36 protein-coding genes (1 of these 36 only partly in view) are annotated in these 47,687 nt (G+C 66.1%); 13 read left to right on the top strand and 23 right to left on the bottom strand.

The genetic code is table 11. The annotated features are described in order from the left end of the window. Nucleotides 1–72: 72 nt before the first annotated feature. Both gndA and pgi read right to left on the bottom strand, forming a co-directional pair. Complete coding sequence (gene gndA, locus ACPCUW_RS29120; protein ID WP_181065265.1) at nt 73–1,518, bottom strand: NADP-dependent phosphogluconate dehydrogenase; 1,446 nt, start codon at nt 1,516–1,518, stop codon at nt 73–75. Nucleotides 1,519–1,521: 3 nt separating this feature from the next. After that, nucleotides 1,522–3,198, bottom strand: coding sequence for a glucose-6-phosphate isomerase (gene pgi / locus ACPCUW_RS29115; protein WP_423428376.1), 1,677 nt, complete (start codon nt 3,196–3,198; stop codon nt 1,522–1,524). 155 nt (nt 3,199–3,353) lie between these two features. Between pgi and ACPCUW_RS29110 the strand changes: the two genes are divergently transcribed. Further along, entirely contained in the window at nt 3,354–4,133 is a 780-nt protein-coding gene (locus ACPCUW_RS29110; RefSeq protein ID WP_423428375.1) for a DeoR/GlpR family DNA-binding transcription regulator, read from the top strand. Nucleotides 4,134–4,499: 366 nt separating this feature from the next. Here ACPCUW_RS29110 and ACPCUW_RS29105 read toward each other — a convergent pair whose 3' ends face one another. Beyond that, nucleotides 4,500–5,531 carry a hypothetical protein gene (locus tag ACPCUW_RS29105; RefSeq protein ID WP_423428373.1) on the bottom strand — a complete coding sequence of 344 codons (1,032 nt, stop codon included), beginning with the start codon at nt 5,529–5,531 and terminating at the stop codon, nt 4,500–4,502. Nucleotides 5,532–5,907: 376 nt separating this feature from the next. Between ACPCUW_RS29105 and ACPCUW_RS29100 the strand changes: the two genes are divergently transcribed. The 6 genes from ACPCUW_RS29100 (at nt 5,908) to ACPCUW_RS29075 (ending at nt 11,210) form a co-directional block, all read left to right on the top strand. Next, entirely contained in the window at nt 5,908–7,872 is a 1,965-nt protein-coding gene (locus tag ACPCUW_RS29100) for a potassium transporter Kup (RefSeq protein WP_423428372.1), read from the top strand. Nucleotides 7,873–7,986: 114 nt separating this feature from the next. Beyond that, the gene (locus ACPCUW_RS29095; protein ID WP_423428370.1) at nt 7,987–8,502 is read left to right on the top strand and encodes a GNAT family N-acetyltransferase; all 516 of its coding nucleotides are present in this window, start codon (nt 7,987–7,989) and stop codon (nt 8,500–8,502) included. Nucleotides 8,503–8,605: 103 nt separating this feature from the next. Continuing rightward, nucleotides 8,606–8,845: an amphi-Trp domain-containing protein gene (locus tag ACPCUW_RS29090; RefSeq protein ID WP_064911138.1), complete on the top strand. Its 240-nt coding sequence runs from the start codon at nt 8,606–8,608 to the stop codon at nt 8,843–8,845. A 9-nt stretch (nt 8,846–8,854) separates the two neighbouring features. Next, nucleotides 8,855–9,730, top strand: coding sequence for a slipin family protein (locus ACPCUW_RS29085; RefSeq protein ID WP_423428369.1), 876 nt, complete (start codon nt 8,855–8,857; stop codon nt 9,728–9,730). A 117-nt stretch (nt 9,731–9,847) separates the two neighbouring features. Further along, the gene (locus ACPCUW_RS29080; RefSeq protein ID WP_063018014.1) at nt 9,848–10,270 is read left to right on the top strand and encodes an Hsp20/alpha crystallin family protein; all 423 of its coding nucleotides are present in this window, start codon (nt 9,848–9,850) and stop codon (nt 10,268–10,270) included. 40 nt (nt 10,271–10,310) lie between these two features. Then, the gene (locus tag ACPCUW_RS29075; protein ID WP_104364443.1) at nt 10,311–11,210 is read left to right on the top strand and encodes a universal stress protein; all 900 of its coding nucleotides are present in this window, start codon (nt 10,311–10,313) and stop codon (nt 11,208–11,210) included. A 21-nt stretch (nt 11,211–11,231) separates the two neighbouring features. On the opposite strand, the gene ACPCUW_RS29070 is transcribed toward ACPCUW_RS29075, so the two are convergent. The 10 genes from ACPCUW_RS29070 to ACPCUW_RS29025 all read right to left on the bottom strand — a co-directional run bounded on the left by ACPCUW_RS29070 (nt 11,232) and on the right by ACPCUW_RS29025 (nt 25,782). Further along, nucleotides 11,232–13,034 (bottom strand): adenosylcobalamin-dependent ribonucleoside-diphosphate reductase, encoded by a 1,803-nt coding sequence (locus ACPCUW_RS29070; RefSeq protein ID WP_423428367.1) that lies wholly within the window; start codon nt 13,032–13,034, stop codon nt 11,232–11,234. A 12-nt stretch (nt 13,035–13,046) separates the two neighbouring features. Beyond that, nucleotides 13,047–13,466 (bottom strand): CBS domain-containing protein, encoded by a 420-nt coding sequence (locus tag ACPCUW_RS29065; protein WP_064903845.1) that lies wholly within the window; start codon nt 13,464–13,466, stop codon nt 13,047–13,049. A 377-nt stretch (nt 13,467–13,843) separates the two neighbouring features. Next, complete coding sequence (locus tag ACPCUW_RS29060) at nt 13,844–15,592, bottom strand: GAF domain-containing protein (protein ID WP_423428380.1); 1,749 nt, start codon at nt 15,590–15,592, stop codon at nt 13,844–13,846. Between the two features lie 121 nt (nt 15,593–15,713). Beyond that, a complete protein-coding gene (locus ACPCUW_RS29055) occupies nt 15,714–18,080 on the bottom strand; it encodes a heavy metal translocating P-type ATPase (protein ID WP_423428364.1) in 2,367 nt (788 codons plus the stop codon). A gap of 202 nt (nt 18,081–18,282) precedes the next feature. After that, nucleotides 18,283–19,833: a multicopper oxidase family protein gene (locus ACPCUW_RS29050; protein ID WP_423428362.1), complete on the bottom strand. Its 1,551-nt coding sequence runs from the start codon at nt 19,831–19,833 to the stop codon at nt 18,283–18,285. 91 nt (nt 19,834–19,924) lie between these two features. Next, on the bottom strand, nt 19,925–20,335 hold the full coding sequence (locus ACPCUW_RS29045) for a DUF6153 family protein (RefSeq protein ID WP_423428360.1): 411 nt from the start codon (nt 20,333–20,335) through the stop codon (nt 19,925–19,927). 225 nt (nt 20,336–20,560) lie between these two features. Then, nucleotides 20,561–20,974 (bottom strand): sporulation protein, encoded by a 414-nt coding sequence (locus ACPCUW_RS29040; protein ID WP_423428358.1) that lies wholly within the window; start codon nt 20,972–20,974, stop codon nt 20,561–20,563. Nucleotides 20,975–21,130: 156 nt separating this feature from the next. After that, nucleotides 21,131–23,296 (bottom strand): 3-hydroxyacyl-CoA dehydrogenase NAD-binding domain-containing protein, encoded by a 2,166-nt coding sequence (locus ACPCUW_RS29035; protein WP_423428356.1) that lies wholly within the window; start codon nt 23,294–23,296, stop codon nt 21,131–21,133. Nucleotides 23,297–23,300: 4 nt separating this feature from the next. Further along, complete coding sequence (locus tag ACPCUW_RS29030; RefSeq protein WP_423428354.1) at nt 23,301–24,521, bottom strand: acetyl-CoA C-acetyltransferase; 1,221 nt, start codon at nt 24,519–24,521, stop codon at nt 23,301–23,303. 52 nt (nt 24,522–24,573) lie between these two features. Then, nucleotides 24,574–25,782 (bottom strand): acyl-CoA dehydrogenase family protein, encoded by a 1,209-nt coding sequence (locus ACPCUW_RS29025; protein ID WP_423428352.1) that lies wholly within the window; start codon nt 25,780–25,782, stop codon nt 24,574–24,576. A gap of 355 nt (nt 25,783–26,137) precedes the next feature. Here ACPCUW_RS29025 and ACPCUW_RS29020 point away from each other — a divergent pair, with 355 nt between their 5' ends. After that, the gene (locus ACPCUW_RS29020) at nt 26,138–29,407 is read left to right on the top strand and encodes a protein kinase domain-containing protein (protein ID WP_423428350.1); all 3,270 of its coding nucleotides are present in this window, start codon (nt 26,138–26,140) and stop codon (nt 29,405–29,407) included. A gap of 15 nt (nt 29,408–29,422) precedes the next feature. Here the strand turns inward: ACPCUW_RS29020 and ACPCUW_RS29015 are convergent, their stop codons facing one another. From ACPCUW_RS29015 to ACPCUW_RS28990, 6 genes are all read right to left on the bottom strand, one after another. Next, nucleotides 29,423–32,401 (bottom strand): RND family transporter, encoded by a 2,979-nt coding sequence (locus ACPCUW_RS29015; RefSeq protein ID WP_423428348.1) that lies wholly within the window; start codon nt 32,399–32,401, stop codon nt 29,423–29,425. A 14-nt stretch (nt 32,402–32,415) separates the two neighbouring features. Beyond that, the gene (locus tag ACPCUW_RS29010) at nt 32,416–33,960 is read right to left on the bottom strand and encodes an aldehyde dehydrogenase family protein (protein ID WP_423428346.1); all 1,545 of its coding nucleotides are present in this window, start codon (nt 33,958–33,960) and stop codon (nt 32,416–32,418) included. After that, a complete protein-coding gene (locus tag ACPCUW_RS29005; RefSeq protein ID WP_423428344.1) occupies nt 33,957–35,603 on the bottom strand; it encodes an acyl-CoA synthetase in 1,647 nt (548 codons plus the stop codon). The genes ACPCUW_RS29010 and ACPCUW_RS29005 overlap by 4 nt, the downstream gene beginning before the upstream one ends. Nucleotides 35,604–35,683: 80 nt before the next feature. Beyond that, complete coding sequence (locus ACPCUW_RS29000; RefSeq protein WP_423428342.1) at nt 35,684–36,544, bottom strand: SDR family oxidoreductase; 861 nt, start codon at nt 36,542–36,544, stop codon at nt 35,684–35,686. Between the two features lie 33 nt (nt 36,545–36,577). Then, on the bottom strand, nt 36,578–38,107 hold the full coding sequence (locus ACPCUW_RS28995) for a flavin-containing monooxygenase (RefSeq protein ID WP_423428340.1): 1,530 nt from the start codon (nt 38,105–38,107) through the stop codon (nt 36,578–36,580). 76 nt (nt 38,108–38,183) lie between these two features. Next, a complete protein-coding gene (locus tag ACPCUW_RS28990) occupies nt 38,184–39,083 on the bottom strand; it encodes an alpha/beta hydrolase (RefSeq protein WP_423428338.1) in 900 nt (299 codons plus the stop codon). Nucleotides 39,084–39,354: 271 nt separating this feature from the next. Between ACPCUW_RS28990 and ACPCUW_RS28985 the strand changes: the two genes are divergently transcribed. After that, a complete protein-coding gene (locus tag ACPCUW_RS28985) occupies nt 39,355–39,999 on the top strand; it encodes a TetR/AcrR family transcriptional regulator (protein ID WP_423428336.1) in 645 nt (214 codons plus the stop codon). 215 nt (nt 40,000–40,214) lie between these two features. Here ACPCUW_RS28985 and ACPCUW_RS28980 read toward each other — a convergent pair whose 3' ends face one another. The 4 genes from ACPCUW_RS28980 to ACPCUW_RS28965 all read right to left on the bottom strand — a co-directional run bounded on the left by ACPCUW_RS28980 (nt 40,215) and on the right by ACPCUW_RS28965 (nt 44,388). Then, the gene (locus tag ACPCUW_RS28980; RefSeq protein WP_423428334.1) at nt 40,215–41,021 is read right to left on the bottom strand and encodes a nuclear transport factor 2 family protein; all 807 of its coding nucleotides are present in this window, start codon (nt 41,019–41,021) and stop codon (nt 40,215–40,217) included. Nucleotides 41,022–41,205: 184 nt separating this feature from the next. After that, nucleotides 41,206–41,994, bottom strand: coding sequence for a nuclear transport factor 2 family protein (locus ACPCUW_RS28975; protein ID WP_423428332.1), 789 nt, complete (start codon nt 41,992–41,994; stop codon nt 41,206–41,208). Between the two features lie 415 nt (nt 41,995–42,409). After that, nucleotides 42,410–42,874: a type II toxin-antitoxin system RatA family toxin gene (locus ACPCUW_RS28970; protein WP_423428330.1), complete on the bottom strand. Its 465-nt coding sequence runs from the start codon at nt 42,872–42,874 to the stop codon at nt 42,410–42,412. A gap of 41 nt (nt 42,875–42,915) precedes the next feature. Continuing rightward, nucleotides 42,916–44,388: a cytochrome P450 gene (locus tag ACPCUW_RS28965; RefSeq protein ID WP_423428328.1), complete on the bottom strand. Its 1,473-nt coding sequence runs from the start codon at nt 44,386–44,388 to the stop codon at nt 42,916–42,918. A 275-nt stretch (nt 44,389–44,663) separates the two neighbouring features. Between ACPCUW_RS28965 and ACPCUW_RS28960 the strand changes: the two genes are divergently transcribed. From ACPCUW_RS28960 to ACPCUW_RS28945, 4 genes are all read left to right on the top strand, one after another. Then, nucleotides 44,664–45,998 (top strand): FAD-dependent oxidoreductase, encoded by a 1,335-nt coding sequence (locus ACPCUW_RS28960; RefSeq protein ID WP_423428327.1) that lies wholly within the window; start codon nt 44,664–44,666, stop codon nt 45,996–45,998. A 45-nt stretch (nt 45,999–46,043) separates the two neighbouring features. Then, on the top strand, nt 46,044–46,226 hold the full coding sequence (locus tag ACPCUW_RS28955) for a rubredoxin (RefSeq protein WP_423428325.1): 183 nt from the start codon (nt 46,044–46,046) through the stop codon (nt 46,224–46,226). Nucleotides 46,227–46,260: 34 nt separating this feature from the next. After that, entirely contained in the window at nt 46,261–47,163 is a 903-nt protein-coding gene (locus tag ACPCUW_RS28950; protein ID WP_423428323.1) for a short-chain dehydrogenase/reductase, read from the top strand. Nucleotides 47,164–47,253: 90 nt separating this feature from the next. Further along, nucleotides 47,254–47,687, top strand: the beginning of a protein-coding gene (locus ACPCUW_RS28945) for a DUF445 domain-containing protein (protein ID WP_423428322.1). It continues 799 nt past the right edge of the window; only the first 434 of its 1,233 coding nucleotides appear in the window; the start codon lies at nt 47,254–47,256; its stop codon lies beyond the right edge, outside the window.

Genomic DNA, 47,687 nt, shown 5'->3' with positions numbered 1-47,687 from the left:
TTTGATGTCCAAAGTCTCTGTCTCTCAGTTCATTCGAGCGAGTGCTACGCCTGTCGAATCATGCCTGTCGCATCATTCGGTGCGTGTTTCGCTGCGGTCCGCGCTCCACAGCGTGTGGTATTTGCCCGGCGCGTCGATGCGTTCGTAGGTGTGTGCGCCGAAGAAGTCACGCTGGGCCTGGGTGAGGGCGGCGGGCAGACGTCGCGCGCGCAGGGCGTCGTAGTAGGACAGCGAGGAAGCGAAGGCCGGCACCGGGATTCCCAGCAGGGTCGCGGTGGAGACCACGCGGCGCCAGCTGTCGACGGCCTGCTCGATGGCCTCACGGAAGTAGGGGGCCAGGATCAGGCTGGGCAGGTCCGGATTCTCCTCGTAGGCGTCTTTGATGCGGTTGAGGAAGCGGGCCCGGATGATGCAGCCCCCGCGCCAGATGGTGGCCAGGTCACCGGGGCGCAGGTTCCAGTCGTATTCGGTGCTGCCCGCCGCGATCTGGTCGAAGCCCTGAGCGTAGGCGACGATCTTGGAGGCATACAGCGCCCTGCGGATATCCTCCGTGAATTGTGCTGCGTCGGTGGGCTTTTCGGCGAGCGTTCCGGAGGCCAGGTCGTGCGCCGCCCGGCGTTGCGCGCGCGAGCCGGACAGTGCGCGGGCGAAGACGGCCTCGGCGATGCCGGTGACGGGCACGCCGAGATCGAGCGCGGACTTGACCGTCCAGCGCCCGGTGCCCTTCTGCTCGGCGGCGTCGACGATCACATCGACGAGTGGTTTGCCGGTCTTTGCGTCGGTCTGCTCGAGCACCTGCGCGGTGATCTCCACCAGGTAGGACTCCAGGTCGCCGGAGTTCCATTCGGTGAACACCTCGGCGATCTGCCCGGCGTCGAAGCCGAGGGCGTCGCGCAGCAGGTGGTAGGCCTCGCCGATGAGTTGCATATCGGCGTACTCGATGCCGTTGTGCACCATCTTCACGAAGTGACCGGAGCCGTCGGGGCCGATGTGGGTGCAGCAGGGGACGCCGTCGACCTTCGCCGAAATCGACTCCAGCAGCGGGCCCAGCGACTCGTAGGACTCCTTCGGCCCGCCCGGCATGATGGCCGGCCCGTTGAGCGCGCCCTCCTCACCGCCGGAGATGCCCGCGCCCACGAAGTTCAGTCCACGCGCCTTCATGGCCGCCTCGCGGCGGATGGTGTCGGTGTAGAGGGCGTTGCCGCCGTCGATGATGATGTCGCCGGGCTCCATGACGGCGGCCAGTTCCTCGATCACCGCATCGGTGGCCTCGCCCGCCTTGACCATGATCAGCACTCGCCGCGGCTTCTCCAACGCGCCGACGAATTCCTCGATGGTCTCGGTGCGGACGAACTCGCCCTCGTCTCCGTGCGCGTCGAGCAGGGCATCGGTCTTGGCGACGCTGCGATTGTGCAGGGCCACGGTGTAGCCGTTGCGGGCGAAGTTACGGGCGATGTTGCTGCCCATGACCGCAAGGCCGGTCACACCGATCTGAGCGAGCGCAGAAGAGGAAGTCATATTTCAAATCATTTCATCAGTAGTAGCGGTGGCACGGTCGGCCCCACCCGCCGCACGGACACGTCGGTAGCGCATCATCAGGGCGTTCGTGGAACTGTCCCAGGCCGGCGCTCGATCGGATTGCAGATCGTCGTGGATACCGGTCGCGAGCTTCTTGCCGAGTTCGACACCCCACTGGTCGAAGGAGTTCACTCCCCAGATCCAGCCCTGCACGAACACTTTGTGCTCGTACAACGCGATCAACTGCCCCAGAGTGTAAGGACTCAGACGCGGCAGCAGGATGGTGTTGCTCGACCGGCCGCCCGGGAACCACCGATGCGGGGGCCGCTCGCCCGCGCTGTCGAGGTCGCCGAAAGCCAGAGCCCGGGTCTGGGCGAACAGGTTCGCCATCAGCAGGTCGTGGTGCGCGCGATAGGGGTGCGCGGGTTCGAGCACACCGATGAAGTCACTCGGCACCGGCGTCGTTCCCTGATGCAGCATCTGGAAGAACGCGTGCTGCCCGTTCGTGCCCGGCGCGCCCCACAGAATCGGCGCGGTGTCGACACCGACCGGACGTCCGTGCCGGTCGACGGATTTGCCGTTGCTCTCCATATCGAGCTGCTGCAGATAGGCCGGCAGCAACGCGAGCCGCTGATCGTACGGCAGCACCGCGAAAGCCTGTGCGCCGCAGAAGTTTCGATACCAGACACCCAGCAGTCCCAGCAGCACCGGCAGGTTCTCCTCGAACGCAGCCGTGCGGAAATGCCGATCCATGCTGTGGGCTCCGGCGAGGAAGTCGCGGAACCGTTCGGGGCCGATGGTGATCATCAGTGACAGCCCGATCGCCGACGGCAGCGAATACCGCCCACCGACCCAGTCCCAGAACTCGAACATGTTCGCCGGGTCGATCCCGAAGGCTGCCACCTGTTCGGCGTTGGTCGACACCGCGACGAAATGCCGGCCCACCGCCTCATGGCCGAGCCGATCCGCCAGCCACCCGCGGGCGGTACGGGCGTTGGTCAACGTCTCGACCGTGGTGAACGTCTTCGACGCGACGACGAACAACGTCGTCTCCGGGTCCAGGTCTCCCAGGACCCGGTCGATATCGTGACCGTCGACATTCGACACGAATCGCGCCTCGATCCCGTCCTGCGCGAATTCGCGCACCGCGTGCCAGGCCATCGCCGGGCCCAGATCCGAGCCGCCGATACCGATGTTCACCACCGTCCGAACGCGACGGCCGGTGGCGCCACGCCACCGTCCCGACCGAACCGCATCGGCCAGATCACTCATCCGATCCAGTACCTCGTGCACCGAACCGACGACATCGACACCGTCGAGCACAACGGATTCGCTTGCGGGAGCCCGCAACACGGTGTGGAGCACCGCGCGATCCTCGGTCGTATTGATCCGGGCGCCGGCGAACATCGCCTCGATCCCCGCGGCCAGGCCACGCTCGCGGGCCAAACGCATCAACAGGCCCACGGTGCGATCGGTGACCAGGTTCTTCGAATAATCGAGCACCACACCGTCGTATTCGACCGACAACTCGGTTCCCCGCCGAGGATCGCGATCGAACAGCTCCCTCAGCGACGTCGCCGCCAGTTCCGCACGGTGGCTTTCCAATTCACGCCACACCGGCAAGGCCGACGGGCTCACCGGCACCCCCTCGTCAGCCGAGCGCTTCGGTGTGCGGTTCATCGGATACCTCGGAATTCGTCGTGCACGAAATCGCGCATTCTGCGCTCGGAATCATGCACCCGCATGCGCGAACAAGTCAACACCGTGCTCGACTACGATGCAGAAACCGCACGACGCATCGCCGATGCACCGACCAGAAGTTCCGGGAGGCACCGTTGCTCGCGAGCACCCGACGGCGCGAAATCATGCATCGGCTGGTCACCGACGGCTATGTCGAGGCCAAGACACTCGCCGACGAGCTCGGCGTCGACGCGTCGACTATCCGCCGCGACCTCGACGCGCTCGAACGAGCCGGTCAGGCACAACGCACCCACGGCGGCGCCCGCCCGGCCCCCGGTGCCACCGCGAAGCTGCCCTACGCCATGAAAGAAGGCGAACACCTGGATCAGAAGGCCGCGATCGGCGTCGCGGCCGCGGCACGCGTGCGCGACGGCCAGACCGTCATCCTCGACAGCGGATCCACGACCTACGAAATCGCCCGAGCTCTGCGCAATCACACCGATTTGACGGTGATCACAAACGATCTGCGCATCGCCAAATACATGGCCGAAACGCCGGGCGTGCGCCTGCTCGTCACCGGCGGCGAGCTGCTGGGTTCGGTCTTCACCCTCGTCGGCGAGCGCGCGATAGCGTTCCTGTCCGACTACACCGCCGACTGGGCTTTCCTCGGCGCCGACGCGGTCGATCTCGAAGCCGGCATCACCAATATGAACACCCTCGAAGTACCGCTCAAGCGCGCCATGATCGCCGCCGCCGCACAAGCTCTCGTCGTAGCCGACAGTTCGAAATTCGGCAGGCGCGCGCTGGCCAAAGTCGCCGGATTCGACGAAATCGGGGGCGCCATCACCGATTCCGATCTGGACCCCGCCCTCTCCCGCCGATTCGGCGAGCTGGTCATCCGTGCCGAAGCGGTTGCCTCCCCTTCGCTTCATTGAGCGGCGTGGCGCTTTTCGTCCGTGCTGTACAGCGCAGCAACACCTTTCGGGTCATTGACGTGGAAGGCCATCGGCTGAACGGGCATCCGCACCATTCGCTGCGTAGGTGGCGCCATTCTTCGGCCCTCCAGGCTGCTTCTTTCGACAGAAGTCGACCACTTCTCTGGGCACGAAAGGCAAGCATCCCAGCCATGTGCGCCACAACTTCTTCGGGCAGTGAATGACTTTTCCTTTGGGCGCAAAGAGTTTCAGCAGCCGTCATCGAGCAGGGAAGCTCGGAATGAGCCCACAGAACTCGACGCCGCGACCAGAACAGCCCCGTCGGTGCTGGTTCCCCATCAGAGATCGGCGCGAACATCGCTCGGTTCACGACAGCATGGCCGCCAGTTCGGCATGCAGATCCAGCAGATCCGGAATGTGCTCTGCGGGCCGGCGGCCGAATCCGCATTCGGTGGCGATACCGAAGCCGTCGACGATTTCCCGGGCGCCGGCGATACGGCGCAGGGCCCCGTCGCGGCCGTCGGTGGCGTGCACCAGTCCGAGGTACAGCCGGGTCTGCGGCGGCAGGTCCAGCCCGGCCAGCGGTGCGAAGTACTCGCGGTCGGCGCGCGAGCGCGGAACCGGCATATGCACCCAGTCGACCCGGCGCGGCAGCGCCGCCAGCACACCGGACAGCACCGCCACCATGCGACCGGTGTCGGCGGGCTCGGCGAAGTGACGATGCCCGAAATCGCCGTAGCACAAGTGATATCCGAGTTCGATGTTTCCGGGCACGGCCGCGCCGAGACGCACGAGCCGGGCGACGATCTCACTCAGCCGAGTGTCGTCGTCGGCGCCGAACCAGGACGGGAACACCCCCTCGAAGATGGCGAACTCGACCGGGCAATCCCACTGCACCGCAAGATCGGTGTGCGGGATCTCCGCGGCGATGCGGCCGAGTTCGGCGAGCAGAGCCGCCTCGTAGCGCTGTTCGAGAATGTCCTGCGGATCGCCGACGAAGGCGCCCACCACCGAGATCGGGGTGGGCAGGCAGACCTGGAACCGCACCCCGGCATCGATGTCGCCGCGTTCGCGCAGCTTGCGGAACACGCTCCACGACTCGAGCGCTGCCTGCGCGTAACCCAGCTCGCCGAAATCGATCGATGCGGGATCCACGCCCGGTTTGGGCCACACCCGCTCACTGGGCCCGTATTCCGGGCTCGGCGGCGGCACCGTCTCCAGATCCGGATGCGCGCCCATGCGCGGCAACTGCCAGACCGTGAAGTTGTCCCGCTCGCCGGTCTCACCGTCGGGTATGCGGCTGAGCCACGGTCCGAGCCGGCGCGCGGCCGTATCGAATACGGCCTCCGCATTCGGCAGCGGAACACTTCCACACAGATGAACATCGCCTCGGGTCACCGCGAACTCCTCGTATTCCGGCCGCTGGGTCCGGGCGCGGAATTCGTGGACGCAGCGGCGGCTCGATCGACGCGACGAGAGTAGATCCAGTCGCCGTCCCCGCGATTCCCACACGCGGAAATGCGCTGCGTACCTGCGGTTGCCGAGCGGGTTCTGAGTAACCGTGCCTTGGTCGTAGAAGGCCATGACAAGCCGCTGTGGTCGAGGGAGACCGCGATGACGGGAACCGGTGAACGATCCCGCAGCTGTCGGCACAGATCCACGCCCGATAGGTCGAGCCCACTCGGTGGCAGACCGCTGCCACGCCCTTCACCCGCCTCGAAGGCCGTGCGCTGTATCGTCCGACTGGCGTGACACCACGACGTGGAGGAGCACCATGACAGGGGCGAAGGGCACCATCGGAGGCGGCCCCGCGTTCGAGGTGGAACCGGGGCAGCCGCCGAGCCACCGCGATACCGTGCGCTGGAGTGTCGTGATCGGCGCGCTGGGGGTGGTGTTCGGCGATATCGGGACGAGCCCGATCTACACCCTGCAAACCGTATTCGACCCGGGCGACCCCCATCCCGTACCGGTGAACAGCGACAACGTGTTCGGCGTGGTGTCGTTGGTGTTCTGGTCGGTGATGATCATCGTCACCGTCACCTACGTCCTGCTCGCCATGCGCGCCGACAACGACGGCGAGGGTGGCATCATGGCCCTGATCACGCTGCTTCGCCGGTGGAGTTCACCGCGCGGGCGGAAGACGGCGATCGGCCTGGCCGCGCTCGGAATCTTCGGCGCCTCATTGTTTTTCGGTGACAGCATGATCACGCCGGCGATCTCGGTACTGTCGTCGGTCGAGGGCATCAAGGTCGTCGAGCCGGCCTTGAAAGACCTTGTCATCCCGGTGACGGTCGTGATCATCGTGGCGCTGTTCGTGGTGCAACGCCGCGGCACCGCCACGGTCGGACGGATGTTCGGCCCCATCATGGTGCTGTGGTTCCTCACCATCGGCACCTGCGGCATCGGCGGCATCGCGCACAATCCCCGCATCCTGCAGGCGCTGTCGCCCACGTACGCGCTGGGCTTTCTGGCCGGACACTTCGGTACCGCGTTCTTCGCGCTCGCCGCGATCGTGCTCGCGGTGACCGGCGCCGAGGCGCTCTACGCGGACATGGGACATTTCGGCCGCCGCTCCATCACCCGCGCTTGGCTGATCCTCGTCTTTCCCGCCTGCACACTCAGCTACCTGGGGCAGGGCGCACTCATCCTCGACGACGCCCGCAACATCAGCAGCCCCTTCTTCCTGTTGGCACCGGGCTGGGCACGACTGCCACTGGTGCTGCTGGCCACCGCCGCCACGGTCATCGCCTCACAAGCGGTGATCACCGGCGCGTATTCCGTTGCCTCCCAGGCCGCGCAACTGGGCTACCTGCCGCGGCTGCGCATCGCCCACACCTCCGAATCCACGATCGGCCAGATCTACGTCCCGTGGATCAACTGGTTGCTGATGGTCTCGGTACTCACCCTGGTCTTCGCCTTCCGCAGTTCGACCGCGCTGGCCTTCGCCTTCGGCATGGCCGTGACCGGAACCATCACCATCACCACCCTGCTGTTCTTCTACGTCGCACGAAGCCGTTGGCATATCCCCCGCTGGATCCTCGCCGCGGGGGCACTCCCGCTGCTGACCGTCGATCTGCTGTTCGTCGCCGCCAATCTCACCAAGTTCGCGCACGGCGCCTGGCTGCCGCTGCTGATCGGCCTGACCGCATTCACGGTCATGACGACCTGGCAACGTGGCCGCCAGATCGTGACCGCCGAACGAATCCGGCGAGAGGGATCGCTGCGGAAATTCGTCGACGAACTCGCCGAAGGCACACCCGCCACGACGCGAGTCCCCGGCACCGCGATCTTCCTCAACCGCGGCAAGGAAACAGCTCCACTGGCCTTGCGCGCCAACGTCGAACACAACCACGTGCGCCACCACCACATCGTGATCCTGTCCATCCACACCGAACCCGTCCCCCGCATCCCCGACAACGAACGCATCGCCACCGACCCGCTGGGACCTCCCGACGACGGCATCACCCACGTCACCGCCCGCTACGGCTACATGGAAACCCCCGACGTTCCCCACGCGCTCGCACTCGTCGACCGACGAGACACCGAGGGCCCGCTCGACCTCGACCGCGCCTCCTATTTCCTGTCCACCATCGAACTCCGCCGCGGCGCCGCCGCCACCATGGCCTCGTGGCGCAAGCGCCTGTTCATCGCCACCTCCTACATCACCGCCGACGCCGCCGACTACTTCGGCCTGCCACGCGACCGCACCATCATCATGGGCTCACAAATCGAGGTGTAAGCCACGCAGCAGAATGCCGCCGTCCGGCTGCAGCTGTCGGGCAGCTGCCGCGGTCGGCGGACGCGGGACCTCCGGCCCTGTCGGGAGTCCGGGCCGTGGCCGATGCTGGCAGATATGTCGGACTCCCACGATCCGGAATTCGCCCCGACCGCGGAGACGACCCTGGATCTCGACGATGTCACCTTTCGCCGGCTCGGCCCCGGCGATGCGAGCGCTGTTCGCGACCTCCACGCGGCGCTCGACGAACACGACAGCTACTACCGATTCTTCGGGCCGCGGCCGAAACATCTGGACCATCTGGCCGCGGCGACAGCGAGCAACGATCCGGGTCACGGCGCGGTGGGCGCGTTTCTCGGACCTCGGCTCATCGGTGTCGCCAACTACATCGTCTCCCCCGGCACACACTGCGCCGAGGCGGCCATGGTCGTGGCCCATGAAGATCAGCAATCGGGCATCGGCACCGCCCTGCTCACGCGCCTCGCCGACGACGGCCGCCGCCGCGGTATCGACAGATTCGTCGCGGATGTCATGGCGACGAATTCCACCATGATGCAGCTGCTGAAGGACATCGACATCCCGATGTCGGCAGACTACGACAACGAAATCGTGCACGTCGTTCTTCAACTCTGAGGTGCGACACCGCATCGCCCGTGCGGCCGAGTGACCAAGGCCATGACCATTCGGGGTAGTGCTCCCCTGGCGATGAACCGACCGCGGGCGTGCACTGATCACCATGGCACACACGCTGTACGAGAATCACTGCACGCTGACCCGCGGCGAGCTGGCCGCCGAATTGCGCCACATCGCCGATCGGCTCGACGCCGGAACCGATCTGACCTACGGGCTCGGCAACTCGGAAATCACCGTCCCGGTCCCGCGACAGGTGCATCGCGAGCTGGAGATCGACAGCGCCGTCGACGGCGATCTCACCCTCGATTTCGCCTTCCACTGGGCGCCGACACGCAGGAAGTGAGGCCGGCCCATGAGTACTGCCACGATCACCGTGATCATCGTCGCCGTCGTCGTACTCGTCGCGATCGTCGCGGCGCTGTCGATCCGGGTGGTGAACCAGTATCAGCGTGGCGTGCTGTTCCGGCTCGGCCGGCTCATCGCCGTGCGCGAACCGGGTCTGCGGTTCATCATTCCGGTGGTCGACCGGCTGCGCCTGGTCTCCATGCGCATCGTGACACTGCCGATCCAGTCGCAGGGCATCATCACCCGCGACAACGTCAGTGTCGACATCTCGGCTGTCGCCTACTTCCGGGTGATCGACGCCGCGAAATCGGTGATCGTCATCGAGAACGTCGCCGCGGCGATCGATCAGATCGCACAGACCACCCTGCGCAAGGTGGTGGGTCAGCACACCCTCGACCAAGCGCTCGCCGAGACCGACGTGATCAATGCCGACATCCGCCAGATCCTCGACGCGACGACGGTGGAGTGGGGCGTCGAGGTCACCCTGGTCGAACTGAAAGACATCCAACTTCCCGACGGCATGCAGCGGGCGATGGCCCGTCAGGCCGAAGCCGAGCGCGAAAAGCGCGCGAAAATCATTGCCGCCGAGGGCGAATCGCTGGCCGCCGCCTCACTGGGCGAGGCTTCCGACACCATGGTCGCGCACCCGCTGGCACTGCAGCTGCGCAACTTGCAAACCCTGATCGAACTGGGCGTCGACAAGAACACCACCGTCGTGTTCCCGGCACCGCTGATGAGTGCGATCGGCGACATCAGCAGCTTCTTCGCCCGCGAGGCCGGTGCGGCCGAAGCACTTCACCCACTCACCCACCACGGCCAGCTCAACGGCGCGACGAGCGAGCGCACACGCGCCGGCACCACGGGCGCCGACCAGGACCGATAACGCGGCGAGGACTTCCGTCACTCGGGGGTGAAGACTCGCTGCCCTAGGAGTGCGCGGCCTGCCACGCTGAGATCGAGGGATAGGAACAGGTACCCACCACATAGCCGAGGAGTGATCATGAACCTGCTTCCCGCCCACCGCCCCGGATCGCTGCTACCCGACTTCACCGATTGGTGGAATGCGTTTACTCCCGGCTTGGCGCCGATGTTCGGCAGTCATCTCCTGCGGGTGGAGGAGTCCGTCGACGACGGCCACTATGTGGTGCGTACCGAGATTCCCGGCATCGACCCGGCGAAGGACGTCGAAGTGTCCGTGCATGGCGGGTTGCTCACCATCAAGGCCGAGCGCAGCGAATCCCACGAGGAGAAGGGACGCTCGGAGTTCAGCTACGGCTCCTTCGAACGCACCGTCTCGCTTCCCGAGGGAGCACAGGACGAGGGCATCGACGCGACATATGCCAAGGGCATCCTCACGGTCACCGTTCCGATGGGCGAGCCGAAGGAGAAGGTGACGAAGGTCGACGTGAAGTCCGGCGACTGACCGGGCACCGGCCACCGACTCCCGGAAGGGACATCGACTCATGACCGAGGAAACGCGCGGGGCGCGATCACCTGCTCCGATCGTAGTGGCGACCGATGGGTCCGCCGTGTCGCAGCAGGCCGTCGCGTGGGCCGCAGCCGACGCGGCACTGCACGGATGTCCGCTGCACGTGCTCGCCTCCGTGGCGTTTCAAGGGGCGTACGGGCCGGTGCCGTATGTGACGGCGGAGGCCGTCGAGCAGATGCAGGACGACGGTGAGCGCGTCGCCGACGAGGCGGTGCGCATCGCCCGAGCGGCGGTCGCACCCGACGCGCTGACGATCGGCCGGGAGGTGACCTTCGATCCGATCATCCCCTGCCTGATCATGCGATCGCGGACCGCGCGGACCCTCGTGGTGGGCAGCCGGGGGCGCGGTGCCTTTCACCGGGCTTTCCTCGGTTCGGTGAGTTCGGCGATGGTTCACTACGCCCACTGTCCGGTGGCTGTGGTGCGGACGTCGGCGAGCCTCGACCCGATCTCCGCCCGCCGGCCCGTTCTGGTCGGTACGGACGGCAGTGACAACAGCGTGCCGGCGGTGGCGATCGCGTTCGAAGAGGCCGAGCTGCGCGGTGTCGGGGTCACCGCGCTGCGGTGCTGGAACGACTCGACCGGTGGCGAACTGTCCACCGGTGCGTGGGAACAAGCACGCGAGAAGGAATTCGCTCTGTTGACGGAAAGCCTTGCCGCACATCGGGATCGCCATCCCGAGGTCGCGGTGCACAGCATCGCCGTTCCCGAGAAGCCCGCCCGCGCCCTGCTCGCCGAGGCCGAGCACGCACAGCTGGTGGTCGTCGGCAGTCACGGTCGCGGCGGATTCGCCGGAATGCTGCTCGGCTCCACCAGCCGGGCGGTGGTGCAGTCGGCCGAATGCCCGGTCATCGTCGCGCGCCCGAGGGCCTAGAGGGGCGAACTCCTCCGGGCATCACGCGCTGCGCTCCGGAACCGCGGTGCCTCCGCCGTACGCACCGCGCACGACGACGGCCGCGTCGTTGCTCGTCGTGTCGGTGCTCGCGTCCGGATACCGCAGCACCTGATCCGGTCTGCTGCCCGAGCGATACACCGTGACACCCTTGTTTCCCGCCCGCCATGCGCGCGTGAAGACTGCTTCGACATCGGCGACGGACGAGTCGGGCGCCATGTTGACGGTCTTGGCGACCGCCGCGTCGGTGTGGCGCTGCACCGCGGTCTGCATCCGCACATGCCAGATCGGCGCGATCTGCTGCGCCGTACGGAACAGGCGACGGAGATCGGCGGGAAGGTTCGCGCCCGCGATACCCGTCGCGGCGACCTCGGCCGCCACCGCCTCCGACCACACTCCGCGTTCGATGGCGGCCTGCTCGAAAAGCGATTCCACACAATCGAATTGCCGGCCGATGAGATGGCGTGTGTATGCCAGGGCGAACAGCGGCTCGATCCCCGCGCTCACCCCGGCGATGAGGGATATGGTTCCGGTCGGCGCGATGGACGTGACCTGAGCGTTGCGCACCGGCGGCGCGTTCTGCCGGGCCGGGATGCTCCGTGCGAACAGCGGGAACGCCCCACGCTCGGCGGCGAGTTCCCGGGACGCGGTCCGCGCCCACCGCGCGATCCGCGACATCAAGCGATCGGTGAAACCCACCGCTTCCGCGCTGTCGTACGGAAGGCCCAGTGCGGCAAGGGTTTCCGCCAGCCCCATGATGCCGAGGCCGATTTTCCGGGTGGCGCGTGCGGCGGCCCCGAGTTCGGGCACGGGATACTCCGCGACGTCGATGACATCGTCGAGAAAGCGCACACCCTCGCGCACGACGCGTGCGAGGCGTTGCTCGTCGATGTGGTCGCCGTCGAGGAGCCGGGGCAGGCAGATCGATCCGAGATTGCAGGATTCGTACGGTAGGAGCGGAACCTCGCCGCACGGGTTGGTGGCCTCCAGCGGCCCCAGGTCGGGGAGCGGATCGGCCCGGGCGACGGCATCCAGGAACAGGACACCCGGCTCTCCGGTGCGCCAGGCCTGTTCGGCGATGTCGGTCAGCAAACCCCGCGCGGACACCTCCTGCACGGTCGCGCCGGTGTGGGGGTCGATCAGGCGGTGACCGCGGTCCTCGGCGGCCGCGCGCATGAACTCGTCGGTCACCGCCACCGACAGGTTGAAGGTCGAGAGCACGGTCGTGTCGGTCTTCGCGTGCACGAACTCCCGGATATCCGGGTGCCGGACGTGCAGCACCGCCATATTGGCGGCCCGGCGCCGCCCGCCCAGACGGATCACCCGGGCCGCCGCATCGAACAGCTGGATGAACGAGACCGGACCGCTCGCCGACCCTCCGGTCGATATGCGCGAGCCGCGCGGGCGCAGATGCGAGAACGCGAATCCCGTTCCGGCGCCCTCGCGATGCAGGAGTGCGGCGGTGCGCAGCGTGGTGAAGATGGAGTCGAGCGAATCCTCCAGTGGCAGAACGAAGCAGCCGGAGAGCACACCGTCACCGGTGCCGGCATTCATCAAGGTCGGCGAATTCGGAAGAAACTCGCGGCTGCGCAACAACGCCGCGAACCGCCGCGCCCAGTATTCGCTGCTGCCGGCCCGGTAGGCGTCCTCCGCACCGGCGACGAACCGGGCGACCCGATCCATCATCCGGCCCGGCGACTCGCAGATCCTGCCCTCGGCATCGCGCCGCAGGTACCGTTCGGCGACCGTCGCCAGGGCCGCCGGTGACAATCCGAGATCGTCGACGACGCCGGTATCTTCAGGCATGGCGCACTGCTGTCAGGTGCCCGCGTAGACGCCTTCGACGAATTTCGCGATCTCGTCGTCGCTGAGGTGGCGTGCGATATCCGCCTCGCTGATCATGCCGACCAGCCGCTTGTTCTCGATGACCGGTAGGCGCTTGATCCGGCGCTCTTCCAATTCGTGCAGAACGTCGTGAACATCCGTATCGGCGTCCACCCACCGTGGCGTCCCTTCACACAGCGAGGCGCAGGTCGCCGTCGCCGGATCACCGCCGGTCGCAAGGCATTTCACCACGATGTCGCGGTCGGTGATGATTCCGCACAGCCGCTCGTTCTCATCGCTGACCGGTAGAACTCCGACGTCGAGCCGGCGCATGAGCCGGGCAGCGTGCTCGACGGTATCGGTCCGTGACACCCACGCGGCACCCTCGTGCATGATCTGCTTGGCTGTGGTCATCGTTTTCTCCTTTCGAGTATGGGCAGTTCTCCACCCTCCACCGATGCACGGAGGGCCGGAAGAGAACAAAGTCCCGACGAGCACGCGAGGTGGGATCGACGACAATGCCCGCCGGTGTCACGACACGACGGGCATTGCGGTTATTTGGTTATGCCTGTTCGAGGACGGGCCTGCGTCGATCATGCACCACCGAGAATCCGACGTTTCACGTCTCGTGGTGGCTCGGCCCGAATCTGCTGACCGAACCACCGTCTCGAGCAAACACCGAGCGTGCCCGGCACCGTCAAGGATTCCATCGAGAGCACCGTGCGGGGAAGTGCCGAAAGTCCCACGAACCTCTTTCTGCCTGCGTGCACCGTCCCGGCCGGCCGGCCGGTTCAGGGCAACGGAGCGGTCCAGGTGATGCGGGTGCCCGGCCCGCGGGGACCTGGCCGGGTGGCGGGCCTGTAGTCGAAACTGCCGCCGGCGTCGCGGGCGCGGTCGGCGAGGTTGGCCAGACCGCTGGCGGTGAGGTCGGTATCGGCCGGAATGCCGATGCCGTTGTCCTCGACGGTGATGGTGAGTGCGTCGTCGACGGTGACGTCGAGGGCGAGGGTGTCGGCGTCGGCGTGGCGGACGGTGTTGCTGACAGCTTCGGCGACAACGGCTTCGGCGTGATCGGCCAGCTCGGGCGGTACCGCGTCGAGCGGACCGGTGAATCCGGTGGTGACGTGCAGCCCGGCGGGCTGGGCGTGGCCGCGGACGATGTCGGTGATGCGCTGGCGCAGCCGGGTGGGGCCGGCGTCGGCGTGGAGTTCGTAGATGCTGCCACGGATGTCGGTGATGACCTGCTGCAGTTCGTCGACGGCGTCGGACAGGCGCTGCTGGACGTCGGGACGGTGGCTGTAGCCGACGGCGCCTTGGAGAGAGAGTCCGATCGCGAACACCCGTTGGATGACGTGATCGTGCAGGTCGCGCGCGATGCGGTCGCGGTCGGCGAATACGTCGAGCTCCCGGACGCGCTGCTGCATCCGAGCCGCGTCCAACGCCAATGCCGCCTGCCCGGTGAATCCTTTACACAGTTCGGCGACCTCAACGGGATAGGACGGCTGCTCTGCGGAGCGGGCGCAGACCAGCACGCCGAGTGCGGTGGCGCCGGTGTGCAGGGGTAGCAGCAGGACCGGTCCGTCTCCGAACAACGCACTGTCGCTGCGGTCGATGCGGGGATTGCTGGTCGTTTTGCCGTCGCGGAAGACCTCGGAGATGCTGTCGGTGACCGGGATTCGCCGGTCGAGTCGAGTGTCCGGTCCGGCCCAGTGGGTGATGTGCAGTTCGGTGACTTCGTCGGCGGGAATGTCGGGGTCCTCGCTGATAGCCATCCAGGCCCGCTCGGAGCAGGTCAATTCCCTCGCTCGGTCTACGACGTGGCCCAGCACGGTGTCGGGATCGGCGGCGGCGAGGAATTCGGTGGTCAACTCCGAGGTCGCGGCGATCCACCGATGGCGAAGCTGCGCGGATCCGAACAGCCGCGCATTGTCGACGGCGATGCCGGCGGCGGACGCTAGAGCGCTGAGGAAGACCTCGTCGTCCGCGGTGAACGGCTGGCCGTTGGTCTTCTCGGCCAGGTAGAGGCTGCCGAAGTTCTCGCCGCGGATGCGGAGCGGCACACCGAGGAAGCTGTGCATCGGTGGATGATGCTCGGGAAATCCCACCGATTCCGGATGCTGGGCGAGGTCGTCGAGACGCAGGGCTTTCGGGTCGGTGAGCGTGACTCCCAGTACTCCGCGCCCGCGTGGCAGGTGCCCGATCCGGGCGACGGTCTCGGCGTCGATGCCTTCGTGCACGAATCGGGCCAGTGTGCCGTCGGCGCCCAGCACACCGACCGCGCCGTAGCGAGCGCCGACCAGCCCCTTTGCGGCGTGCACGATCGCATGCAGGGTGTCGTCGAGATTCAGGTCGGCGGTCACGGCCAGCATGGCCTCGACCAGGCTGTCGGTCTGGTCGCGGGCACTGATGACGTCCTCGACCCGGTCGCGCAGCTCGGACAGAACCGTGTGCAGTTGCAGCTGCGAGAGCGCGTCACGCGCCGCGAGACTGCCCGCGACCGCGTGCTCGCTCCCGTTGTTGTCAGACGGCCCGCCGCCCATGGCGGCCACCTCCTCGCAGACACCCACGTGACCCTGCGTCCAAAGTCGAAACGCCCATGTTCCATACCGGTGCGCTATCTGTAGCGTAAACCGATTCGAGGGCTCTCGAGGCGCCGGCCGATCACTGTTGTAGTAAGGGCGCTACGGCGTGCGGAGTGTCCGGTTCATCGTCGGTGAGGGTGAAGTAGTTTTCCTCTTCCTGCAGGAAGTGCAGATGCAGCAGAGCGTGCAGGCCGTAGAGGCAGGCGAGCAGATCGTCGACCTGGTCCGCGGCGATGTGACCGGTGGAGCGGGCCAGTTGTAGATGAGTGCCGATGCGCGTGGTCAGTCGCTGGATCTCGGCGTGGGTGCGGCTCATCGTGGCCGTGGCTTCGCTGCTGCCCAGCGGCCCGGCCAGCTTCGGGTACAGCTGGGTCTCCTCGGCGGTTTCGTGCGGAAGCAGCCGGTCGACCAGGAATGTGTAGGCCTCCTCGACCGCGGCCAGCGCCGTGCGATCGGAGTGCTGGGCGAGACGGTCGGCGGAGGTGCGCAGCAGGCTGAGCGTGTCGCGCAGTTCGTCGTGCTCACCCGCGAAGCGATGCAGCAGTCGGCCGGTGTCGGCAGGCAGCTGGGCGCGGGCGGCGGGACTACCGCGAAGCGCACGCAGCGCGTTGACGATGACCGCGACATCGATGGCTTCCTGAAGCAGCGCGCCGGCCGCCGGCGGGAGCCACCCCAGCGCCGCGATGACCATGGCCACCAGCGACATGCCCATGCCGGCCACAGCGCTTTGCACCGCGATGCGGCGTGACCAGCGCGCGGTGTCCATCGCGTCGGCGAGCCGGTCGAGGCGGTCGGTGGCCAGCACGATATCGGCGGCTTCCGACGAGGCGGTCGAGCCGCGCGCTCCCATGGCGACTCCGACGGTGGCCGCGGCGAGGGCCGGGGCGTCGTTGACGCCATCGCCGACCATCACCGTGGGCGCGGCCTCGCGTTCACTTTGTACCGCATGCACTTTGTCGGCGGGGCTCTGACCGGCGTAGACCTCGTCGAGTCCCAGGACGGTACCCACCTCACGGGCGGGCTCGGGCCGATCGCCGGTCAGCATCACCAGCCGGTTCAACCCGGCCTGCCGCAGGCGTCGCACCGTGCGCGGCGCGTGGCGGCGCAGCGGGTCGCGCAGCAGTATCGCGGCGGTGAGCCGGTCGTCGACGGTGATCCACGCGATCGCCGCCGAGTCCAGACGCGCCTGGTTGACCACCGCGCGCGCCCAGTCGGCGGTAGTGGCGGTATCGGGTAGTTTCCCGACCTCGATGCGGTGACCGTCGACGACACCGCGCACTCCGCGCCCGGCCTGCTCGGTGACATCCGAGGGCAACGACAGCACCAGATTACGGGCCAGCGCCTCGGTGACGATCGCTTCGGCCAGCACATGCGGTGACAGTTGGTCGAGGGAGGCGGCGAGCCGCATCGCCTCGGCGGAGTCGGCGCCCGGGGCCGCGACCACCGCGGTGACCACCGGCCTGCCGGCAGTCAGGGTGCCGGTCTTGTCCATCACCAAAGTTGTTGCGTGCCCGAGGTTTTCCAACGCGCCGCCGCTGCGGATGATCACCCCGTGCCGCGAGGCACGCGACAACCCCGACACGATCGCCACCGGCGCGGCCAACAGCAACGGACACGGCGTCGCCACCACCAGCACCGCTACCGCCCGTACCAGCGAGCCACTGAACACCCAGGCGCCCGCCGCCACGAGCAGCGTCAGCGGAAGGAACCACGCCGCATAGCGGTCGGCCAGCCGGACGACCGGCGCGTTCTCCGCACCGGCTTCCTGGGCCAGTCGCACGATCCCGGCGTAGGTACTGGCCTCGGCAGTGGCGGTGGCACGCAGTTCGAAGGTCGCGCCCGCGTTGACCACCCCGGAGCGCACCGGCTCCCCGATCTCGCGTTCGACCTGCAGCGGCTCCCCGGTCAGCACCGACTCGTCGAGGACAGCGGCGGGACCGATGATCCGCCCGTCGACCGGGACCACCTCACCGGCCGCGACGACCACGACGTCGTCGACGGCTATGTCGTCGAGCGCGACCGTGGTGACCTCACCCCCGACGCGGCGACGTGCAGACCGTGGTGCGTGCTCGAGCAGCGCCCGCAAATCGTGGGAGGCGCGCCGTTCCGCGGCGGCATCCAGGGTGCGGCCGGTGGCCAGCATCACCGCGATCAACGCACCCGCCAGATACTCGCCCACCACGAGCGTGCCGACCAGCGAGAGCACCGCGATCAGATCGACCCCCGCGCGTCCCTTCACCACGGTGGCCACCATCCACCACACCGCCGGCACGATCGCCACCACGGTCGCCGCGATCCAGAACCCGTCCGCCACCCCGGAAGACCCTGCGGCCCAAGCGATCAGCCCACCGACCAGTGCGACAGCCACCACCACCAGCAGCGCCGGCTCGACCCACCGCCGAACCCGACCTGCCCAGCTGCCTGTCGCGGAGTCCTGGGCAACCATCGGCGTCTCCTCTCCCGGGTGGTCGTCCTCGTCGACCTCCCTGCGCGCACACTGCTCGGCCGGCACCTGCGCACGCGCTTCTTCGCGCAGGCTCGCCGCATCTCAACGATCGTGCATCGACGCGGGCACGGAGCAGAGGACGAGGAATCCCGGCAACGGGTACAACGTCACAGAACGGACAGCCGTTGCCGGGCACGGGCGGTCAGCGCAGATAGGACATGACGGTCATCATTCCGGCTTCCTGGTGGTAGGCGTTGTGGCAGTGCAGCATCCATTGGCCGGGGTTGGTGGTGTCGAGATCGGCTTCGATCGTTTGCATGGAGCCGACGATGACGGTGTCCTTGCGTGGCCCGTTTCCCGCCGCGGTGCGGAGTTGGAATGTATGGCCGTGTAAATGCATCGGATGAAACATCGTGGTCCGATTGGTGAATCGCAGCCGGATCCGCTGCCCCGCGGTCACGTCGAGGGGTGCGCGGTGGTCATAGGTTCGGCCGTTGAGGGTCCAGATGTATCCGCGATTGTCGGCGCCGAGGGCGACGTCGAGAGTGTGGTCGGGATTCTTCTGCGGTAACCGGGCGCTGTCGATGGCGGTGAGCCGGTCCGCGGTCAGTGGAGCAGCGGCGAGCTCGGCCGGACGCACATCCGATGCGGGTGCGGCGCCGCCGCCGGTGCGAATCAGCGCGAACCCCTGCCCCGCTTTACCCTCGGCCGCGGCGACGAGAGGAAAGACGCCATCGGCGAGATCGATCACGGCATCGTAACGTTCGCCCATGCTGATGAGCAGACTGTCGGTGCTGGTCGGCACAACGGGGTAGCCGTCGGTGTGGGTGACCCGTAACCGGTGGCCTCCGACAGCGACGCGGAAGGCGGTATCGGCGCCGGCATTGATGATTCGCAACCGCATCCGCTGACCGGGCCTACCGGAAAGGGTGACCGGGTCGGTGCCGGTGCGGCCGTTGATGAGAAAGTACGGGTAGTCCTTGACGTCGCCGGCGTCGCCGCCGAGCGGATTGTTCGGGTCGGTAGGCATCGACATGCCGCCCATGTTCATCCCGCTCATCCCGCCCATATTCATGCCACCCATGCCGCTCATACCGCCGGCCTGCAACTGCTGTAGCTGTTTGTCGGGTGTGCGGCCGCCGATACCGTCGAGCCAGTCGTCGAGGACGATGACGGCCTCGGTGTCGTAGTCGCGGCCGTCGGCGGGGTCTTCGACGATCAGCGGCGCGTACAGCCCGCGGTCGAGTTGCAATCCGACGTGCGGATGGAACCAGTACGTCCCGGAATCGGGGGTGGTGAACTCGTAGCGAAAACCGCCGCCGGCGGCGATCGCGGGCTGAGTGATGTCGGGGCTGCCGTCCATATCGTTGCGCAGCGCGATGCCGTGCCAATGGATCGTGGTCGGCGCGGGCAACGTGTTGGTGACCTCGGCGCGCAGGACCTCGCCGCGAGCCACGCGGATCTCCTGGCCGGGCAGCCGGCCACCGTAGGTCCAGGTATCGACCTGAACCCCGCCGAGATCGACAGTGGTGGGTTGGGCGCGCAGGTTCACCTGCCGTACCGGGGCGTTCGGGGTGCGGCGCGCGGCCTCGGCGGCCTTCACCTCGGACGAGTCGGGTAGGACGAGGTCACGGCGGCGTTCGGGATTGTTCGAGCAGGCCGCCACCGCGGCCGCCGCCGCGGTGCTCGCGGTGAGCGCGAGAAAGCGGCGCCGGTTCAGCGGTGCCGGAGACGAAGAGTGACTGGGCGACATGAGCGCTCCTGGAAGAGTGAGAACTGCCGATGACAGGGTCGACGCAGTCGGCGGCCCCGCCCCTCGCGGGTTCGGGCACGACTGCGACCTGTCAGACCCGTAGGACCGACAGTTCTGCCAGGCTCGGTGCCAGCCACGACGGCGGATGACGCCGGCGGATGCGCCGCCACCCTGTCACGGTCGCGCTCGTCGACCAGCCGGTCACGGCCGGCCAGGAAAACAGCACCAGTCCAACGACAGCCACGGCATCGGTCAGCACGAACACACACACGTGAGTAGCCGGATGTCGATGAGGCGCACCGCCTTCACGGGCGTGGTGCGGGCCGGTATGCGCTCCGGGCGTGACCGACTCCACCGACATGGAACGGTCGACGCGATCGAGGCCGCCAGTTCCGGCAGCGGTCACTCCGGCGTGCATCGCCGCGAAACCGCCCAGCAGCACGAACAGACCCAGCACCCGGACAAGCCAGGTAACTCGACGCCGCGGGTGCGCTGCATTCACCGGGCCATCATATGTCCGCCCTCCCGGTACCCGAAACTACGCCCCGGGGGTATAGCCACGATCAGAACATCCGACGCCACAGGACTGAGAACTCGAAGAAGTACCGCGTCCAAAAGTGTTGTGGCAGTATGTCTCCCAGGCCAAGGGTGCGCGACTCTCGCCGTGCGGTCGACAGCAGGGAGTGCTCCGGTCGGCTGCGTCACACCATACGAGGCGCGGGCGCGGTCAGTGTCGTTTCCTGCCCCGCCGAGAGGTGAGCTTGCGGCCGACACCGCGGGCCGAAGGAGCGCTCCGGTGTGCCGAGGCAGGAGCGCGCCGACCGGCGATACGGGCGCCCACCAGCAACGCGGTGATGGCGACAAGACCGACCACGGTCATCAACCTGTTCACATCGACAGCCGGTTGCCAGGTGAGCCGGCCGTCGCGCAGCACGTACATGCCGACGGGTTTGGCCCCGACTCCGAACCCGCCGCCCGAACCTTCCGAGCCCTCTTTATCGGTGCCGCCCCCGGCGCCGCCACCGCCGGAGACCGCCGCCGCTTCGATCAACGTGATCCCGTCTCGCTCCACGGGCTCGGAAAACACCCGCCGCACCGTCATGGATTCCTTCGCGGCGTTGACAATGTCGTCGACCTTCATCGCATGTCCTATCCGGGTCTCGACTCCGAACCGCACTCGCGGCCCTGTCCTCCAGTCTCGGCAAGGGCATACCGAAATAGAGGTGCCGATGGTCCCGGATAGGCACGACTTCCGGACGGGTTCACGCCAGGCCGAAGCCCCGACGAAAAATCGAGATCAGCTCAGGGTTTCACCAGCCTGGGCCTTGTGACGAAGAGATTCCGGTACTTCGAATCGGTCGCCGTACTTGGCGCGTAGTTCATCGGCACGCGCAACGAACCCGGCAAGGCCGCCTTCGTATTGGTTGATGTACTGGACGACACCGCCGGTCCAGGCAGGGAAACCGATGCCGAGGATCGAGCCGATGTTCGCTTCGGCGACCGATCGCAGCACTCCTTCGTCGAAGCAGCGCACGGTGTCGATCGACTCGGCGAACAACATTCGTTCCTGTATGTCGATGAAGGGAATGCCGTGGTCGTCCTCGGTGTACAGGTCGACTATGCCCGGCCAGAGACCGAGTTTCGTCCCGTCTTCGGCGTAGTCGTAGAAGCCGCGCTTTTCGAGGCGTCCCGGGCGCTGGTGAACATCGACCATATCGTCAACCAGCGGAAATGCCTTCGACTCGATCCAGCGCTTGCCCTCGGCGAGCAGGTTGTCCCTCAGTGAGTTCTGGATCTTCTGCTGCAGCTTCATGTTGATCTCATCGGCGAGCGCGAGCGCACCGACCGGGTAACCGGCCTGCATGCATGCCTGTTCGACCGACGCCGGGTGCACGCCTTCAGCGACCATCGACAAGGCTTGGTCGGCGAACTGTTGGATCACCCGACTCGTGAAGAAACCTCGGTTGTCGTTGACGACGATCGGAGTCTTCTTGATCGCGAGGGTGTAGTCGATCGCCCGAGCGATCGTCGCATCGCTGGTCTTGGCACCCACCACGATTTCGACTAGCGGCATCTTGTCGACGGGAGAGAAGAAGTGCAGACCGATGAAGTCCTCTTCGCGCTCGACGCCGGTCGCGAGATCGGTGATAGGTAGCGTCGAGGTGTTCGAGCCGAGGAGCGCGTCGTCGTCGACGTAGTCCACGATCTCGGCGAAGACCTGCTTCTTGAGTTCGGGACTCTCGAACACCGCCTCGACGACGAAATCGCAACCCTTTGCGTCAGAAGCGTCGCCCGTGGGAAGGATGCGGGCCAGGACCTCGTCACGCTTGGCCTCGGTGATCTTGCCTTTGGACACCGCCTTGTCGAGCAATTTCTGCGAATATCCCTTGCCGCGCTCGGCTGCTTCGACGCTCACGTCCTTGAGGACGACATCCATGCCGGCCATCGCCTGCACGTACGCGATTCCCGCGCCCATCATTCCGGCGCCGAGGACGAGTACGCGTTTCGGCTTGCGATACTCGTAGCCCTCGGGGCGGGCCGCGCCCTTGTTGAGCGCGGCGAGGTCGAAGAACAGCGCCTTCACCATGTTCCCGGAGACCTTGCCGACGATCAGGTCGGTGCAGTAAGCGGTCTCGATCTTCGACGCGGTCGCGAAGTCGACCTGGCTGCCCTCGACCATCGCCGCCAGCGCGTTGAGCGGGGCGGGTATAGGTGCGCCTTTGAGCTTTTTGCGAATGTTCGCCGGGATGGCAGGCAAATTCGCGGCAAAGGATGCAACAGCGGGGGTGCCTCCCGGAATTCGGAATCCTTCGCGGTCCCAAGGTTGTGCGGCATCGGGATTCGCGGCGATGAATGCCCGCGCGGCGGCGAACATTTCCTCGCGGGTGGAAACAACCTCGTCCACGATACCGACGGACTTGGCCGACGCGGGCTTGTGACGCTGACCCTGGCCGATCACGTTCATGAAGCCGGGCACGACGCCGATCATGCGGGTGATGCGGGTCGCGCCGCCGGCGCCGGGCAGGAGGCCGAGTGAGACCTCGGGCAGGCCGACGACGGTGCCCTTTCCGTCGAGCAGTACACGGTAATGGGTCGCGAGTGCGATCTCGAAGCCGCCGCCGAGCGCGGTGCCGTTGATCGCGGCGACGACCGGCTTGCCGAACGTCTCGATCCGGCGGACGCAGTCTTTGGTGAAGTCGAGCATATCGGCGATTCTCTGTTCGTCGCCGGGACCTGCGTCCATGAGCATCTGCAGATCACCACCGGCGAAAAAGGTGTCCTTCGCCGAGGTGATGATGACGCCGTCGAAGGAGTCCTTCTCCGCTTCGAGTCGCTCGACGGTCGCGAGCAGGGATGTACCGAACAGTTCGTTCGCGGTGTTGACCGATTGCGTGGGGTCGTCCATCGTGAGGACGAGAACGCGGTCTTCGCCGATTTCCCACTTGATCATGTTCTCGGTCATGGATTCAGGCCCTTTCGATGATGGTGGCGATACCCATGCCGCCGCCGATGCAGAGAGTGATGAGGGCGTAGCGGCCGCCGGTCCGCTCGAGTTCGTCGACCATCGTTCCGGTGATCATGGCCCCGGTGGCTCCCAGCGGGTGACCCATCGCGATCGCGCCGCCGTTGACGTTGAGCTTCTCTTCCGGAATGTGCAGCTTCTTCTGGTAATTCAGCACCACCGAGGCGAACGCCTCGTTGAGCTCGAACAGGTCGATGTCATCGATCGTCAGGCCGGCGGTCGCGAGCACCTTCTCGGTCGCGGGAACCGGTCCGGTGAGCATGATCGTCGAGTCGGCACCGCTCACGGCGGAGGCGACAATGCGGGCGCGGGGGGTCAGACCAGCGGCCTTGCCCGCGGCTTCACTCCCGACGAGCACGAGCGCCGAGCCGTCCACGATGCCGGACGAATTGCCTGCGTGGTGAACATGGTTGATCTTCTCGACCCAGTGGTAGCGCTGCAGCGCGACCGCGTCGAAGCCCCCCATCTCGCCCATCGCCGCGAACGACGGCTTCAGCTTCGCAAGGTCGGCGGTGGTGGTGTCGGGCCGCATGAATTCGTCGTGGTCGAGCACGATCAGGCCGTTCAGGTCCTTGACGGGAACGACCGACTTGGCGAAGTACCCACCGGTCCACGCCGCGGACGCCTTCTGTTGCGAGCGCACGGCATACGCGTCCACGTCGTCGCGGCTGAAGCCCTCGACCGTGGCGATGAGGTCGGCACCGATGCCCTGAGGCACGAAGTAGGTGTCGTAGTTGGTCTTCGGGTCCATTGCCATAGCGCCGCCGTCGGAACCCAGCGGAACGCGCGACATCGATTCGACACCACCGGCGATGACGAGCTGGTCCCAGCCGGACCGGACCTTCTGAGCGGCGGTGTTGACCGCTTCGAGGCCCGAACCGCAGAAGCGGTTGAGCTGCACGCCGGCGACGGTGTCCGGCAGCCCGGCAGCCAGGGCCGCGGTCTTGGCGATGTCCGCACCTTGGTCGCCCACCGGCGAGACGACACCGAGAACGATGTCGTCGATCGTCGCCGGATCCAGCTCAGCGTGCCGGGAGAAGAGTTCGTCGAGCAGCCCGGTGACAAGCGAGATCGGCTTGATTCGGTGGAGCGCTCCGTTGGCTTTCCCGCGACCCCGGGGTGTCCGGATGGCCTCATAGATGAATGCCTCTGAAAACGTTGACATAGTCGTTGATTCCTTGATGTGGGAGTGAAGCTGATCTGATTCGCTGCGCGAGTCAGAGGAAGCGCGCGATGAGGTCCTTCATGACCTCGCTGGCGCCTCCGTAGATACGGGAGATCCGGCCGTCGACGAACATGCGCGCGATGGGGTACTCCTCCATGTATCCGTAGCCGCCATGGAGTTGCAGGCATCGGTCGACGATTCGGGTCTGCTGTTCGGAGACGAAGAGTTTGATCATCGCGGCGGTCTTGACGTCGAGTTCCCCGCGCAGATGTTTGGCCAGTGCGTCGTCGACGAACGTGCGGACAACCTGCGCCACGGTGGCGACCTCGGCGAGTTCGAAGCGCGTGTTCTGCATGTCGAACAGCGCCTTGCCGAACATGACCCGGTTCTTCGTGTACTCCACGGTCACCGCGAGCGCTCGCTCGATGACCGCGGCACCGGCGACACCAACGATCAGGCGTTCCTGGGGCAGCTGTTCCATCAGTTGGTAGAAGCCCTTGCCCTCATCAGCGCCGAGCAGATTCGCGGCTGGAACCCGTAAGCCGTCGAAGAAGAGCTCGGTGGTGTCCTGGCCCTTCTGACCGATCTTCGCGAGCTTCTTGCCGCGAGTGAAGCCGGGGGTGTCGTCGCTGACTTCGGCGACGATCAGGCTGACGCCGGCGGCGCCGAGTTCGGGGTTCGTTTTGGCTGCGATGATGATCAGGTCACACTGGGAGCCGTTCGAAATGAAGGTCTTCGCGCCGGTGATGACGTATTCGTCGCCCTCGCGGATCGCCTTGGTCTTGATACTCTGCAGGTCGGAGCCAGTGCCCGGTTCGGTCATCGCGATCGCGCCGACGAATTCGCCCGAGGCGAGCTTGGGAAGCCACTTCCGCTTGTTCTCTTCCGAGGCATAGGCGAAGAGGTAATGGGGGACAACTCCGGTGTGAACGCCGAGCTGCAGAGCACTGTCGCCGGACTTGACATGTTCGGTGAGTAGCACTGCTTCATGGGCGAAAGTCCCACCGCCACCGCCGTACTCGGTCGGGATCGACATACACAGCAGACCGAGCTCGCCGGCCCGGTTGTAGAGCTTGCGATCGGGCTCACCGTTCGCCGCGAACTCCTCGTAGCGAGGCACCACCTCTTTGGCGAAGAACTCGCGGGCAAGGGCGGACAACCCCGCCAGTTCGGCCGTCGGATCGGCATCAGGCACGGCAAACCTCCAGTCGTGAACGCTCCCTATTGGCGTCGCGCCAAATATGGCATGCGGAACGGACATTAGTCAACGGAGATTCACTTCGTCCGACCGTAGGCGGGAGTCAGGGCAGGGAGGAGCCTCGATCTTCCTGGATGAGTGCTTGGCGGCAAGCGCATGGTCACTAATTTGCTAATCACGGTTCACTAATGTGTGCTGCCTGCGCAGCGTATGCAGGCATCTCTCCGATGGGTCATCTCATGCGATGGCTCAGCGGGGCCTCATGCCGGATGACAGGGTGGTCTCGCGCGTTCACACCGGTCACCGCCGCTCACAGTTTGCTGAATCGTCGCCAACTGGTGGGATACGCTGGCCATCGTCGAGAAGCTCCCACGTTCGGCCTGGCTGCCAGGGCGAGCCAGCGGATGGTGTGTGGTGTATGAGCGAGGATGACCCGTTCCGGACGTCTCCCGATGTTCCGGTGCCCGTCATCGGGGAACTCGACGCGGCGGGTTTCGAGGCTGCCGAGGAAATCGGGCGCGGCGGGTTCGGGGTGGTTTACCGATGCGCCCAAACCGACCTGGACCGGACTGTGGCGGTGAAGGTTTTGACCGCTGAGCTGGACGGGGACAACCGTGCTCGCTTCTTTCGGGAACAACGGGCGATGGGCCGGTTGACCGGTCATCCGAATGTCGCCACCGTGCTCCAGACAGGTGCCACCGCGAGTGGGCGGCCATATCTGGTGATGCCGTACTACTCGGCCGGCTCGTTGGGTGCGCGGATCCGTTCGCGGGGGCCGCTGCCGCTGGAAGCGATGTTGCTGATCGGGGTGAAGCTTGCCGGAGCCTTGGAGAGTGCGCATCGTCTCGGAGTCCTGCACCGGGACGTGAAGCCGGGAAACATCCTGTTCACCGAGTACGGTGAGCCCGCGTTGACGGACTTCGGAATCGCGCGGATCGCGGGCGATTTCCAGACAGAAGCCGGCACACTGACCGGATCGCCGGCCTTCACCGCTCCGGAGGTACTCGAAGGGCAGGCTCCCACACCGGCGGCTGATGTCTACGGTCTGGGTGCCACGTTGTTCTGCGCCCTTACCGGACATGCGGCGTTCGAGCGGCGCAGCGGGGAGAACGTGGTGACTCAGTTCTTGCGGCTCACCACACAGACGGCACCGGATCTGCGCGGGCATGGTTTCGACGAGGACGTTTCGGCGGTTGTGGCGGCTGCGATGAGCCCCGACCCGGCCCGGCGACCATCGCCGACATCGTTGGGAGAAGCGCTGCAGCGGATACAGCGACGTCGCGGGTTCACGGTCGGCGACATGGCGTTGGGCGCTCAACCCGATCACGACAGCGCACACGGACAAGACACTTCTGCCGCGTCCGCGCCCCCACCGGATCGAGTTCATGGCACCGGAAGTCTGCCGCTCGAATTGACCAGTTTTGTCGACAGGCGTGCCGAGCTCGCGGAGGGAAAGAATGTGCTCGCCTCGGCACGGCTGCTGACATTGACCGGAATCGGCGGGGTCGGCAAGACGCGTCTCGCACTGCGGGTCGCGTCGAGCGTACGAAAGGAATTCGCCGACGGCGTGTGGCTGGTAGAGCTGGCCGACGTATCGGATCCGTCACTGCTGGTCGAGGTCGTCGCGGCCGCAATGGGGCTGCGCGACGATCGGATGCGGCCGTTATCCGAGGTGCTGGTCGAATTCCTTTGCGCGCGAGAGCTTTTACTGGTCCTGGACAATTGCGAACATCTCGTCGCTGCGATCGCTGAGCTGGTCGAGTCCTGGTTGAGGGTCTGTCCGACTCTGCGTATCCTTGCCACAAGTCGCGAACCGTTGAATGTCGACGGCGAGGCGGTGTTGCGGGTGCCGCCGCTGACGGTGCCGGATCCGGAGCGAGAGCCCTCACGGCGGAAACTCCCCCGCTACGATGCGGTGACATTGTTCGCCGATCGCGCGTCCGCCGCGGTTCCCGGCTTCCAACTGACCGAGGACAATACGGCCGATGTGGCCGGGATCTGCGCCCGGCTGGACGGGCTGCCACTGGCCATCGAGCTGGCCGCGGCTCGGATGCGCGCGCTGTCACCCCAGCAGATAATGCAGCGGCTCGACGACCGATACGCGCTGCTGAACCGGGCCAGCCGTACCACGCCCACGCGGCAGCAGACACTGCAACTGTGTATCGACTGGAGCTATCACTTGTGCACTCCTGCCGAACAGCAGCTTTGGGCCCGGTTATCCGTCTTCGACGGTGGCTTCGAAATCGATGCGGCCGAACAGATCTGCGACGCCGAGCCGACGTCGCACGACATTCTCGATATCCTCGCGTCCCTGGTGGACAAGTCGATCCTCGTCCGGGACGAATCCAACGGTGTAGTGCGATTCCGGATGCTCGGGACCGTCCGTGACTACGGTCGGCAGAAGTTGCGGGCATCCGGCGAGGAATTGCGACTTCGGCGTGAGCACCGCGATTGGTATCAACGGCTGGTGCTGGACGCGGAGGCCGAATGGATCAGCGACCGGCAGCCGTACTGGATCACCCGTATCGAGCGCGAGCAGCCCAACCTCCGCGAGGCACTCGAATTCACCTCCGCCGAAGACACCGGACACGCAGCCGAAGCCGGGTTGCAGATCGCCGCAGCGCTTCTGATGTTCTGGATCTTTCGCGGTCTCTACGGCGAGGGCCGGCACTGGGTCGATCGGGTCCTCCATCACCCCGGCGCGCAACCCGCGCACGACCGGCTCAAAGCGGTGCACGCCGGGAGCATCCTGGCGGCGCTACAAGGCGACTTGGTCGCTGCGGGCGCTCACGCGGACGAAGCACGCACGCTCGCAACACCGGAAGCCGCTCCCTTCGATGACGCTCTCGTCTGCTTCGCCGACGGCCTGCTCGCAATGGACCGCGGGCAGCTCGACTCCGCGTCCGCCGATCTCGAACATGCCATCGCAGCGTCGGATTCGAATCCGCGTCGGTATCCCCATGTTTCGGCTCTGAGCGCGCTCGGGTGGGTGCATGTTGTGGCCGGTCGAACCGAACGGGCCATGCAGCGTTACAGCCAACTGCTCACCATCACCGAAGCCTGCGGTGAATCGTTCCACAGGGCGAATGCGCTGTGGGGCATGGGCGTTGCCCACTGGCAACTGGGGCAGCGGCCCGAAGCCATCGAGGCGCTGCAGCAAGCACTGCGAGCCAATCGGCACATACGCAATGCTGCCGTGGCCGCGGTGAGTATCGAAGCGCTGGCCTGGGTGGTGGACGCGGACGGCGATGCCGCGCGCGCCACGACCCTCATGGGAGCCGCGGACGAACTCGGGCGACGGGTGGGCAGCCTCACCGGCATCGCCCCGGACCTGCGGCGACGCCACGATGAATGCGTCCGCCGAACACGCGCGGCCCTCGGAGCTCGCCGGTTCGACACCGCCTTCCGACGCGGCCGTGCGATGAGGATGGACGAGGCCTTCGCCTACGCGCTCGGCGAGCTACTCCCCGATGCCGCACGCCGCTCAGGTTCGAGCGCGGCATTGACCACACGCGAGCAGCAGGTCGCACATCTGGTCGCCCAAGGACTCACCAACAGGCAGATCGCAACGAAATTGGTGATCTCGCAGCGTACTGCCCAGGGCCACGTCGAGCACATCCTGACCAAGCTCGGATTCACATCACGCGCCCAGATCGCCGCCTGGATCGCACAACAGCAGGCCGAGTGACCGATCCGCTGACCGTCACGCTCTCGGCGGTTTCATCGGCCACCAACTCTTCTCACCCAACAGGGTCGCTATCGCCGGAACGGTCAGGGTGCGGACCACGAAGGTATCGAGCAGCAGGCCGCAGCCCACAATGAATCCGCACTGCACCATGAAGTCGATCGACCCGAACATCATCCCGAACATGCTGGCAGTGAAGATGATTCCTGCCGAGGTGATCACGGAGCCGGTGCCTGCAACGGTTCGTAGCACGCCGACGCGCACGCTGTGGACCGATTCCTCGCGTAACCGCGATACCAGCAGCATGTTGTAGTCCGCGCCGACCGCTACCAGGATGATCAACGCGATCAGCGGGACACCCCAGGCGATGTCATCGCCGAATCCGTACCGAAACACCAGCACACCCAGGCCGAGCGCGGCGAAGTAGTTCAGGACCACGGTGCCCAGCAGGTAGAGCGGGGCGAGGACAGCACGCAGCATCAGCACCAAGATGATGCCGACGATCGCGAGCGTCGCGAGGGCCAGATGGGTGAAGTCCGCCGACATCAGGTGTTGCAGATCGGAGACCACCGCGGCGAAGCCGGCGACGGAAACGGTGGCGTCGGCGAGCGAGGTATTGGGCCTGGCGGCCTGGGCGGTCTCGACAATCGCGCGATCCAGGGCCACCGCTTCGGCGGAATACGGATCGTAGGAGGATTCGATCGCGAATCGGGCGGTGCGTCCGTCGGCGGAAATGAAATGGCGTGCCATATCGCTGAATTGGCGATCGTCGAATGCGCTGGGCGGAAGATAGAAGCCCGCGGCGGCATCCGATCCGGAGGTAGCCTGCGCGGAACTGCGCAGTTGCGCCGCGATCCTGCCCATTCCGTCGAGCAGTTCGACATTGCTGTCCGCGAGAGAGTGCACGCCGGCTGCCAGGGCCCGGGCGCCCGAGGCGAGTTGGCCGACGCCGTCTTGGAGGCGGTTGATCTCGCCGGCGACGTCGGCGGGATCACCGATCGCGCCGAGGGCCTGCCGCATCGAGTCTGCGGCGCTCTCGATTGTGGTGAGCGTACTGGTGAGGGTAGCTCCGGAACCGAACTGGTCGCCGAGACCGGCGATCCGGTCGAAGAATCCGGAATCGTTCAGCGTCACCAGCGTCCGGATCTGGTCGCGCAGGTGCGCACACTCCGGCGTCGCCGCGCACCACGGTGCGTTGTCGAGGGTTGCGGACAACCCGGCGATGATGGGAATCGCGGCGGCGGCCTGGCGGGCCAGGGGCTTCAGCCCCGCATCGGCACGCAGGACGTTGTCCACGGCGGGTGCGGCGGCTTGCAGTTGTTGCAGCACAGGTTGGTAGTCCTGCAACTGCTGTCCCGCGTCGCGCGCCCGACCGAGCAGCCCGGCCAGCGGGGTCAGCGTGCCACGCAACGCGATATCGAGTTGGCCGAGGCCGGCGGACAACTGGTCGGCGCCGTCGGTGAGCTCGACGAGATCGTCTTCGTGGCTGTGCCCGGCGGCGGACACGTCTGCCATCTTGTCGCCGATTTGCTCGTTCTGCCAGGACAATTGGGCTCGGTCCAGCCGCTTTCCCGCGGGACGGGTGACACCGGATACGCGCGTGACTCCGGGAAGCTGGGCGACCCGGGAGGCCATCTGATCGAGATCGGCGAGACCCTTGGCCGTCCGCATATCGGTCCCGGATTGGATGAGCAAATATTCGCCGATGATGCTGTCTCGGGGAAAGTGCCGATTCAGCAATCGGTAGCCCTGGTTGCTCGGTGTGTCGGCAGGTTGGCTTGTGCGGTCGTCGTAGCTGATGGTCATGGTGGCCGCCACACCGGCGAGAGCGAGCAGAACCACGAGACTGGCGGCCAGCAGCGGCACCGGCCGCCGGACGACGGTTACGGCAATCCGGTTCCAATATCGGCGCGAAAGATCGGCACGAGGCTCGGCGAGGCCACGTCGTGCGGCGAGCGACAGAATCGCCGGAAGCACGGTAACGGAGGCAAGAAATCCGATCAGGACCGAAATGGTGCAGGCGGGGCCGATCGCGGCGAAAGCGCCGAGTCGAGCGAAGACCAGAGCGGCGAACGCCAGCGCGACGGTGGCCGCCGAAGCCAGGACGACACGGCCGATGCTGCCGGTCGCGTGGATGATCGCCGGCTGCGGGGCGATGCCTCTGCGTCGTTGTTCGTGATAACGGCTGACCAGGAAAACGGTGTAGTCCGTGCCGGCACCCAACAGGATGACGGTCATGAAATCGATGGTGAATTGCGAAACCGGCAAACCGATTTCACCCAGCCCCGACAGCACCCCGCGGGCGACGGCGACGCTGATACCGATGACCAGCACCGGGAGCATGGCGGTGAATACCGACCGATAGACCAGCAGCAGGATGAGCGCGATGAGCACGGAGGTCGCGACGGTGATGAAGAGCAGGTCGTGCTCGCCGGCGGCGACCCCATCGGCGTAGGTCGCGGGCGGACCGGTGACGTGGGCGGTGGTCGACGATTTGTCGAATGTCGCTGCGACGGTCGCGTGGACGGCATCGACGGATTCGGTTGCCTTGGGTTCGCCGAACGTCCCGGCGATTCCGACGGGCAGGAACCAGGCTTTCCCGTCCTTGCTGACTGCCTGGGCTCCGGTCGTGGGATCGGCCAGGAGATCCTGCACCAGCAGGACGTGTGTCTTGTCGGCACGCAGTGCGGCGACCAGCGCGTCGTAGCGCTGCCGCGCGGACGGGGTGAGCCCGGAGGGATCCTCCATCGCGACCACGATGGAGGTCTTCGCGCCCCGTTCGTCGAAAGCCGCTGCCATCCGATCGGCGGCTCCGAACGACGCCACATCGTGCGGGACCAACTGCACCGACTGGTGCCGCACGACGGTCTCCAGCTGTGGGAAGACGACGGCGAGAATCACGGCGACACCGAGCCAAGCTCCGATCACCAGTGCTTTGTGCCCCATGGAGAATCGGCCCACGGCCGCGAGACGCGGGCTGAATTCACCCGTACGCATGCCCGGCACCCGCCTCATCGGGCCGAGTTCCCGTTCAGTCCGAGTCGTCGCTTCCAGCCACCGCCGTCGATCAACCTGACCGCATATCCGATGAGATTGCTCTTCAACGGCGTGTAGGGGAACCAGAGCAGCTCGTTGAGCGGTGTCACGGTCACTCGTGGTGAGGTCACCGCTTGGGGGCGGCAGTATTTGAGTATTCCGTCGGCACCACCGTTGCGCCCACCGATACCCGAATCTCCCCAGCCGTGCATCGGCAGCGGGAAGCACAACAGATGCGCCTGAACATCATTGATGTCCACGGCGCCCGCGTGCAGCCGCGACGCGATGCGTTCGCCACGGCGCCGATCACGGGTCCACACCGACGCCGACAATCCGTAGCTGGTGTCGTTGGCCAGGGCAACGGCTTCGTCTTCGGTGTCGAAGGCCATGATCGGCAGTACCGGTCCGAAGGTCTCCTCGCGCACCACCGCCATGTCGTGATTCACGTCGACGAGTACGGTCGGCGCGTAGCCTGTCGTATCTCCTTCCGGCGCACCGCCGATCACCACTCGTGCGCCCGCCGCGACCGCCGCGTCGACGTGGCGCTGCACGATCGTCAGTTGCTCAGGCGTCGTCAGCGGTCCGTAGTCGCGGCCCGGGCGCAGCCTCGCTACCTCGTCGACCAGCAGCGCGACGAATTCGTCGTAGACCGCGGAATGCACGTACACCCGCTCGATCGAGGTGCACATCTGCCCGGCGTTGGCCAGCCCGCCCCACGCAATCCCTTTGGCGGCGTAGGAAAGCGCGGCATCGGCCAACACGATCGCCGGATCCTTACCTCCGAGTTCGAGCCCGAACGGAACAAGACGTGCCGCGGCCTGCACAGCCACCGCGCGGCCCGTCCGGGTCGAGCCGGTGAACTGGATGTAGTCGACGGCCGCGACGATCGCCTCCCCCGCGCTGCCCCCGCCGGTCACCGCGTCGAGCACCGGCGGGGCGCCGATGTCGGACCACCCTCGAACCAGCTCGAGGACCGTCATCGGGGTGTATTCCGACGGCTTCACCACGACCGAAGCACCGGCCAGCAGCGCCGGTATCACGTCGAGCACGGCCTGGGCCAGCGGGAAATTCCACGGCGTGATCACGCCGACCACCTCGTAGGGGCGATGGTCGATGCGCAGTCGCTTCAACGCGGTGAGCGGTCCGTGCGGGGCCGGGGCCGCCCCCGCCAGGAACCGCTCCGCCCGGGCCGCATAGTAACTCATGTTCTCGACGGCGATGGCCACCTCGACCCTGGCCTCGGCCACCGGTTTGCCCGACTCGTTCGCGATCGTGTGCGCGAGCTGAGCGTCGTTGTCCAGTATCCAATCCCGCAGCCGGCGCACCCATTGCGCTCGTGCATCGACGTCGAGCGACGTCCAGGCCGGCTGCGCCGCTCGCAGGCGTCCGACCACATCGGGCACCGCGCCGGTCTGATCCGGTATCCGAAGCAGTCGGCTGCCGTCGAGCGGACTCAGCACCGCGATCGAGCCGTCGGCAATCGTCACATCGCGCTCCGAGGAATGGTCGTGGTTGCTCACCGGATGTCCTTCAGCTCGGCGCGCACGACCTTGCCGGTGGGGTTGCGCGGCAGCTCGTCGACGATCACGACCTCGCGAGGCACCTTGTACCGCGCCAGATTCGCCTTGACGTAGGCCTTGATCTCCTGCTCGTCGACAACCGAGCCGGAGGCGGGAACGACGAAGGCGCGCAACCGTTTACCGAACTCCGGATCGTCGACTCCGATCACCGCGACATCGTCGACGTCCGCACGCTCGGCCAGCAGATTCTCGATTTCGAGCGGATAGACGTTCTCACCACCGGAGACGATCATGTCGTCGTCGCGACCATCGATGTGCAGGAGCCCGGACCGGTCGAAATGGCCCATATCGCCGCTGGACATATAGCCGTCGATGTACTGCTTGTGCCGGCCGTCGGTATATCCCTCGAACGGCGCGCTGGAGCGCACGAATACGCGCGCCGAGACGTCCGGTTCGGTAACGCGGCGTCCGTTCGCGTCGAACAACGCGACCTTCGAGGTCACCGGGGGCCGGCCGACAGTGCCCGGCGCCGAACGCAATTCGTGCGGCTGGGCCACGGTGGCGATCCCGGCCTCGGTCGACCCGTACAGGTTGTACAGCACATCACCGAACGCGTCCTGAACACGGGTGGCGAGCTCGGGCGACAGCGGGGATCCGGCGACCAGGATCGCCTTCAGTGCCGACAGGTCGTAGCGCGCGCGGACCTCCGGCGGCAGAGCGAGCAGCCGGTGCAGCATGGTCGGCACCGCCACCAGCAGTTGCGCGCGATGCTCGGCCACCGCACGCAGTGTCGCTTCGGCGTCGAATCGGCGCATCACCACCGTCTCGTTGGCCAGTGCGGTGGCCACGGTCCACATCGCGAATCCGGTCGAATGAAACAGCGGCGACACGATGACCACCGCACCGCGCCGCGGGAACGGGATGCGGTCGACAACCAGCGCACTCAGCAGCGGTGTGAGCTTGGTTCGCGGCGCACCCTTCGGCAGTCCCGTGGTGCCGCTGGTCAGAACGATGAAACCACCGGGGCGCTCCGGCGGCGGCGGACGCCGCCGGTCGCCGGTGGCGATCAACTGGTCCAACGTGCGCGTCGCAGGCGGCACCTGATGGCCCGCATCCACCCAGGTGACGATGCGCGGCATATGTTTGGGCAATGCGTCGAACAGTGCGCTGAATTCGCTGTCGTGCAGCATGGCTCGCACGTTCTCGCGTCGCGCCACCTCCGCGAATTGCGGCTTCGCGGTGCCGGTGTTCATCAGTGCCAGGCGAAATCCGGCCCGCCCGGCCGCGCTGATCGCCAGCACCAGGCCACGATGGTCGCGAGCCAGTACACCGACCACCGAGCCCGCCGGAATACCTTGCGCGAGCAGGGCATTGGCGACCGCGTTCGATTGCTCATCGAGTTCCCGGTAGGTGAGGACTCCACGTTCATCCGCCAGCGCGGGTGCGTCCGGATACTCGTGCGCACCCTTCATGATCATGGTTGCCGCCGAGCCGTAGGACTTGTTGCTGCGTACCGTCGCGAGCACCTGATCCGGCCGGCGCAGATCCACCAGACCGGTCTGCTGCAAACGGACCACCGCCCGGACTGTCTCCGCGACATCGGCGAGGCGGGTGGTCAGCTGTGAAACCTTCGGAATTGCCATCGGATTCCTACTTCTGAGTAAACGTCTTACGACACTGGATGTTTCGCACGCACCAGCCCGGACGGGAACGTCCCGCCGGCTCATTTGCCGCGCTGCTCCAGATCACGCAACAACCGCTGCAAGCCGCGGTCGCGGATCAGCTGTATGTCCAGCCTGGGATTGACGACTCCGCGCAGCCACCCGGCCTGCTGCCAGCCGGCCGGTGCGATGGTGGACAGAGCCCGGGATTCGATACCGTCGACCAGCGAGCGCGCCGCCTGCTGCGCGGTGATCCGGCGGTTGAACGGCCACGGCAGTTTCGCGTCGAATCCGCGCCCCAGTTCGTCGGCATCGAGGGTGTCGTGCGTCATGGCGGTCTGCACGACACCGAAGTACGCGATCTGCGCCGTCGCGCCGTGCAGCGCCAATTCGATACGCAAGGCACGACCGAGCTGCTCGACACCGGACTTACTGATCATGTAAGGAGAGCTGCCCGCCCCCGGCATGAATGCCGCCGCGGAGGACACCACGACAATGTGCCCTTTGCGGGCGATGATCGGCTCGATCCCGGCGCGAACGGTGTTGTAGACCCCGGTCAAATTGATGCCGATCACCCGGTCGAAATCGGCATCGTCCATCGTCCGAACGGTCGCCGGTTCCGGAGCGACACCAGCATTGGCGACCACTACGTCCAATCCGCCGAACCGATCCAGTCCACGCTCGACGGCAGCTCGCATTGCCGCGCGATCACGGACGTCGGCAGCCACACCCAGCGTCCGGGGACCGACCGACTCGGCGGCGGCCCGCGCACGGTCGCCGTCGATGTCCACCAGCACGACCGACGCACCGCGTCGGTGCAGCAGCCGAGCCACTTCCAGGCCGATACCCTGCGCGGCGCCGGTAACCAGGGCCGTCCTCCCCTGCAACAGCAAGGTCTTCGAACGGGACAGGAACGAGATCATGCAAACTCCTCGGAACGATCGATGCGGACGCGATCACCGCGACGCGGCGGTGACGATCGAGGCGGGGCGCGAAACGACTTGGTAGTCGTCGAGATTCAGCTTCCGCGTCCGGCGGGTGAATTGCGCTGCGTAACCGGGCCAGAACGCGACGATGCGGCCGGTCTGACCGATGTAGTAGCTCTGACACCCGCCGGTGGCCCATACCGACCTGCTCAGCTGCCGGTCGAGGCGATCGTTGAATTCCCGCTGGACTCGGGCCTTGACGTCGATGCTGCTGATACCGGCCTTCTCGACCGTCTTCAACGCGTCCACGATGTAGGCGAGCTGAGCCTCGATCGTTACCACCGCCGACGTATAAGGGGCGGAGTTGGGGCCCAGTACGACGAACATGTTCGGCAACCCGCTCACCGTCGTACCCAGATACGCGTTGGGATCCGGAGACCACAGCTGCGCCAGGGTCGCACCGTCACGGCCGATGAACCGTTCTCCGACCGGGTGGTCGTTGATCCGGAATCCGGTGCCGTAGATGATCGTGTCGACGGGATGGTGTACACCGTCTCGAGTGATGATGCCGGTGGCATCGATACGCTCGATTCCGGAGGTGACCACATCCGCATTCGGCGCTGCCAGTGCCGGGTAGTAGGTATTGGAAAAGGTCGGCCGCTTGCAGCCGAGCCGGTATTTCGGTGTCAGCGCTTCCCGCAATCGCGGGTCCCGGATGCTGCGGTTGATGTTCCAGCGTGCCGACTTCTCCAATCCCACAAGCAAATCCGGATATTTGGTGAACGGGGGCACCAGCGACTCGAACAACACCGCCAAACTTTGCCGGGCACCCTGCTGCGCGCCCGGCAGTCGCCGCCACAGCCCGCGCGTTACCGCACTGGTCGCGCGATCAGGATGCGGCATGACCCAGATCGGAGTGCGCTGGAAGACCGACAGGTGCTCGACTCGGGGCTGGATTTGTGGAACGAACTGCACAGCCGACGCGCCGGTTCCGATCACCGCCACCCGGCGTCCGGTCAGATCGTGCTCGTGGTCCCAGTGTGCGGAGTGGAATGTGGTTCCGGTGAACGTCTCGATACCCGGGAACGTCGGAATCGAGGGAGCGCTGAACGGACCGAACCCCGCGATCACGAACTGCGCGTGCACTACCCCGGCGTCGGTCCGTACCACCCAGTGCTGCGCGTCTTCGTCCCAGACACACTTCTCGACCTCGCGGCCGAAACGGATGTAGGGAAGAACGCCGAATTGCTCGGCGGTCCGGCGCAGATACGCCTGGATTTCGGCTTGCAGCGGGTACAGCCGGGTCCATTCCGGATTCGGTGCGAACGAATAGGAGTACAACAGCGACGGGACATCGACCTGAGCACCCGGGTAGGTGTTGACCTGCCATGTACCGCCGACGTCCGATTCACGTGCCAGCACAACGAAGTCGGTGATCCCGTTGTCCAGCAATTTGATCGCCGCGCCGAGTCCGCCGAAACCCGTACCGATCACTAACACCCGCACCCGCTCGGGCAGCCGTGCGGACTGCTCGCGAGCACCTGTCTTCGCACCGGTCATCCTGTTACTCCATCTTTCGTGAAATTTTCGTCCCGAGCCCCGGAACCGTTGTGTCCCTGCGATACCGGTCCCGGTGTCAGCTCGCCGCCGCCTCGGCACGGGCCAATATCGCGTCGGTGTACCGGCCTACCGCCCGAAAGGCGACGCGCGCCTCGGGCACCAGGGCCGGCATCATCTGGAATACGTGTGTCTGATCCGGCCACACCTGCAGGTCGCAGTGCGCACCGGCGGCACGCAGCCGCTCGGCGAGCGCCACCGCGTCCGCCGCGAAGAACTCGGCGCCGCCGTATTGGATCAGTGTCGGCGGCAGCGCACAGCCGGGCTCGATGCACAGCTCGACGGGATCGACGGTGAAATGGCGTACCGCTTTCGCCGACAGTGCATAGGACAGGAACGCATCTCGGCTACTCGTGTTCGCCGCACCCACGAGGCTCAGTCCCAGATCCGCCATCGGCGAGAACAACACCATCCCGGCTGGAGTCGCGGCGCCTGCCCGCGCGCTCATCAGGACGAAGTCCGCCGCGAGAAAGCCCCCGGCCGAATCACCCGAGACGATGACGCGATTCGGGTCGTACCCCTGATCCAGCAGCCACCGGTACGCGGCCGCCACGTCGCTCTGCGCCGCTGGGCTCGGATGTTCCGGAGCAAGCCGATAGTCGACAACGAGTACCGGCAACCGCGTTGCCATCGACAGCCGAGACGCCACTCCGCGGTAGCCGCGGGCCGAACCGGCCACGAACCCGCCGCCGTGTACGTACAGGATCGCCGCCGAAAGATCCTCGACATCCGCCGCCCGCACCAGCTCCGCGCACAGGACCACATCGTCCACCTCGGCGCGCACATGGTCGACCGACGTACCGCCCAACGCCGGAGCGACTCCACGCATCGCGTGGTCGACAAGCCGGCGAGCTACCGGCAGCGTGCGAACGTCCACCGGCGCCACGGCCGCGACCGGCTGAATCGTCGCGGACGCCACCGCCCGCAGGACACGGGCGCGTCGCGAACCGCGGGAGCTCATAACCGTATGCCCGTTCTGCCGAAGGGCCGGGCCACCGGCCCGACGGCTGCCCGTGTGCGAGGGTGCCTTCATGTTCTCGCCTGCGTGCGTCATTGCACTCCTGCCATGTTGGATACGATGGTATCCTACATAGTAGGATATGATCGTTGTCAACATGAACCTCGCGCATTCAGCGTCGGCGACGCGGCAGGAGCGAACGACCTCCAGGTGAAAGCAGGTTGGCACAGAGATGGCCGAATCCCGGAACTATCTTCGCGAAACGCCCGACGAGCGTCGCCGGCGCCGCAAAGAGGCGCTGATCGACGCCGCGTTGACCCTCACCCATACCGGCGGATTGTCCGCTCTCGGCGTACGCAACGTCATCGCCCAGTCGAAACTGTCCAGTCGCTACTTCTACGAAAACTTCACCGGCACAGATGATCTGCTGGTCGAGGCCTTCCACCAGGTAGCGACGGATCTCCTCGAAACCGGCATGGCCGGCCTGTACGCAAGACAGCTGACCGACCCCGGAGCAGCGTCCGAGGAAGAGATACTCGAGCGCTTCCGTCAAGGTCTCGATGCCGTACTGGGCGCGCTCGAAGAGGACCCTCGAAGGGCAGCGCTCATAGCCGCCGTCACCGCCAGCGGTCCACCCATCCGCCAGGAGTTGCAGCAACTCGTCCGTCTGGTGGCCACTGTGATCACCGACGATGTCAATGCCGCGGACATCGGATTCGACCACGCAAGCGCGCTGTACATTGCCGGTGGACTCGTCCAGTTGGCCATCGCCCACATATCCGGCGACCTCCAGATCGGCCGGCCCGAGCTCGTCGAGCGGCTGGCGCGTCTGACCTACGGCGCGCTGACAGCTTCCGCAGCCGACCGCATCGGCTGATCGAGCGGGCATTCGGCGGGTGCGAAATACCGCGCTCGCCGACCGCGCAGAGAACCGAACCGCGAGCCGATCCTTCCCGGATCACCTCGCGGTTCGTCGTCGATGTCCCCGAAATGTGTGATCAGCAGGGACAGCCGGACGGTGACGCTCACCTTCCCGCCTGACGTCGCCACGGTCCGGCCGCCATCGGGCAGCCGGACGACGTGGCGTCGCGGTCAGTTGCCGCCGCGGAGTGGCAGCCGGCGGGCCGCCTTGATCGCGGGTGTTACGAGCTTGCCGGCGTTGACCATCGCCTTGAACGCGAGACTGGTGTCGCTCGGCATCAGCTTCTGGATCTGCAGCAGTTCGAACGGGTCCCACAGCGTCTCACCATGGGTCACCTTGTGGGTCACGGGGTCCAAGTGGTAACGGTCGACGGGGTAGCCCTGGATGTACGCGCCCGTCCCGGGGATCGCGGGCGAGCCCGGGGTGAACGGATACATCCGCAGCGGATGGTCCCAGTGCCCGCACCCGACGTAACGGCCCATGAAGATGACCTCACCCTTGGGCGAGACCTGCAGCGAGACCTCGCCGGGAATCAGGTAGTACGCCAGGTCCGGGGCCGCGTCGTAGAACGCCTGGTTGTAGTCGATGAACGCCTGCACGCCATACATCGTCCGGCCGAACGACAGCGGGTCCTTGTACCTGCAGTCCTCGGAGATGGTCTCGCGCACCAGGTCCTCGTTGACGCCCCCACTCCACGCCGACCAGTACTTCTTCAGCCATTCGAGCACCCACATCACGTCCATGCCGAGACGCTCCGTGTAGAACGCGCACTGTGCTTCGACCTCGTCGAAGAGCTGATGCGTCATCCGCTGCAATTCCTGTTCGCCGACCGTGGGTATCGGCTCCGACCGGTTGCCCTGGACAGTCGGCGGCATCGGCTTGGCGATGCTCAATCGGCTGAGCGCCTGCTGAAATCGTGCTTCGTAATCGGCCGAACCGGCCTGATTGCGCTTGCCGGCTGTCTTGCTGGTTGCCATGAGCCTAGATCTCCTTCATCCACAGTGATGTGCGCGGTTGGCGCACGTCGCGCGCCCGCGTCGTATCGAGAGCAAGTGGTCCACATTGATCGTGATGTAAGAGACAGTCGTAGTCAAGAACAATCGTAGTCAAATCTCTCGCGAGTTCGCCTGCGGTCGGCCTCGGGTTCACAGTCCTGACCCCTCATTTCTCGCCGATGAACGGCAGCCGGTTCTTCAGGCGCACCAGGGTCGAGGCGGCACCACCCACCCTGGCCACCGCCTTGAACGTACGGCTGGTGTCGCTCGGCACGACGCGCAACAACTGCAGCGCATCGATCGGATCCCACAGGGTTTCGCCATGAGTCATCTTGCCCTCGGCGTTGAAGTGATACCGATCGACGGGGTAGAGCTGAGTGAACTTGCCGTTACCGGGAATTGCCGGCGAGCCCGGGGTGAACGGGTACATCCGCAGCGGGTTGTCCCAGTGACCGCACCCGCTGTACCGAGCCATGAACAGCAATTCACCGCTGGGTGAGACCGAGATACTGGCCTGACCCGGAATCGCGTCGTAGCGCAGGTCGGGCGCCGCGTCGAAGAACGCCTGGTTGTAGTCGATGAAGGCTTGGATACCGACCATCTGACGACCGAACGACAGCGGATCCTTGTAACTCACCTCGGGCGAGAGGAGTTCATGGACGGCGGCCTCGTCGATGCCGCCACTCCACGCCGCCCAGTACTTCTTCAGCCAGTCGTTGAACCACATCACATCGTGGCCGAGTTTGTCGGTGTAGAAGCGCAGGTGCGCCTCCACCTCAGCGAAGAACTGCAACCCCATGCGCTGGAGTTCGTCCTCGTTGTAGACCCGCACGGGTTCGGACCTATTGCCCTGGATGTAGGTGGGCGCCGGCTTGCGGAGGGTTCGGCGGGTCAACGCCGCCTGAAACTTGGCCTCGATCTGGTCCTGGTTCCTGGCTGTCCTACTGGTTGCCATGGGTCTGGATCTCCTTCATCAACGTTGGTGCGCACGCCGCATGAGCACACGCGTGTCCTACGCCATGCTGACAACAAATGTGTCCCAAATAATCCTGATGCAGGATACAGTCGTAGTCAATATACGACCGTAGTCAAGATGAGGAAAGCCGGGCAGGAATGAGACACCGTGATCATCCAGCGACCGAATCGTCACAGTGACAGGAATCGGTACGCCGGCAACCACTCTCGGCGATCACCGCCGACGACGTCACCGCCGAAGACTCCCCCACTGGGCCCCAACCCGGTTCATCGAGTTCATCTGCACGACCTACCGTGGGGCTCGGTTGCGCGAGGGACGTCGGTACGAGCGCGTGCATTCCGGCACCTCGCCGGCGGCCCCGTCATCCTCGCCGTCTGCCCCGCCTGCCCGCCGGCTATCGCAGGCGTCCTAGCGCTGCCGTAATCTCTCGACCCTCGACGCGCGCCTTCAGGCACCTCACCGCGTCCTTCGCCGACCGGTCCGCGATCAGTTTCTTCAACGCGGCGGGAAGGGGGAAGCCGAGCTCCACGGCGATGTCGTAGGTGACGAACGTGGTGCCGTGGGCGCGCGGGTCGAACGAGTAGCACGCTCGATAGTCCTTCACATCACCACCGACGTACTCGCACCGAATGCTGTCCGGCTCGTCGTACCTGGCGCGGACGACGACTCGGAGCTTACGCACCTTGGCATCGACCCTCAGCTCGATCAGCGAGCCACGGCCTTGCTCGTCGCGTTCGAGAACTTTCGTGCCGAGCACCCCGGCCTGCCACTGCGGGTAGGACTCGAAATCCAGCAACGCATCGATGATGTCCCTGGGCGCCGCTTCGATGAGATCAGCACACCTGGCGACCTGGGGCATATTCCTCGGACCCTTTCCTCGCACCGGCCGAACCTGCCTCGTCAGCGACGTGGGCTGGCGATCACCCGCAGCCCGTAACGCGGGCGGAGGCTGGGCGTTGCCTGCGGTTCCATGCGGTGCCCCGGCACCGTCTCGAATGTGTGCGTCTGGCTGAACTTCGCGGCGATGAGCACCGTCTCCATGAGGGCGAGGTTCCGGCCGATGCAGGTTCGCGGGCCGCCACTGAACGGGGTGAAGGCGCCGCGGTTGCGGCCCGCGTCGGCACCGGGCATGAAGCGCGACGGGTCGAAGACGTCGGGGTTGGGCCACCAGCGCGGGTCGCGCCCGATCAGGAAGGCCGGAATGACCACGGTCGTGCCTGCCTTGACACGGTTCCCGCCGATCACGTCGTCGACGATCGCCGTACGCGGGCTCATCCAGACCGGCGGGTAGAGCCGCATGGTCTCGTCGACGCAGGCAGCGGTCCACGGCAGGTTGCGCAGGTCCGCCGTGGTGGGTGTCCGGCCCTCCAGGACGGTGTCGACCTCCTCGAGCATCCGGTCGCGGGCCCAGTGGTTCTGCGAGAGCAGGTGCCACAGGAAGCTCATGGTGGTGGCCGTGGTCTCGTGGCCGGCGAGCATGTGCACGGTCGCCTCCGACCGGACCCGCTCCGGGGTCATGGTGCCGTCGTCTATGCATTTCAGCATGAGGTTGAGCAGATCCGGCGTGTCCTTGGGATTGGCGGCGCGGTCAGCGAGGATGGCATCGACGCCCCCCAAGACGATCTTCGTAGCCTTCTGGAGGTTCGACAACGGAGGGGGCACCGGCACGCTGCTGTGAATCAGCTTCCAGAACGGTTTGTTCAACCAGGCGGGCGGCTCGGCGACCATGAGCACGCGCGCGAAGGCCATCACCTCGGTAAGGCCCTCGGTGATCCACCATCCGAGGTCGTCGGGGAAGTACTCCTTGAAGTTCTCGTAGAAGATCGCGTTGCCGACGACGTCGAGGGTCAGCTCGACCATTATGTCGTGTATCTCGATCTCCGCAGACTGCCGCGGCAGCGCCGCCGCGGCGTCCTCGACCGGCGCGACCATGAGATCGAACACGTTTTCGAGGTGTTTGCGGGTGAACATCGGATTGAGGATCTTTCGATGACGCTTCCACGAGTCACCGTTGTCGCTGAAGATGCCGACGCCGATCGCACCGTCCACGGCGGCGAAGTCGATCGACTTGTGATAGCGGTCCGGGTGCTCGAACAAGATGTGCTCGACGTACTCGGGCCGGGTGACCGCGGCGTAGCGGCGCAAGCCCACCCGGAAACTGGAGAAGTCGTGACCGGCGAGGCCGGCGTAGATACCATCCTCGAAGCCCCAGCCCTTGTACAGCGCGGATGCCGTCGACCGCAGCGTCGAGAAGCGCTTGGACGGCGAGTGTGTGGCAGGCGGCGCGCCGCCGTCATGGGCGCCTTCGTGCGTGACCGGACACGCCGACTTTGCAGGCATGTCCAGTCCGCCGGCCCGATTGGGTGTTGCCATGACCTTCGATCTCCTTCATCGACATTGATGCGCGAGCCGCAGTAGCACTTGGCATGCCCCACGTCGTCTGTTGACAACGAATGCGTCTACAGCCGATATTCATATAAGAGACAGTCGTAGTCAAGATGCAGGAGGATTCGAGTTGGACGCGAAGTCGACAACGAAGTCGCCGATCCGCCCAGTAGATGACGGCGGTGGAGCACCGAAAGCGATGGCGGACGAGGCGGTAGCCATCGTGATCGGGCACGGAGTTCAGATGGTCGCGAGGCGTCGTGATGGATGAGGGCCTGCGGGTAGCGGTGGTGGGGGCCGGTCCGGCTGGTATTTATGCCGCCGATCGGCTTGTGAAGGATTTGCCGGGGGTTCGGGTTGATTTGCTGGAGCGTTTGCCGGCGCCGTTCGGGTTGATTCGCTACGGGGTGGCTCCGGATCACCCGCGGATCAAAGGCATCGTGGGCGCTTTGCATCGAGTCCTCGCGCAGCCGCAGGTGCGATTGGTCGGCAATGTGGAGTACGGGGTCGATATCGACCTGGAGATGCTGCGGCGTCACTATGACGCGGTGGTGTTCGCCACGGGGGCCGTACGGGATCGCCCGCTGCGGGTGAGTGGGGGTGATCTGGCGGGTTCCTACAGCAGCGCGGAGTTCGTGTCCTGGTACGACGGGCATCCTGATGGCCCGCGGGCGTGGCCATTGCACGCGGAAAAGGTGGCCGTGGTCGGGATGGGGAACGTGGCGCTGGACGCGGCACGGATGCTGGCCAAAACCGCTGATGAGTTGGCGCACACCGAGATTCCCGATCATGTCTTCGAGGGGTTGGCTGCCAACGCGGCGAGCGAGATTCATGTCTTCGGCAGGCGTGGTCCGGCCCAGGCGAAGTTCAGCCCACTGGAGCTGCGTGAGCTCGACGAGTCGCCGACCATCGACGTGGTCGTCGACCCGGACGACATGGTTTACGACGAGGCGTCGGTGGCCGCGCGTGCGGCGTCGAAGATCACCGATCAGGTGGCCGGGATCATCGAGGAGTACGCCGGTCGCGGCAGCCGGGGCCGGGCCCGCAAACTCGTGCTGCACTTCTTCGAGGAGCCGGTCGAAATCCTCGGCGAGGATGGGGCCGTCGTGGGGCTACGTACCGAACGCACCGAGCTGGACGGCACCGGAAATGCCAAGGGCACGGGCCGATTCACCGAGTGGCCGGTGCAGGCGGTCTATCGTGCTATCGGTTATCTGTCCGATGAACTGCCCGGGCTGCCGTTCGACAACCGGCGTGGCGTCGTCCCCAACGACGCGGGCCGGGTCGAGGGAATGGCGGGGGTGTATGTCACCGGCTGGGTGCGCCGCGGGCCGGTCGGGCTCATCGGTCACACCCGAAGCGACTCCGCCGAGATGGTCGCCGCACTGATCGCCGACCACCAGGCCGGGCTGCTGCCACGCCGGACCGGCGCCGACCTCGTCGAGACTCTCGACCGCGCCGCTCATCCCTACACCACCTGGGACGGCTGGCAGCGCCTGGATGCCCACGAACGCGGCCTCGGCGCCCAGCGTGGACGCGAACGCACCAAGGTGGTCGAACGCGCCGAAATGCTCGCCGCCTCCCGAGCCCTCCCCTGACCCTTACCTCAACCCGAAACCACTATCCAGCAAGGGAAATCACCGATGAACGACTACAAAGTGTATGTGTGCACCCAATGTGGGTTCGAGTACGACGAGGCCAAGGGCTGGCCCGAGGACGGCATCGCACCCGGCACTCGCTGGGAGGACATCCCGGGCGACTGGTCCTGCCCCGACTGCGGCGCCACCAAAGCCGACTTCGACATGGTCGAAATCGAACACGCCTGAACCGGGCAATCGAACCGACGAATCGAGCCACCTCATGAACCCCCTGAGCCTGCTGTCTCAACCGGTTCCGATCTGGAGACGCGGTTGTGGACGCATCGATCCGAAGGGCAGGGTCGCGTTCGTCACCGGGGCCGCGCAAGGCATCGGGCTGGCCACAGCCGAAGCCTTGGTGGCCCGCGGCGTTCGCGTGGTCCTGGTGGATGTCGACACCGACCGGCTCGAGCAGGCCATGGCCGCGCTCGGTGCACAGGTCGCGCACGGCGTGACCGCCGACGTGCGTGACCGCGACGCCATGGCGGAAGCGGCAGCCGAAGCAGTTCGACGATTCGGCCGGATCGACGTGGTCGTCGCCAACGCCGGCATCACGCCGCCACCGGCCACCTTGCGAGACACCGACCTCGACGACTTCGACCGGGTGATCGCGATCAACCTGACCGGCGTGGTCAACACGGTCAAGCCGGCCCTGGAGCAGGTCATCGAGCATCAGGGGCACATCGTGATGGTCGCGTCGGTGGCCGCCTTCGCCCCGGTCTTCGGAGGCGCGTCCTACGTGGCCAGCAAGGCCGGTGTGGAGCAGCTGGGCCGCGCCCTGCGGATCGAGCTCGGTAGCACCGGGGCGACGGCAGGCGTGGCGTACTTCGGGTCGGTCGACACAGCGCTGGTGAAGCACGCCTTCGACGACGACCCGCTCGGGCACCGGGTGGACATGCTGATGCCTGCCCCGGTTCGGCGTCGGATCACACCCTCGCGGGCGGCCGAAGTGCTCGTCGACGGCATCGTCAACCGGTCTGCCCGCACTATCGCGCCGCTCGCCTGGGAGCCGTACTCGTTGTTCCGTGAACTCGTGAACCGCCCACTCGTCAGCCTCTTTCGAGTCGATCCCCGGGTGCAGGACATTGTGCGGGCGCTCGAGCAGCGCAACCGGGCGACGCGGTAGATCACCCGGCAGCAGGCCGACGTCGCTGCCCGCGGGATCGCGGCTGCACCGGAAAGGGCTGCCGCGGGACATGAAAAGAAAGTGGCGGAGATGAACTGGGCCGGAGTCGTCGCGGACCTCCGAGAGCATTGGTATCTCTACGCGGTCATGCCGCTCTTTGCGGCCGTCATCGGGTGGTTCACCAAGTTGGCGGCGGTCGAGATGTTGTTTCGGCCATTGGAATTCAAGGGTCTTCCGCCCTACCTCGGCTGGCAGGGGATCATTCCCCGCTATTCGGCGCGGATGGCCACAGTCGCGGTGGACCTGATGATGTCACGCCTGTTGGATCCGCAGGAGATCATCGACCGCATCGATCCGGCCGAATTGGCCAAGCATGTGCAGGAGCCGATGCTCGACACGGTCGAGGGCATCGTGCACGAGCTGATGATGCGACATCAGCCGGGACTGTGGGAACTGCTGCCCGAACCGGTGCGACGTATGATCGTTCGCCGCATCCACAACGACGCGCCGGAGCTTATCGGGCG

It is taken from the genome of Nocardia sp. AB354, from assembly GCF_049538315.1.
In the GTDB taxonomy this organism is placed as follows: domain Bacteria; phylum Actinomycetota; class Actinomycetes; order Mycobacteriales; family Mycobacteriaceae; genus Nocardia; species Nocardia nova.
The sequence above is the reverse complement of the archived record's forward strand: the minus strand, read 5'-3'. Positions and strand labels throughout refer to the sequence as shown.

Bases quoted from the DNA above. Each gene is read 5' to 3' on its own strand.
- ACPCUW_RS29080 (WP_063018014.1), top strand. From the start codon at position 9,848: ATGAACCTGCTTCCCGCCCACCGCCCCGGATCGCTGCTACCCGACTTC.
- ACPCUW_RS29065 (WP_064903845.1), bottom strand. From the start codon at position 13,466: ATGACCACAGCCAAGCAGATCATGCACGAGGGTGCCGCGTGGGTGTCA.
- ACPCUW_RS28995 (WP_423428340.1), bottom strand. From the start codon at position 38,107: ATGACCGGTGCGAAGACAGGTGCTCGCGAGCAGTCCGCACGGCTGCCC.
- ACPCUW_RS29060 (WP_423428380.1), bottom strand. From the start codon at position 15,592: ATGGGCGGCGGGCCGTCTGACAACAACGGGAGCGAGCACGCGGTCGCG.
- ACPCUW_RS28965 (WP_423428328.1), bottom strand. From the start codon at position 44,388: ATGGCAACACCCAATCGGGCCGGCGGACTGGACATGCCTGCAAAGTCG.
- ACPCUW_RS29005 (WP_423428344.1), bottom strand. From the start codon at position 35,603: ATGGCAATTCCGAAGGTTTCACAGCTGACCACCCGCCTCGCCGATGTC.
- ACPCUW_RS28955 (WP_423428325.1), top strand. From the start codon at position 46,044: ATGAACGACTACAAAGTGTATGTGTGCACCCAATGTGGGTTCGAGTAC.
- ACPCUW_RS29090 (WP_064911138.1), top strand. From the start codon at position 8,606: ATGGCACACACGCTGTACGAGAATCACTGCACGCTGACCCGCGGCGAG.
- ACPCUW_RS29030 (WP_423428354.1), bottom strand. From the start codon at position 24,521: ATGTCAACGTTTTCAGAGGCATTCATCTATGAGGCCATCCGGACACCC.
- ACPCUW_RS29000 (WP_423428342.1), bottom strand. From the start codon at position 36,544: ATGATCTCGTTCCTGTCCCGTTCGAAGACCTTGCTGTTGCAGGGGAGG.
- ACPCUW_RS29040 (WP_423428358.1), bottom strand. From the start codon at position 20,974: ATGAAGGTCGACGACATTGTCAACGCCGCGAAGGAATCCATGACGGTG.
- ACPCUW_RS29055 (WP_423428364.1), bottom strand. From the start codon at position 18,080: ATGGTTGCCCAGGACTCCGCGACAGGCAGCTGGGCAGGTCGGGTTCGG.
- ACPCUW_RS28975 (WP_423428332.1), bottom strand. From the start codon at position 41,994: ATGGCAACCAGTAGGACAGCCAGGAACCAGGACCAGATCGAGGCCAAG.
- ACPCUW_RS28970 (WP_423428330.1), bottom strand. From the start codon at position 42,874: ATGCCCCAGGTCGCCAGGTGTGCTGATCTCATCGAAGCGGCGCCCAGG.
- ACPCUW_RS28985 (WP_423428336.1), top strand. From the start codon at position 39,355: ATGGCCGAATCCCGGAACTATCTTCGCGAAACGCCCGACGAGCGTCGC.
- ACPCUW_RS28960 (WP_423428327.1), top strand. From the start codon at position 44,664: ATGGATGAGGGCCTGCGGGTAGCGGTGGTGGGGGCCGGTCCGGCTGGT.
- gndA (WP_181065265.1), bottom strand. From the start codon at position 1,518: ATGACTTCCTCTTCTGCGCTCGCTCAGATCGGTGTGACCGGCCTTGCG.
- ACPCUW_RS29025 (WP_423428352.1), bottom strand. From the start codon at position 25,782: ATGTCCGTTCCGCATGCCATATTTGGCGCGACGCCAATAGGGAGCGTT.
- ACPCUW_RS28980 (WP_423428334.1), bottom strand. From the start codon at position 41,021: ATGGCAACCAGCAAGACAGCCGGCAAGCGCAATCAGGCCGGTTCGGCC.
- ACPCUW_RS29095 (WP_423428370.1), top strand. From the start codon at position 7,987: ATGTCGGACTCCCACGATCCGGAATTCGCCCCGACCGCGGAGACGACC.
- ACPCUW_RS29100 (WP_423428372.1), top strand. From the start codon at position 5,908: ATGACAGGGGCGAAGGGCACCATCGGAGGCGGCCCCGCGTTCGAGGTG.
- ACPCUW_RS29015 (WP_423428348.1), bottom strand. From the start codon at position 32,401: ATGCGTACGGGTGAATTCAGCCCGCGTCTCGCGGCCGTGGGCCGATTC.
- ACPCUW_RS29050 (WP_423428362.1), bottom strand. From the start codon at position 19,833: ATGTCGCCCAGTCACTCTTCGTCTCCGGCACCGCTGAACCGGCGCCGC.
- ACPCUW_RS29085 (WP_423428369.1), top strand. From the start codon at position 8,855: ATGAGTACTGCCACGATCACCGTGATCATCGTCGCCGTCGTCGTACTC.
- ACPCUW_RS29070 (WP_423428367.1), bottom strand. From the start codon at position 13,034: ATGCCTGAAGATACCGGCGTCGTCGACGATCTCGGATTGTCACCGGCG.
- ACPCUW_RS28950 (WP_423428323.1), top strand. From the start codon at position 46,261: ATGAACCCCCTGAGCCTGCTGTCTCAACCGGTTCCGATCTGGAGACGC.
- pgi (WP_423428376.1), bottom strand. From the start codon at position 3,198: ATGAACCGCACACCGAAGCGCTCGGCTGACGAGGGGGTGCCGGTGAGC.
- ACPCUW_RS29075 (WP_104364443.1), top strand. From the start codon at position 10,311: ATGACCGAGGAAACGCGCGGGGCGCGATCACCTGCTCCGATCGTAGTG.
- ACPCUW_RS29035 (WP_423428356.1), bottom strand. From the start codon at position 23,296: ATGACCGAGAACATGATCAAGTGGGAAATCGGCGAAGACCGCGTTCTC.
- ACPCUW_RS29020 (WP_423428350.1), top strand. From the start codon at position 26,138: ATGAGCGAGGATGACCCGTTCCGGACGTCTCCCGATGTTCCGGTGCCC.